This is a genomic window from Microbispora hainanensis (genome assembly GCF_036186745.1).
In the GTDB taxonomy this organism is placed as follows: domain Bacteria; phylum Actinomycetota; class Actinomycetes; order Streptosporangiales; family Streptosporangiaceae; genus Microbispora.
Genome location: NZ_CP108086.1, coordinates 2,894,901 through 2,949,923, shown reverse-complemented (window position 1 = coordinate 2,949,923; position 55,023 = coordinate 2,894,901). Strand labels below are relative to the sequence as shown.

The 55,023-nt window shown below is 69.0% G+C and carries 57 protein-coding genes, 5 pseudogenes and 1 riboswitch (2 of these 63 running past the window's edge); of the genes and pseudogenes, 33 read left to right on the top strand and 29 right to left on the bottom strand.

Annotated features, from left to right (window positions below; genetic code table 11):
- The 7 genes from OHB01_RS13870 to OHB01_RS13840 form a co-directional block, all read left to right on the top strand.
- Positions 1-280: the 3' portion of an alcohol dehydrogenase catalytic domain-containing protein gene (locus tag OHB01_RS13870; RefSeq protein WP_328855473.1), read on the top strand. 140 nt of this gene lie to the left of the window's left edge; only the last 280 of its 420 coding nucleotides appear in the window; its start codon lies off the left edge, out of view; its stop codon occupies positions 278-280.
- Positions 255-851: an NAD(P)-dependent alcohol dehydrogenase gene (locus OHB01_RS13865; protein ID WP_328855472.1), complete on the top strand. Its 597-nt coding sequence runs from the start codon at positions 255-257 to the stop codon at positions 849-851. Before OHB01_RS13870 ends, OHB01_RS13865 begins: the two co-directional genes overlap by 26 nt.
- Positions 852-905: 54 nt before the next feature.
- Positions 906-1,409, top strand: a complete 504-nt coding sequence (locus OHB01_RS13860) for a helix-turn-helix domain-containing protein (RefSeq protein ID WP_328855847.1) — start codon at positions 906-908, stop codon at positions 1,407-1,409.
- Positions 1,410-1,492: 83 nt separating this feature from the next.
- On the top strand, positions 1,493-2,419 hold the full coding sequence (locus tag OHB01_RS13855) for an SPFH domain-containing protein (protein ID WP_147942644.1): 927 nt from the start codon (positions 1,493-1,495) through the stop codon (positions 2,417-2,419).
- Positions 2,420-2,422: 3 nt separating this feature from the next.
- A complete protein-coding gene (locus tag OHB01_RS13850; RefSeq protein WP_328855471.1) occupies positions 2,423-2,740 on the top strand; it encodes a hypothetical protein in 318 nt (105 codons plus the stop codon).
- Between the two features lie 15 nt (positions 2,741-2,755).
- Positions 2,756-3,382 (top strand): GOLPH3/VPS74 family protein, encoded by a 627-nt coding sequence (locus tag OHB01_RS13845; protein WP_142648014.1) that lies wholly within the window; start codon positions 2,756-2,758, stop codon positions 3,380-3,382.
- A 127-nt stretch (positions 3,383-3,509) separates the two neighbouring features.
- On the top strand, positions 3,510-4,493 hold the full coding sequence (locus OHB01_RS13840) for an alpha/beta hydrolase (RefSeq protein ID WP_328855470.1): 984 nt from the start codon (positions 3,510-3,512) through the stop codon (positions 4,491-4,493).
- Positions 4,494-4,599: 106 nt separating this feature from the next.
- On the opposite strand, the gene OHB01_RS13835 is transcribed toward OHB01_RS13840, so the two are convergent.
- Positions 4,600-5,253: an HNH endonuclease family protein gene (locus OHB01_RS13835; RefSeq protein WP_328855469.1), complete on the bottom strand. Its 654-nt coding sequence runs from the start codon at positions 5,251-5,253 to the stop codon at positions 4,600-4,602.
- A gap of 134 nt (positions 5,254-5,387) precedes the next feature.
- Here OHB01_RS13835 and OHB01_RS13830 point away from each other — a divergent pair, with 134 nt between their 5' ends.
- A complete protein-coding gene (locus OHB01_RS13830) occupies positions 5,388-6,377 on the top strand; it encodes a pirin family protein (RefSeq protein WP_142648012.1) in 990 nt (329 codons plus the stop codon).
- 249 nt (positions 6,378-6,626) lie between these two features.
- Here OHB01_RS13830 and OHB01_RS13825 read toward each other — a convergent pair whose 3' ends face one another.
- The gene (locus OHB01_RS13825) at positions 6,627-7,208 is read right to left on the bottom strand and encodes a TetR/AcrR family transcriptional regulator (RefSeq protein WP_147942642.1); all 582 of its coding nucleotides are present in this window, start codon (positions 7,206-7,208) and stop codon (positions 6,627-6,629) included.
- 84 nt (positions 7,209-7,292) lie between these two features.
- On the opposite strand from OHB01_RS13825, the gene OHB01_RS13820 reads away from it, so the two are divergent.
- The 4 genes from OHB01_RS13820 to OHB01_RS13805 all read left to right on the top strand — a co-directional run bounded on the left by OHB01_RS13820 (position 7,293) and on the right by OHB01_RS13805 (position 11,838).
- Positions 7,293-8,501, top strand: a complete 1,209-nt coding sequence (locus tag OHB01_RS13820; RefSeq protein WP_328855468.1) for an FAD-dependent monooxygenase — start codon at positions 7,293-7,295, stop codon at positions 8,499-8,501.
- Between the two features lie 51 nt (positions 8,502-8,552).
- Positions 8,553-9,464 carry a hypothetical protein gene (locus OHB01_RS13815; RefSeq protein WP_328855467.1) on the top strand — a complete coding sequence of 304 codons (912 nt, stop codon included), beginning with the start codon at positions 8,553-8,555 and terminating at the stop codon, positions 9,462-9,464.
- Between the two features lie 74 nt (positions 9,465-9,538).
- Positions 9,539-10,630 carry a hypothetical protein gene (locus OHB01_RS13810; RefSeq protein WP_142648008.1) on the top strand — a complete coding sequence of 364 codons (1,092 nt, stop codon included), beginning with the start codon at positions 9,539-9,541 and terminating at the stop codon, positions 10,628-10,630.
- A gap of 405 nt (positions 10,631-11,035) precedes the next feature.
- Positions 11,036-11,194, top strand: a riboswitch (cyclic di-AMP (ydaO/yuaA leader).
- 194 nt (positions 11,195-11,388) lie between these two features.
- A complete protein-coding gene (locus OHB01_RS13805; RefSeq protein WP_261985683.1) occupies positions 11,389-11,838 on the top strand; it encodes a C40 family peptidase in 450 nt (149 codons plus the stop codon).
- A 66-nt stretch (positions 11,839-11,904) separates the two neighbouring features.
- Here OHB01_RS13805 and OHB01_RS13800 read toward each other — a convergent pair whose 3' ends face one another.
- A complete protein-coding gene (locus tag OHB01_RS13800) occupies positions 11,905-12,234 on the bottom strand; it encodes a MarR family winged helix-turn-helix transcriptional regulator (RefSeq protein ID WP_261985696.1) in 330 nt (109 codons plus the stop codon).
- 213 nt (positions 12,235-12,447) lie between these two features.
- On the opposite strand from OHB01_RS13800, the gene OHB01_RS13795 reads away from it, so the two are divergent.
- Positions 12,448-13,080, top strand: a complete 633-nt coding sequence (locus OHB01_RS13795; RefSeq protein ID WP_328855846.1) for an alpha/beta hydrolase — start codon at positions 12,448-12,450, stop codon at positions 13,078-13,080.
- 49 nt (positions 13,081-13,129) lie between these two features.
- On the opposite strand, the gene OHB01_RS13790 is transcribed toward OHB01_RS13795, so the two are convergent.
- The gene (locus OHB01_RS13790) at positions 13,130-14,101 is read right to left on the bottom strand and encodes a YafY family protein (protein ID WP_328855466.1); all 972 of its coding nucleotides are present in this window, start codon (positions 14,099-14,101) and stop codon (positions 13,130-13,132) included.
- 93 nt (positions 14,102-14,194) lie between these two features.
- Between OHB01_RS13790 and OHB01_RS13785 the strand changes: the two genes are divergently transcribed.
- On the top strand, positions 14,195-14,593 hold the full coding sequence (locus tag OHB01_RS13785; RefSeq protein ID WP_142648004.1) for a VOC family protein: 399 nt from the start codon (positions 14,195-14,197) through the stop codon (positions 14,591-14,593).
- Here the strand turns inward: OHB01_RS13785 and OHB01_RS13780 are convergent.
- The 5 genes from OHB01_RS13780 to OHB01_RS13760 form a co-directional block, all read right to left on the bottom strand.
- Complete coding sequence (locus tag OHB01_RS13780; RefSeq protein WP_328855465.1) at positions 14,583-15,767, bottom strand: glycoside hydrolase family 68 protein; 1,185 nt, start codon at positions 15,765-15,767, stop codon at positions 14,583-14,585. The genes OHB01_RS13785 and OHB01_RS13780 overlap by 11 nt on opposite strands.
- 175 nt (positions 15,768-15,942) lie before the next feature.
- Entirely contained in the window at positions 15,943-16,857 is a 915-nt protein-coding gene (locus tag OHB01_RS13775) for an ROK family protein (RefSeq protein ID WP_328855464.1), read from the bottom strand.
- Positions 16,858-16,862: 5 nt separating this feature from the next.
- Positions 16,863-17,687 carry a carbohydrate ABC transporter permease gene (locus OHB01_RS13770; RefSeq protein ID WP_142648001.1) on the bottom strand — a complete coding sequence of 275 codons (825 nt, stop codon included), beginning with the start codon at positions 17,685-17,687 and terminating at the stop codon, positions 16,863-16,865.
- Positions 17,684-18,637: a carbohydrate ABC transporter permease gene (locus OHB01_RS13765; RefSeq protein ID WP_142648000.1), complete on the bottom strand. Its 954-nt coding sequence runs from the start codon at positions 18,635-18,637 to the stop codon at positions 17,684-17,686. The genes OHB01_RS13770 and OHB01_RS13765 overlap by 4 nt, the downstream gene beginning before the upstream one ends.
- A gap of 6 nt (positions 18,638-18,643) precedes the next feature.
- A complete protein-coding gene (locus OHB01_RS13760; RefSeq protein ID WP_328708532.1) occupies positions 18,644-19,999 on the bottom strand; it encodes an ABC transporter substrate-binding protein in 1,356 nt (451 codons plus the stop codon).
- A gap of 142 nt (positions 20,000-20,141) precedes the next feature.
- On the opposite strand from OHB01_RS13760, the gene OHB01_RS13755 reads away from it, so the two are divergent.
- On the top strand, positions 20,142-21,203 hold the full coding sequence (locus OHB01_RS13755) for a LacI family DNA-binding transcriptional regulator (RefSeq protein ID WP_147942630.1): 1,062 nt from the start codon (positions 20,142-20,144) through the stop codon (positions 21,201-21,203).
- A 727-nt stretch (positions 21,204-21,930) separates the two neighbouring features.
- Positions 21,931-23,295 (top strand): cellulose binding domain-containing protein, encoded by a 1,365-nt coding sequence (locus OHB01_RS13750; RefSeq protein ID WP_240971452.1) that lies wholly within the window; start codon positions 21,931-21,933, stop codon positions 23,293-23,295.
- A 59-nt stretch (positions 23,296-23,354) separates the two neighbouring features.
- On the opposite strand, the gene OHB01_RS13745 is transcribed toward OHB01_RS13750, so the two are convergent.
- Together OHB01_RS13745 and OHB01_RS13740 are read right to left on the bottom strand one after the other, a co-directional pair.
- Complete coding sequence (locus OHB01_RS13745; protein WP_328855463.1) at positions 23,355-24,701, bottom strand: hypothetical protein; 1,347 nt, start codon at positions 24,699-24,701, stop codon at positions 23,355-23,357.
- Between the two features lie 44 nt (positions 24,702-24,745).
- On the bottom strand, positions 24,746-25,144 hold the full coding sequence (locus OHB01_RS13740) for a MerR family transcriptional regulator (RefSeq protein WP_142647996.1): 399 nt from the start codon (positions 25,142-25,144) through the stop codon (positions 24,746-24,748).
- 28 nt (positions 25,145-25,172) lie between these two features.
- Here OHB01_RS13740 and OHB01_RS13735 point away from each other — a divergent pair, with 28 nt between their 5' ends.
- Together OHB01_RS13735 and OHB01_RS13730 are read left to right on the top strand one after the other, a co-directional pair.
- Complete coding sequence (locus OHB01_RS13735) at positions 25,173-25,391, top strand: hypothetical protein (RefSeq protein ID WP_328855462.1); 219 nt, start codon at positions 25,173-25,175, stop codon at positions 25,389-25,391.
- A complete protein-coding gene (locus OHB01_RS13730; protein ID WP_328855461.1) occupies positions 25,388-26,146 on the top strand; it encodes a siderophore-interacting protein in 759 nt (252 codons plus the stop codon). Before OHB01_RS13735 ends, OHB01_RS13730 begins: the two co-directional genes overlap by 4 nt.
- A 33-nt stretch (positions 26,147-26,179) precedes the next feature.
- Here the strand turns inward: OHB01_RS13730 and OHB01_RS13725 are convergent, their stop codons facing one another.
- Positions 26,180-26,914 carry a LysR family substrate-binding domain-containing protein gene (locus tag OHB01_RS13725; RefSeq protein ID WP_261985681.1) on the bottom strand — a complete coding sequence of 245 codons (735 nt, stop codon included), beginning with the start codon at positions 26,912-26,914 and terminating at the stop codon, positions 26,180-26,182.
- A 56-nt stretch (positions 26,915-26,970) separates the two neighbouring features.
- Between OHB01_RS13725 and OHB01_RS13720 the strand changes: the two genes are divergently transcribed.
- Positions 26,971-27,342, top strand: a complete 372-nt coding sequence (locus OHB01_RS13720) for a DUF5997 family protein (protein ID WP_142647993.1) — start codon at positions 26,971-26,973, stop codon at positions 27,340-27,342.
- A gap of 4 nt (positions 27,343-27,346) precedes the next feature.
- Here the strand turns inward: OHB01_RS13720 and OHB01_RS13715 are convergent, their stop codons facing one another.
- The gene (locus OHB01_RS13715) at positions 27,347-28,594 is read right to left on the bottom strand and encodes a PEP/pyruvate-binding domain-containing protein (RefSeq protein WP_328855460.1); all 1,248 of its coding nucleotides are present in this window, start codon (positions 28,592-28,594) and stop codon (positions 27,347-27,349) included.
- Between the two features lie 58 nt (positions 28,595-28,652).
- Between OHB01_RS13715 and OHB01_RS13710 the strand changes: the two genes are divergently transcribed.
- The 3 genes from OHB01_RS13710 (at position 28,653) to OHB01_RS13700 (ending at position 31,173) form a co-directional block, all read left to right on the top strand.
- The gene (locus tag OHB01_RS13710) at positions 28,653-29,042 is read left to right on the top strand and encodes a DNA-binding protein (protein ID WP_142647991.1); all 390 of its coding nucleotides are present in this window, start codon (positions 28,653-28,655) and stop codon (positions 29,040-29,042) included.
- Positions 29,039-29,674, top strand: coding sequence for a transcriptional regulator (locus OHB01_RS13705; RefSeq protein ID WP_328855459.1), 636 nt, complete (start codon positions 29,039-29,041; stop codon positions 29,672-29,674). The genes OHB01_RS13710 and OHB01_RS13705 overlap by 4 nt, the downstream gene beginning before the upstream one ends.
- A 254-nt stretch (positions 29,675-29,928) precedes the next feature.
- Complete coding sequence (locus tag OHB01_RS13700; RefSeq protein ID WP_328854139.1) at positions 29,929-31,173, top strand: IS110 family transposase; 1,245 nt, start codon at positions 29,929-29,931, stop codon at positions 31,171-31,173.
- 430 nt (positions 31,174-31,603) lie between these two features.
- Here OHB01_RS13700 and OHB01_RS13695 read toward each other — a convergent pair whose 3' ends face one another.
- A complete protein-coding gene (locus OHB01_RS13695; protein WP_142647989.1) occupies positions 31,604-32,530 on the bottom strand; it encodes an SDR family NAD(P)-dependent oxidoreductase in 927 nt (308 codons plus the stop codon).
- Between the two features lie 104 nt (positions 32,531-32,634).
- Between OHB01_RS13695 and OHB01_RS13690 the strand changes: the two genes are divergently transcribed.
- The gene (locus tag OHB01_RS13690) at positions 32,635-33,300 is read left to right on the top strand and encodes a TetR/AcrR family transcriptional regulator (RefSeq protein WP_142647988.1); all 666 of its coding nucleotides are present in this window, start codon (positions 32,635-32,637) and stop codon (positions 33,298-33,300) included.
- 80 nt (positions 33,301-33,380) lie between these two features.
- Here OHB01_RS13690 and OHB01_RS13685 read toward each other — a convergent pair whose 3' ends face one another.
- The 3 genes from OHB01_RS13685 to OHB01_RS13675 all read right to left on the bottom strand — a co-directional run bounded on the left by OHB01_RS13685 (position 33,381) and on the right by OHB01_RS13675 (position 34,878).
- Complete coding sequence (locus OHB01_RS13685) at positions 33,381-33,899, bottom strand: type II toxin-antitoxin system RelE family toxin (protein ID WP_142647987.1); 519 nt, start codon at positions 33,897-33,899, stop codon at positions 33,381-33,383.
- 3 nt (positions 33,900-33,902) lie between these two features.
- A complete protein-coding gene (locus OHB01_RS13680; RefSeq protein WP_142647986.1) occupies positions 33,903-34,211 on the bottom strand; it encodes a type II toxin-antitoxin system prevent-host-death family antitoxin in 309 nt (102 codons plus the stop codon).
- Between the two features lie 160 nt (positions 34,212-34,371).
- A complete protein-coding gene (locus tag OHB01_RS13675; RefSeq protein WP_142647985.1) occupies positions 34,372-34,878 on the bottom strand; it encodes a hypothetical protein in 507 nt (168 codons plus the stop codon).
- A 264-nt stretch (positions 34,879-35,142) separates the two neighbouring features.
- Here OHB01_RS13675 and OHB01_RS13670 point away from each other — a divergent pair, with 264 nt between their 5' ends.
- Both OHB01_RS13670 and OHB01_RS13665 read left to right on the top strand, forming a co-directional pair.
- Positions 35,143-35,283 (top strand): hypothetical protein, encoded by a 141-nt coding sequence (locus OHB01_RS13670; protein WP_168065954.1) that lies wholly within the window; start codon positions 35,143-35,145, stop codon positions 35,281-35,283.
- Positions 35,284-35,747: 464 nt separating this feature from the next.
- Positions 35,748-36,203 (top strand): hypothetical protein, encoded by a 456-nt coding sequence (locus OHB01_RS13665; RefSeq protein ID WP_142647984.1) that lies wholly within the window; start codon positions 35,748-35,750, stop codon positions 36,201-36,203.
- 268 nt (positions 36,204-36,471) lie between these two features.
- On the opposite strand, the gene OHB01_RS13660 is transcribed toward OHB01_RS13665, so the two are convergent.
- Positions 36,472-37,470, bottom strand: a complete 999-nt coding sequence (locus OHB01_RS13660) for a Fic family protein (RefSeq protein WP_328855458.1) — start codon at positions 37,468-37,470, stop codon at positions 36,472-36,474.
- A 461-nt stretch (positions 37,471-37,931) separates the two neighbouring features.
- Here OHB01_RS13660 and OHB01_RS13655 point away from each other — a divergent pair, with 461 nt between their 5' ends.
- From OHB01_RS13655 to OHB01_RS13640, 4 genes are all read left to right on the top strand, one after another.
- Positions 37,932-39,305: an IS1380 family transposase gene (locus OHB01_RS13655; protein ID WP_260617572.1), complete on the top strand. Its 1,374-nt coding sequence runs from the start codon at positions 37,932-37,934 to the stop codon at positions 39,303-39,305.
- Between the two features lie 397 nt (positions 39,306-39,702).
- Positions 39,703-40,947, top strand: coding sequence for an IS256 family transposase (locus OHB01_RS13650; protein WP_328855845.1), 1,245 nt, complete (start codon positions 39,703-39,705; stop codon positions 40,945-40,947).
- Positions 40,948-41,279: 332 nt separating this feature from the next.
- Positions 41,280-42,374: a helix-turn-helix domain-containing protein gene (locus OHB01_RS13645; protein WP_205830248.1), complete on the top strand. Its 1,095-nt coding sequence runs from the start codon at positions 41,280-41,282 to the stop codon at positions 42,372-42,374.
- Between the two features lie 721 nt (positions 42,375-43,095).
- Positions 43,096-44,517 carry a recombinase family protein gene (locus OHB01_RS13640; RefSeq protein ID WP_328855457.1) on the top strand — a complete coding sequence of 474 codons (1,422 nt, stop codon included), beginning with the start codon at positions 43,096-43,098 and terminating at the stop codon, positions 44,515-44,517.
- Positions 44,518-44,887: 370 nt separating this feature from the next.
- On the opposite strand, the gene OHB01_RS13635 is transcribed toward OHB01_RS13640, so the two are convergent.
- On the bottom strand, positions 44,888-45,358 hold the full coding sequence (locus OHB01_RS13635) for a DUF4262 domain-containing protein (protein WP_328855456.1): 471 nt from the start codon (positions 45,356-45,358) through the stop codon (positions 44,888-44,890).
- Positions 45,359-45,542: 184 nt separating this feature from the next.
- Here OHB01_RS13635 and OHB01_RS13630 point away from each other — a divergent pair.
- Positions 45,543-46,373: pseudogene (locus OHB01_RS13630) on the top strand (IS256 family transposase); the annotation flags it as partial.
- 6 nt (positions 46,374-46,379) lie between these two features.
- Here the strand turns inward: OHB01_RS13630 and OHB01_RS39900 are convergent.
- Both OHB01_RS39900 and OHB01_RS13615 read right to left on the bottom strand, forming a co-directional pair.
- Positions 46,380-48,484, bottom strand: a pseudogene (locus OHB01_RS39900) (ISAzo13 family transposase).
- Positions 48,485-48,533: 49 nt separating this feature from the next.
- Positions 48,534-49,334 (bottom strand): annotated as a pseudogene (locus OHB01_RS13615) (IS256 family transposase); the annotation flags it as partial.
- A gap of 114 nt (positions 49,335-49,448) precedes the next feature.
- Here OHB01_RS13615 and OHB01_RS13610 point away from each other — a divergent pair.
- Positions 49,449-50,204 carry a transposase family protein gene (locus OHB01_RS13610; RefSeq protein WP_328855452.1) on the top strand — a complete coding sequence of 252 codons (756 nt, stop codon included), beginning with the start codon at positions 49,449-49,451 and terminating at the stop codon, positions 50,202-50,204.
- A gap of 392 nt (positions 50,205-50,596) precedes the next feature.
- Here OHB01_RS13610 and OHB01_RS13605 read toward each other — a convergent pair whose 3' ends face one another.
- The 8 genes and pseudogenes from OHB01_RS13605 to msrA all read right to left on the bottom strand — a co-directional run bounded on the left by OHB01_RS13605 (position 50,597) and on the right by msrA (position 53,715).
- Positions 50,597-51,067, bottom strand: a complete 471-nt coding sequence (locus OHB01_RS13605; protein WP_142647980.1) for a hypothetical protein — start codon at positions 51,065-51,067, stop codon at positions 50,597-50,599.
- A 120-nt stretch (positions 51,068-51,187) separates the two neighbouring features.
- Positions 51,188-51,289: pseudogene (locus tag OHB01_RS13600) on the bottom strand (peptide-methionine (S)-S-oxide reductase); the annotation flags it as partial.
- A gap of 26 nt (positions 51,290-51,315) precedes the next feature.
- The gene (locus OHB01_RS13595; RefSeq protein ID WP_142647979.1) at positions 51,316-51,732 is read right to left on the bottom strand and encodes a PIN domain-containing protein; all 417 of its coding nucleotides are present in this window, start codon (positions 51,730-51,732) and stop codon (positions 51,316-51,318) included.
- Positions 51,708-52,019 (bottom strand): hypothetical protein, encoded by a 312-nt coding sequence (locus OHB01_RS13590; RefSeq protein WP_138459484.1) that lies wholly within the window; start codon positions 52,017-52,019, stop codon positions 51,708-51,710. Before OHB01_RS13590 ends, OHB01_RS13595 begins: the two co-directional genes overlap by 25 nt.
- Positions 52,020-52,112: 93 nt before the next feature.
- Positions 52,113-52,223, bottom strand: a pseudogene (locus tag OHB01_RS13585) (peptide-methionine (S)-S-oxide reductase); the annotation flags it as partial.
- A gap of 83 nt (positions 52,224-52,306) precedes the next feature.
- Positions 52,307-52,723, bottom strand: a complete 417-nt coding sequence (locus tag OHB01_RS13580) for a type II toxin-antitoxin system VapC family toxin (protein ID WP_328855451.1) — start codon at positions 52,721-52,723, stop codon at positions 52,307-52,309.
- Positions 52,720-52,926, bottom strand: a complete 207-nt coding sequence (locus tag OHB01_RS13575; RefSeq protein ID WP_139579074.1) for a hypothetical protein — start codon at positions 52,924-52,926, stop codon at positions 52,720-52,722. Before OHB01_RS13575 ends, OHB01_RS13580 begins: the two co-directional genes overlap by 4 nt.
- A 126-nt stretch (positions 52,927-53,052) precedes the next feature.
- The gene (gene msrA, locus OHB01_RS13570) at positions 53,053-53,715 is read right to left on the bottom strand and encodes a peptide-methionine (S)-S-oxide reductase MsrA (protein WP_328855450.1); all 663 of its coding nucleotides are present in this window, start codon (positions 53,713-53,715) and stop codon (positions 53,053-53,055) included.
- Positions 53,716-53,850: 135 nt separating this feature from the next.
- On the opposite strand from msrA, the gene rarD reads away from it, so the two are divergent.
- Both rarD and OHB01_RS13560 read left to right on the top strand, forming a co-directional pair.
- Positions 53,851-54,756: an EamA family transporter RarD gene (gene rarD, locus OHB01_RS13565; RefSeq protein ID WP_328855449.1), complete on the top strand. Its 906-nt coding sequence runs from the start codon at positions 53,851-53,853 to the stop codon at positions 54,754-54,756.
- A gap of 86 nt (positions 54,757-54,842) precedes the next feature.
- Positions 54,843-55,023, top strand: partial view of a TIGR03621 family F420-dependent LLM class oxidoreductase gene (locus OHB01_RS13560; protein ID WP_142647975.1) — the 5' end (the start) only. 659 nt of this gene lie beyond the right edge of the window; 181 of the gene's 840 nt are visible here — the first part of the coding sequence; it begins with the start codon at positions 54,843-54,845; its stop codon lies beyond the right edge, outside the window.

The window sequence follows — 55,023 nt, the reverse complement described above, 5'->3', positions numbered from 1 at the left end:
GACCGGCCGGCCCTACCTCATGCGCCTCGCGGGCTTCGGCATGCGCCGGCCCAAGGTCGGGGTCCGGGGCCGCGACCTGGCCGGGGTGGTGACGGCCGTCGGCGCCCGCGTCACCCGCTTCGGGCCAGGCCAGGAGGTGTACGGCACCTGCGAAAGCGGCTCGTACGCCGAATACGCGTGCGCGGCAGAGCAGGCTCGCGCCGAAGCCGGCCGGTCTCACCTTCGAACAGGCCGCCGCGGTGCCGGTCTCCGGCATGACGGCGCTGCAGGCCGTCCGTAACGTCGCCCACGTCCGGCCGGGACAGCGGGTGCTGGTGATCGGCGCGTCGGGAGGCGTGGGGTCGTTCGCCGTACAGCTCGCCAAGGCGGCCGGCGCGAGCGTCACCGGCGTGTGCTCGGCGGCGAACGCCGGGCTCGTGCGATCGCTCGGAGCCGACGACGTCATCGACTACGCCCGCGAGGAGATCGACCGCGACGGCGCACGCTATGACGTCGTCATCGACACCGCGGGAAACCGGCCGCTGTCCCTGCTGCGCCGCGTCCTGACCCCGCGCGGGACGCTGGCGATCGTCGGGGGCGGCCACGTGGCGTACCGCTTCACCGGGGGCATGGGACGCACGTTCCGGGCGCCGCTGCTGTCGATGGTCACGGGGTCGATGTTCAGAGGGCAGCGGCTGCGCCCGGTGATGTCCAGGGATCGCGCCGAACACCTGGAGGAACTGACGCGGCTCATCGAGTCGGGCGCCGTCACCCCCGCGATCGACCGTGCCTATCCCCTCAACCAGGCGCCCGACGCGATCCGCCGCCTCATGGACGGCCACCCCGCCGGCAAGGTCGTCGTCACCGTCTGACCCCCCTCAAGGAGTCAGGGGGATCCGGCGAGCGCGGCCTCGCGCAACGCCGCACTGCTGCTCGCCGCCGCACGCGAGCTCGTCGCGGAGCCGGGGCCGGAGGTCGCGCTGGACGAGGTGGCGCGGCGAGCCGGCGTCGGCAACGCGATCCTGTATCGGCACTTCCCCACCCGCGCCGATCTGCTCGTCGCCGTGTACGCGGACGAGGTCGCGGAGTTGTCCCGTCCGTGCGCGGCCGGCGTGTCCCCCGCCGACGCGCTCTTCTCCTGGCTGGACGCGTTCGTCGTGCACGTCGCGACGAAGCGGCCGCTCGCCCTCGCGGCCACGGAAGGTCCCACCGGCCGTCGCAGCGCGTTGTTCGACCAGTGGCACGCCTCGATCCGCGCCACCGCGTCCGACCTGCTGCGGCGGGCGCAGGACGCAGGCGCCGTACGGCCCGGCGCCACCGTGACCGACCTGCTGGCCCTCGCGGGCGGCGCGGCACTCACCGGAACCGATGTGGCCCACGCCCGGCGGCTCACCGCGCTCCTGCGCAGCGGCCTGGAAGCCGGCGACTGAAGGTTCGGCTCCTCGGACCAGAGCGGGTCTGGCGAAAAGTGATATCACTTTGCTAGTGTCGTGCTAGACACCGAGGAGAAGACATGACAGACCTGCAGATCTCCGTCGACATGCCGGCCCCCCAGACCCACGAGCGGACGGCGCGGGCGACGGCCGGGTGGCCGCTGCTGGTCCTGGCCCTGCTCGCCCTGCTGAGCCCGTTCGCGCTGATCCCGATCGGAGCCGTCGTCGCGGCCGGCGGCAACGGCGGCACGGGAGCGGCGCTGATCATCGCCGGGGTGCTGCTCCTCCTGGCGGCCATCGTCGTCTTCAGCGGGCTCACCGCGGTCGCCCCCGGCGAGGCACGCGTGATCCAGCTGCTCGGCCGCTACGTGGGCACGGTCCGCACGCCCGGCCTCCGGTTCGTGGCTCCCTTCACGCAGAAGCGCCGGGTGTCGACCCGGATCCGCAACCACGAGACCGACATCACCAAGGTCAACGACGCCGACGGCAACCCGATCGAGATGGCCGCCGTGGTCGTGTGGCAGGTCGAGGACACGGCGAAGGCCGTCTTCGAGGTCGACGACTTCGTGGAGTTCGTCGCCTTCCAGACCGAGACCGCGGTGCGTCACATCGCCGGCAGCTACCCGTACGACGGGCACGACGACATGCTGTCCCTGCGGCAGAACGCCGAGGAGATCACCGGCCGCCTGTCGGCCGAGATCCAGGCTCGGGTGGCCTCCGCCGGGGTCAAGGTCATCGAGTCGCGCATCACCCGCCTGGCGTACGCCCCCGAGATCGCGCAGGCGATGCTGCGCCGCCAGCAGGCCGGAGCGGTCGTCGCGGCCCGCCAGCGGATCGTGGACGGCGCGGTCGGCATGGTCGAGGCCGCCCTGGCCCGCCTCGACGAGCACGACGTGATCGAGCTCGACGAGGAGCGCAAGGCCACCATGGTCAGCAACCTGCTCGTCGTCCTGTGCGGCGACCGCGACGTGCAGCCCGTGGTGAACACCGGCTCCCTGTACCACTAGACCGTGGCGACCGAAAGAAAGAGCATCCTGCTCAGGCTGGACCCGGCGGTGCACGACGCGCTGGCCCGCTGGGCCGGCGACGAACTACGCAGCACCAACGCCCAGATCGAGTTCCTGCTGCGCCGGGCGCTGTCGGAGGCGGGACGGCTGCCCGGCAACGCCGGTCGCATCCCCCGGCGCGGCAGGCCCGCCAAGAAGGAGGCCCCGCCTCCGGAGGCTCCCGTCACGAAGCCTCCCGTCACCGATCCGCCAGACGCCGATCCGCCCGTCACCGATCCGCCCGCCGCCGGTCCGCCCGCCGCCGATTCACACGACGACTGAGAGGAAGGCAGCTCCGTGGACGTCCCCCGCTCCCTGACGGCCCAGCTCTACCTGCTGGCCTACGACCCCCGCAAGGAGCGGGTGGTGACGAACTTCCGCTTCCCCTACCTGCTGCGCGCCGCCGCGCTCACCGACCTGCTGCTGACCGGCCGGATCGCCGACGACGGCGGCAAGGTGCGCGTGGTGTCGGAGGAGCGGCTCGCCGACCCGGTCCTCGACGGCCTGCTGCACCAGATCGCCCAGTCGGGGCCCCGGCCGTGGCGGCACTGGATCGGCAAGGACACCCGCGCGACGGCCCGGGCGGTCCGCGACGAGCTGGAGACGAAACGCTGGATCAGGGTCGAGCTGCGACAGCCGTTCCTCGTCTTCAACCGGAGCCACGTCCGCGTACGCGACACGCGAGTGGTGAAGCGACTCGCGACGCGGGTCTCCGCCGCTCTCACCGGCCCGGTCTCCCGCGTCGGGGACCACGAGGCCGCCCTTGTCGGCCTGGCCGCGGCGGCGGAGCTCGGGACGATCCTCCCGCGCGCCAGGCGACGGGCGTACAAGCAGCGCATCGCCCTGCTGTCCGAACGCGGCGGCCCGGCGACACCGGCCCTCCGCAAGGTCATCCAGCAGGCCCACGCCATGAGCGGCGGCTGAGGGCGGGCCGCATGAGATTTGCCGATCCGGCAACGGGATTCGGGCGAACGGCCAGGCCGGCGGGATGATCGGTGGCGGCTCTCGCGGAGCGGACAAGGCCCGGAGCACCGCCACTTGGAGGAGACGCATGTCGCACCACGTCGCAGAGATCACGCATCGTACGGTGTCCGTGCCGGGCGGCCGGATCCATGTCGCGGAGCGGGGGACCGGGCCGCTGGTGCTGCTCGTCCACGGCTTCCCCGAGTCGTGGTACTCCTGGCGCCATCAGCTTCCGGCGCTCGCGCAGGCCGGATATCGGGCCGTCGCGCTCGACGTCCGCGGTTACGGCCGATCCTCGAAGCCCGCCGCGGTGGACGGCTACCGGATGCTCGCCCTGGTGGAGGACAACGTCGCGCTGGTGCGCGCCCTGGGCGAGGAGTCCGCGGTGATCATCGGTCATGACTGGGGCTCCCCCATCGCGGCCACGTCCGCCCTGCTGCACCCCGAGGTGTTCCGCGCGGTGGGGCTGCTGAGCGTGCCCTACACTCCGCCCGGCGGCCCCCGGCCCACCGACGTCTTCGCCCGGATGGGCGGTGACCAGGAGTTCTACATCTCCTACTTCCAGGAGCCCGGCCGTGCAGAGGCCGAGATCGAACCCGACGTGCGGGGCTGGCTCGCGGGCATCTACGCGGCGCTGTCCGGCGACACCATGCCCGGCCCCGACGCTCCCGCCCCGCACTTCGTCAGCCCGGGGGCGACGCTGCGCGACCGGTTCCCCGGCGGGCCGCTGCCGTCCTGGCTCACGGAGGACGACCTGGAGGTGTACGCCGGGGAGTTCGAACGCACCGGCATGACCGGCGCGCTCAACCGCTATCGCAACATGGACCGCGACTGGGAGGACCTCGCCGGTTTCCGCGGGGCCCCCGTCAAGCAGCCCTCCCTGTTCATCGGCGGCAGTTCGGACGCCTCCGTGACCTGGATGGCCGGCGCGATCGACGCCTTCCCCGCGACCCTTCCCGGGCTGGTCTCCTCCCACCTGCTGGACGGCTGCGGCCACTGGGTGCAGCAGGAACGTCCCGCCGAGGTCAACCGGCTCCTGACCGAATGGCTCGCCGCCCTGCCCACCGCCTGAAGACACGCTCCGCCGTGCCGGTCCGGCCTCCCGGCACGGCTCGACGTGCTCGCCCGCATCCGGAAAGAGCTGGGCCGATCCCGGGCCGCCGATCACCTCGCGGCGTTCACCTGCCGCACGTACGGAGCATGTTGAGCAGGGCGGTCCTCTCCTTACGGGTCACGAAGAGCCGGTAGTGGTGCTTCACCGTGATCCACGAGGTCGCGTAGCGGCACCAGTAGGCGCGGCGCGGCGGACGCCAGCTCTGCGGTCCCTGGCCTCCCTTGGCGATGTTGACGGAGTGGCTCACCACGACCAGCTCGGGGCGGCTCAGGTCGTTGGCGAACGCGCGCCGCTTCGCCTGGCTCCATCTCTTCGCGCCGGAGCGCCAGGCGTACGCCAGGGGGACGACGTGGTCGACGTCGATCTCCTTCACACTCTTCAGCACCTTGCCGTCGTACGGGCTGTGCCAGACGCCCTTCACGGCCTGGCACGCCGCGTTCCTCCGTACGCCCCGGCCCTGGCGGGCGAGGACCACCTCCCGTGCGTCGCACTCCCCCTTGTGTTGCGCCCATCGCGGCTGGAACCGCCGGTGGCTGTAACCGCGTATTGACAACGGCTTGGCCACCCTCAGATCCGCCAGCATGCGGCGGGCCGACGCGCCCGCGTCCGCCCGGCCGCGGGCGTCGGCGGCGGCCTGCGGGGCGATCGCGACAGCGGTGATCGGAAGGACGGCAAGGGAGAGCGCGGCGGCCCGGAGGGTGCGAGGTACGGAGATCATGCGTTCAGCCATATCAGTCCCTCCCCGTGGGGCGTGACGATATGCGAAAGGCACCGGGCGATCTTCGGGGAATGCCGGACGATCGCCGATCGTTTCAAGCCGACGGAAGTTGAACATTCAATTAGGAGGCGGCCATGCCCGCTGTCACCGCCGACACCCTGACACTGCCGCACGTCGCCGCGCCGGACCCCGCCGTCGCGGCACCACGCCCCGTTCGCTCGGTGACGACCGCGCCCAGCGGTTTCGAGGGCGAAGGCTTCCCCGTACGGCGTGCGTTCGCCGGAGTGCCGCAGCAGATGCTCGACCCGTTCATCCACATGGACCAGATGGGCGAGGTCGAGTACGCCCCCGGCGAGCCGAAGGGCACGCCGTGGCACCCGCACCGCGGTTTCGAGACGGTCACCTACATCATCGACGGCATCTTCGAGCACCAGGACTCCAACGGCGGCGGCGGCACCATCACCAACGGCGACACTCAGTGGATGACCGCCGGGTCCGGCCTGCTGCACATCGAGAAGCCCCCGGAGCACCTGGTGGTCTCGGGCGGGCTCTTCCACGGCATCCAGCTGTGGGTGAACCTTCCTCGCGCGCACAAGTTCCACCTGCCGCGCTACCAGGACATCCGGGGGAAGGAGGCGGCGCTGCTCGCCTCTGCCGACGGCGGCGCGCTGCTGCGGGTGATCGCCGGTGATCTGGACGGGCACGCGGGCCCGGGCGTCACGTTCACCCCGATCACGATGGTGCACGCCACCGTCAGCCCCGGCGCCCGGCTCGACCTGCCGTGGAACCCGGAGTTCAACGCCCTCGCCTACGTTCTGGCCGGTCAGGGCACCGTGGGCGCCGAGCGGCGGCCGATCCGCAAGGGACAGCTCGCCGTCTTCGGCCCGGGCGGGTCGCTCACCCTCGCGGCGGACACCGCCCAGCCGCAGGCCGAGCCCAATCTTGAGGTGCTGCTGCTCGGCGGGCGGCCGATCCGTGAGCCGGTCGTGCACTACGGGCCGTTCGTGATGAACACCCGCGCCGAGATCATCCAGGCGATGGAGGACTACCAGGCGGGCCGCCTGGGCGTCATCCCCGCCGAGCGGGTTCCGCACGCCGACGGACCCCTGTCCACGACGGACTGACCCCAACCGGCGCCCGCCCACCCGGCGGGCGCCGGTAAGCAGGCCGGCCGAGGAGCGCGCCGGGCGCGCTGGGAGGGTGCCAGAGCACGCCGCGCGCGCTGGGAGGGTGCCAGAGCACGCCGCGCGCGCTGGGAGGGTGCCAGAGCACGCCGGGCGCGCCGGGCGCGTGCCGGAGCGCGTCAAAACGCGCTGGGGCGCGCCCACCCGCCGCTCGGCCGGCCTCACGCGGCGGAGCCGCGATTTCCGCCGTCACTCCGTTCCGAGCCGCCCGCTGATCGTACGCAGCGCTTCGAGGAGATCGCGGGCCGACGGAGCCTGCTCGGGATCCACGAGCCACTGGGACGCCATCCCGCCGAGCAGCGCCTGGTAGAACGCGCCGACGGCCATGGCCTTGCGTTCGTCCGCGGCCGGATCCAGATGTTCGAAGATCGCCGCCAGGCCCAGCTTCGCCTGCCGGTTGGCCGCGGCGAACGCCTCGCGCAGCTCCGGCTGCCGGTCCATCTGGGCGATGAGCTCGAACTGGATGGCCCACAGCGGCCGCATCGCGGCGAACGACTCGATGATCCGCGTCCAGGTCGCCTCGAACCGCTGCGCGGGCGAGCCGCCGAGTGACGCGTCCGCGGCGAGGGTCTGCTCGATCTCCTTTCCCCACTCCTCCATCGCCTCGATGAGGGCCGCGTCGAGCAGGGCCTTCGTCGATCTGAAGTGATAGCCGATGGCGGCGAGGCTCGTGCCGGCGGCCGCCGCGATGTCACGCGCGGTGGTGCCGGAGTATCCCTTCTCCATCAGGCACCGCTTGGCGCCCGCGAGCAGATCTTCCCGGTTTCCCATGCTCAGAGCCTAGCCTACGGTTAACACAAATGTCTTGGACAATCGTGCTAGACGGATGATTAAGACGCTTGTACAGTTCCTGGCATGACGAACATCCTGATCTCCGGTGGAAGCGTCGCCGGGCTGACGCTGGCGTACTGGCTCCGCGAGCACGGCTTCGCGGTGACCGTCGTCGAGCGCGCCCCCTCCCTGCGGGACGGCGGCTACAAGATCGACATCCGGGGAGCGGCGCTCGACGTCGTCTCCCGCATGGGCCTGCTCGACGAGGTGCGGCGGCACAGCACGGACATGCGGGTCGCGCGTTTCGTCGACGCCCGGGGCCGGCAGATCGGCACGATGAGCGCGCAGTTGTTCGGCGGCCGCGAGGGCGACGACGTCGAGATCATGCGCGGCGACCTCACCCGGCTCCTGCACGCGGCGGCCGGAGACGGCGTCGAGTACGTCTTCGACGACTCCATCACCGCCCTGCGGGAAACCCCCGAAGGAGTGCACGTCACCTTCGCGAACGGCGCTCCTCGCACGTTCGACGTGGTGGTGGGGGCCGACGGCCTGCACTCGAACGTGCGCGCCCTGGCCTTCGGCGAGGAGTCGCGGTTCGTCCACGACCTCGGGCACTACATCTCGATCTTCACGGTGCCGAACCACCTCGGCCTGGACCGCACGGAGATGATGCATCCGGCGCCGGGCAGGAGCACCGGGATGTACAGCACGGCGCGCGCCGACGACGCCAAGGCGATGTTCCTGTTCTCCTCGCCGCCGCTGGAGTACGACCGGCGCGACCCCGCCCAGCAGAAGAAGCTGCTCGCCGGCCTCTTCTCCGGCCAGGGCTGGGAGGTTCCGCGCCTCCTCGACGCCATGGAGGACGCGCCCGACTTCTATCTCGACTCGATCAGCCAGGTGCGCATGGACCACTGGTCGTCGGGCCGGGTGACACTCGTCGGCGACGCGGCCTACTCGGCCTCGCCCGCGTCCGGTCAGGGCACCAGCCTGGCCCTGGTCGGCGCCTACGTTCTCGCGGGCTGCCTCGCCGAGGCCGCGGGAGACCACGCCGCCGCCTTCACCGCGTACGAGCGCGAGCTGCGGCACTTCGTGGAGGAGAACCAGAAGCTCGCCGAGGGCAACCTCAGGGGCATGGTGCTGAAGTCCGCGGCGCAGATCCGGTTCCAGATGCTGATGCTGCGGCTGATGCCGCACCTGCCGGGCAGGAACCGCATGATCGAGCGGGTCACCGAGCCGATCCGCAAGGCCGCGACCGCGATCACGATCAGGGACTACCGGGCCCAGGCCGCGTAGCCACCCGCACGCACCGGCAACATTTCCGGGTTGTCCGGCATCTCACCCCACATGAGACTGCGCACGGTTCTCGCGACACTCGTCCTGGCCGCCGTTGCGCTGGGCGGGCAGCCCGCGACGGCCGCCACTCCGGTCACGATCGCGTACGCCAGGTGGACGCACACCTGGGAACTGGTGCTGACCGACGGACACGTGGTGAAGGTGCCGGAAGCGCTCGCCGTGGCGCCCCCCGACGCGGTCAACCCGGGGGCGCGGGCCGCGTTCCTGGTCAGCGGGGACGGCCGGCGCTTCTTCTACTTCCGCAAGTCGGACGGCCGGTTCGCCGAGCGGACCCTGCACGGCAGGGAACATGTGATCCGCGACCTAACCGTGGCCACGACCGGCGAAGAATGGCCGTCGGTGTCGTACGACGGCGGTTTCGTGGTCACCAAGACCTCGGCACCGGGCCTGGGAGCCCTGCTCGACCTGCGGAAGGGCAGGAGCCTGCCGCTGCCCGGAAAGACGGACACCTGGAACTTCGCGGGATTCAGCCCGGACGGCGCGCGGCTGCTGATGCAAGGGGAAGACGGCCGGATGACGGTGTTCGACCGGGGGCTGCGCACCCGCCTGCGGTCGAAGACGCGGCTGTGGGCGACGGCCCTGGCGAACGACCACGTCACGGCGGCGGAGCCGGTCGGCTCGTGGCCGAAGTCGCGCACGCTGCGCCTGGTCGACCTGCGCACCGGCAAGGCGAGCCGCACCGTGACCGTACGGCTCCCGCGCGGGCGGCGGATCGACGACCTCGACTTCGACAAGGCGGGACACCTGGTCGTCCGGTCGAAGACCGAAACCGGAGTGACGGTCTACCGGGTCTCGAAGACGACCGGCGCGGTGACGCGGGTGCGGAGCCTGGTCAGGCCCGACACGAAGATCTGGGTGCTCCCCGGGGACGACGCGTACGAGCCGTGGACGGAGAAGAAGTGACTCCGGCCCTTCCGCGACGTGTGAACGACTCTCCTCGGTCAAACGTCGTACTGGTGAGCGGAAGGGGAAGCATCGTGCGCACCGTACTCGTCTCGGGCATATCGGCGATCGGGCTGGCGTTCCTGCCGGCCGCGGCGGCCTCGGGAGCGGCCCACCAGGGCGGCCAGGCCGGGGAGACCGCGCCCACGTGGCGGCTGGCCAAGGTGAACACCCTGCCCGGGGACGACGTGCTCGACGACGTGACGGTCCTCGGCAACGGGTCGGTGTGGGCGGCCGGTCACCGGGTCGTGAACGGCACGCGGCGGGGCCTGGTCGAGCGGTTCGACGGCCGATCGTGGAAGGTGCTCCCCGGCAGCCCGTCGTACGAGCTGACGGCCGTGACCGCCGGCTCGGACAAGAACGTGTGGGTCTTCGGCCCGGGGAAGGCGAGCCGGTGGAACGGCCGGACATGGACCACCTTCTCGCTCGGCAGCGGCTTCTCCACGACGGACGCCGACGGCACGGGCGCGAAGGACGTCTGGGCGGTCGCCGACTCCTCGGCCTCGGCCAGGCACTGGAACGGGTCGTCGTGGCGGAGCGTCCCGCTGCCGGCCCACGCCGCCGCCGTCGACGCGTACAAGGCCGGTGACGTCTGGGCGGCGGGGGCCAAGGGCACCCGTCCCGCGATCATGCGGTGGAACGGGAAGTCCTGGGCGCTGGTGCCCACCCCCGCGATCAAACTGCCCGCTCGCGACGCCGCCGCGGTGCTCACCGACATCGCCGTCCTCGGCCCCCGCAACGTGTGGGCCGTCGGCGGCGTGAGCTGGGAGGGCGCCGACGACCAGGGCGACGACAAGATCTACGACCGCCCCCTGGTCATGCACTGGAACGGCCGCTCGTGGACCGCCTCGGTCGGCGCCGTCAACGCCCAGCCGTACACGGAGGTGGAGCCCGACGGCGCGGGCGGCGTGTGGATCGTGCAGAGCGACTGGAACTCCACCCTGTGGCATGTCACGGGTTCGACGTGGCGGAGCACCCCGATCCCCCGGAAGGCCGGCACCGACGCCGCCCTGTTCTCGATCGCGCGCAGGCCCGGGACGACGACGCTGTGGGGCGCCGGGTTCACCGCGCCGCAGGGCGACCCCGACGACCCCTCCGCCAACGGCGCCTTCTGGCGTACGAACTAGCCATCCGGCAGGTCACGCCCGCTCGTGCAGGGCGGCAGCCGGGCGGCGCAAGCGACGATCAACGCCCTCCGGACCACAGGCGGGCAGCCGAGGGGCCGAAGGCCGCCAGGGTCAGGATGTACGCCGCCGCCAGGGCTTACTCGCCTTCCTCCGCAGGTCAGGCCCGCGATGGGACGAGTGTGACCAGCGCCACATCTCTTCCGCAGATGCACTCTGACCTGCAACTTCGCGCATTTGATCCCTTTTATGCGCTCCTTATCCTTTTGACGCTCTTTGCGGAGATATGGGGCTCTTGGTAGTTTCCTTGCCCATCGGCGGGGTCCACGTGACCTCGTCGTTACGAACCCGGCCCCGCCGGGTTCGACCATCCACAGTCGCCGTCGCCCCGCCTCTCCGCCCCCCTGGGCGCCGGTGATGCCGAATCCGAGCAGCTAGGAGGCTCGGAGCCGGGGAACCAATCGACCTTCGACGAAGGTCTGGGGTGAATCGGCGCGCCGGCGCCGTAGGGCGATCTTCCCTGCCCGAATCCGTCAGCTAACCCGGTAGGCGCAAGCGGAAGACCAAAGGGAGAGATCCTCCTGTCCACCAACTCCACCACTCTGCTCCGCATCGCCTGCGTCACGATCGGTAGCGCGGCGCTCACCGCGTCGGCCGGAGCATTGAGCGCACTCCCCGCAGCCGCCGCGTCCGCGACGGTGACATCCCCACCCCCGGCCCCCGCCCCCGCCCCGGCCCTCACCTCGGCGGTCATCCCGCCCGTGCCCCCCACAACGACCACCCCCCTGCATCCCGCGCCCGTGGCCGAGAACTCCGCCACGAGGAAGCTCACCAAGGCGGCTCTCCAGCAGGAGAAGGCCGAGCGCGCCATCAAGGTGGCGAAGAAGCAGCTCGGCGACCCGTACGTGTGGGGCGCCACGGGCCCAGGAGCGTTCGACTGCTCCGGGCTGGTCCAGTTCGCCTGGCGCAAGGCCGGCGTCAAGCTCCCGCGTACGACGTGGGCGATGCTCAGGCACGCCAAGAAGAGGGTCTCGCTGTCGCACCTCAAGCCCGGCGACCTCATCTTCACCAGTGGCGGCGGCCACGTGGGCATGTATCTCGGGCACAGGAAGGTGATCAGCGCCCCCCACAGCGGCGCGGTGGTCAGTGTCGACAGGCTCAACGCCTATTGGAGGGGCAGCTTCCTCACCGCCGTACGCCCCGGCGTCTGACCCGGGACGCCCTCGGTGGAGACGCGCCGCCGCGCAGCGCATCTCCGCCGAGGGCGTGGCCGGAGGCTACGCGTCCTCCACGACGAGGCGCCGGAGCAGGGCCAGCAGGGTCGCGCGGTCCGCGTCCGGCAGGGCGGTGTAGCACCTGGCGAGCACCTCGTCGGCGACCTTGCGCCCGGCTTCCAGGACCCGCTCGCCGGAAGGGGTGAGATGGTGCTCGATGCGCCTGCCGTGCCCGGGCCTGCGTTCGATCCATCCCTGGGCCACGAGCCGCCCGGCGAGGGTGCCGAAGGCCTGCTCGGTCTGGAACGTCGCCGCGGCCAGCTCCCGGGCCGACGCCCCGGGGGTACGGCTGATCGCCCGGAGGGCGTCCCACTGGGCGAGCGTCGCGCCGATCGCCGACAGCCCGCTCTCCAGGGCCCGGTGCTGCCTATATTGGACGTGTTTGACCGCCCGCCCGAGTTGTTGCAGATCGCGACCTGTCCCTCACCATGTCGGAGGCCGGCACCGGCAGACCGGCCCTGATCCTGCACGGCGGCGGCGGCCCCGCCACGGTCGCCGGGCTCGCCGGGCACCTCTCCCGGACGGCACACACCCTGACGCCCGTGCATCCCGGCTGGAACGGCACCGACCGTCCCCCGTGGCTCACCGGCATCGACGACCTCGCCCTCGCCTACCTGCACTGCCTGCATCGCCTGGGGTTGCGCGACGTTCTCGTCGCCGGCTCCTCCCTCGGCGGCTGGACCGCCGCCGAGATGGCCGTACGCGACACGGCGGGGGATCATCACCGGGCTGGTGCTGGTCGACGCCGTGGGCGTGGACGTCCCCGGCGAGCCGATCCGCGACTTCTTCGCCCTGGACGCGCGCGGCGTGGCCGAATACGCCTGGCACGACTCGCAGCGCTTCTACGTCGACCCGGCCGGCGTCCCCGCCGACCAGCTCGCAGCCCGGGCGGCCGACATGGCCACCATGCGCACGCTGGCGGGCGACCCCTACATGCACGATCCCAAACTGCTCCGCCGGTTGCGGCACGTCGACGTGCCCACGCTCCTGGTGTGGGGGGAGAGCGACCGGATCGTCACCCCGGCTTACGGCGCCGCCTACGCCGGCGCCTTCGCCAACGGCCGGCTGGAGGTGATCCCGGAGGCCGGTCACCTGCCGCACATCGAACAGCCGGCGGCCACCTTCGCCGCGATCGACCGCCATCTGCACGCGGCCGGTTCGCCGGCGACCAGCGCTTAGCCCGCAGTCACCCGCCCGCAGTCACCCGCCCGCAGTCACCCGCCCGCAGTCACTCTGCGGTCCTGCGGGCGGAAGCCGCGAGCCGGTCCGCGAGCGCCGCGACACGGTCGCGCAGCTCGTCCGGCCGCTCGATGACGAACGGCCGGTCGAGTGAGGCGAGCACCGGAGGCAGCCAGTCGAGCCGCTCCGCGCGCACCTCGACCCGGAGCCAGCCCTCGTCCCCGGAATCCGCCAGGGTCGCGACGGCGGCGGGAAGCCGGGCGCGGATCTGCTCGACCGTCCCCTGGATCCGCAGCACCACGTCGTACCGATATCGAGCCGTGGCGAATCCGGCCAGGACGTGCTGCGCCGGATCGAACCCGGCGGGCGGCTCGAACGAGCCGGGCAGCGTCCTCGCGTCCGCGATGCGATCCAGCCGGAAGGTCCGGTCCTCGCCGATCTCCGGATCCGCGCCCGTGACGTACCACCGGCCCGAATGGGCGACGAGCCCGTACGGATGCAGCGTGCGCTCGCTGCGCCGACCATCGGCGGCGGTATACCTGATCGAGATCGGCCGGTGATGGCGCACCGCGTCGGCGACGCAGAGCAACACGGCGGTCTCGGGAACGGCGGACTCGCCGGGCGGGGCCGTGAAGGCGAGGGATTCGAGCACGGTGTCGAGCCGGCGGGCGAGCCGCTCGGGCAGAACGCGCCGGATCTTGGCCGCCGCCGTCTCGCTCGCCGTGCCCGCCGCCGTCGTCAGCCCCGCGCGGCGACCGGCGACCAGGCCGAGCAGCACGGCGAGCGCCTCGTCGTCGCTCAGCATGAGCGGGGGCATGCGATATCCGGGGGCGAGGCGATAGCCGCCGTATCGGCCGCGCACCGACTCGACGGGCACATCGAGGTCGATCAGGTGGTCCACATATCGCCGCACGGTGCGCTCGTCGACGCCGAGCCGGTCGGCGAGCTCGGCCATCGTCCGCGTGCCGCCCGACTGCAGGAGCTCCAGCAGCGTGAGAACGCGATGAGTCGGTCGGGCCACGTCACACAATCTAGTGACAATACTGGGCGGTTTCTGTCCGGTATCCGCCCTAGTGTTCCCGGGACGAACAACCCGGGAACCAGGGAGATCACCATGGACTTCGTGTCGATCCGCATCATCACCGACGACGTCGCGCGCCTCGCGGGCTTCTACGAGCGGGCCACGGGCGTGCGGGCACGCTGGGCGAGCGCGGAATTCGCCGAGATCAAGACCGCCTCCGCGACCCTCGCGATCGGCAGCACCCGCACCGTCCCGCTCTTCGCACCCGGCGCCGCCCGGCCGTCCGCCGACCACAGCGTGATCGTCGAGTTCCTCGTCGACGACGTGGACGGCGTGCACCGGAGCCTGACCGGCCACGTCGAGGAGTTCGTCCAGGAGCCCACCACGATGCCGTGGGGCAACCGGTCGCTCCTGCTCCGCGACCCCGACGGCAACCTGGTCAACTTCTTCACCCCCGTCACCCCGGAGGCAATCGCGAGGTTCACCCGCTGACGGCTCCCGCCGACGCGGGAACGACCACGGAGGTGGCGTCCTCGCGCAGGGTGAGTTCGAGCACCGGCGCGATCGTCCCGCCGAAGGCGGCCCGCGCCGCGCCGGGCCCGGCCGTCCACGGATCCGGCCCTCCGATGGAGCGGTAGTTGAGAAAGCTCACGACCTTCAGGTCGGGCAGGACCAGCCAGGCGTACGCCTGGTCGGGCTCTTCCGCCGGATTGGCCAGCACGAGCCCCGAGCCGTTCAGCGGCGTGTACGGCCCGGCGAGGGTGGGCGCGACGAAGCCGTAGAGCCCGGTGGGGGCGCTTCCCCTCGGGTGGAACGACTGCCGCTGCGTGCAGAAGAACAGGTAGTACGACGACCCGTGCACCACGATGTGGGGCCGTTCGATCTCGTGGTTGACTCCGTCGGCCACGAGGAGGGGCGGCCGCAGCGACCAGCCGCCCGGCGTCGCCGCGGCGAGGGCCACCGCGCCTATGAAGGCGTGGCCCGCGCCGGGTGACGCCGCGACGGACGCGGCGACGAGCAGATATTCGCGTCCGTCGGCGGGGTCGCGGAACCAGCCGGGATCGCGGAACGCCTTGATGCGCCCGGGTCCGCCCTCGATGTCGTCGGCCGGCAGGTAGGTCACGCCGTCCGAACGGAGGACCTCCCGGTGCTCGGCGGCCGGGTCGAGCAGGATCCGGCCGCCGTCGGTCACCAGCCGGGCGCGGGCCTCCACGACGGTCTGGGTGAACGTCGGGCGGGCCTCACCTCGGCGGCCGGCGGCCGTGTAGAACACCGACACCGTGCCGTCCGGTCTGCGGACCGTCGATCCCGACCATTCGCGGCTGCCCGGCGAGGCGCCGTCGGCGAAGACGTGGCCGAGGTCGGTCCAGCCGCCGGCGTCCCTGCCGAGCAGCCGGAGACGGGCGTGGTCGTGACGCTCCTCGGGGTGGCCGAGGGCGGGCGCGGCGAGCGCGATCCACAACTCGCGGCCCCCGACCACGGTCGTCGAGCCGTCCTCCTCCTGGATCGGCCACAGATCCCAGACGTCGTCGTGGGGCAGCACGCGCGGCGGCGCGGGAAGGCCGATGACCGGCGCCGTCGTCGCCGGGCCGCCGACCGGCGCGGCGAGGTGCCGCCGCGTCCAGCGCGCGGGCTCGCCCCGCACCGGTTCCGCGACGCCGTTCACGCGATTCCCCCGTCACGTCGCCGTCCCCGGTCACGTCGCCGTCCCCCGGCGAGCACCTCGTGTGCGCAGGACCGGGCCTCCGGTCCGGGCGTGCCGTCTCGCCGCCCCCGTGGAGCCATCAGAAGAACCTCCGAATCCATCGCGCGGGGCGTCTCCCCGCACGTCTCAGAAAGCGTCACCACGACGCGGGCGCCTCGGACCGCGCCGCGCGTGCGAGCTCCACGGCTCCGGCCACCCCCGAACGATCGCCGAGGGCGGGGCCGGTGACGTACTCGTCCATCGCCGCAGGACCGGCGGGCACCGGCGGCCCCGGATAACCGGCGGTGAGGGTGAGCAGCCGCGCCCGCACGGCGGGCAGCAGCGCGGGGTGCTTGGCGACGCCCCCGCCGACGACGATCCGCTCGGGCGACAGCGCGTAGGTCAGGTTCACGAGCGCGAGGGCGATGTATCCGGCCTCGAGCTCCCAGGCCGACGGGTCGTCCAGGTGCTCGGCACGACGCCCCCACCGGCGGCGCATCGCCTCGCCCGACGCAAGCCCTTCGAGGCAGTCGCCGTGGAAGGGGCAGCTCCCCGCGAACGGGTCCCTGCCCGTGTCGTGCGGGATGCGGATGTGCCCGAACTCCGGATGCAGGAGCCCGTGCACGAGCCCGCCGTTCACCACCGCCCCCACACCGATGCCGGTGCCCACGGTCATGTACGCGATCGTGCCGAGCCCCGCGCCCGCTCCACGGCGCCATTCCCCCAGCGCGGCGGCGTTGACGTCCGTGTCCAGACGGACGGGTACGCCCAGCTCGGCGCGGAAGGGGGAGACGACGTCGACGTCCGCCCAGCCCGGCTTGGGCGTGGCCAGGATGCGGCCGTACGTCGGCGAGCCCGGCCGCACGTCCACCGGGCCGAAGGTGCCGATGCCGAGCGCGGCGATGGGCGGATGGCCGCCGAAGAACCGCAGCGCGGCGCCGATGGTCGTCTCCGGCGTGGTCGTGGGGATCACCTCGGTCGCGAGGACCTCTCCCCCGGCGTCGGCGACCGCGCACACCCACTTCGTCCCGCCCGCCTCGATTCCCCCGGAGAACGGGGCAGTTCCGTCCACTCGCGTCATCCCTTCAGAGAGCCTTGCAGCAGAGCCGTGACGAACCGGCGCTGGAAGATCAGGAAGATCACGAGTGTAGGAGCCAGGATCAGCAGCGAACCCGCGCAGAGCAGCGGCATGTTGGTGCCCCACTGCCCCTGGAAGGCGCCCAGGGCCCCGGACATCGTCCGCTTCAACGGGTCGTCGACGAGGACGATCGCCAGGAGGAACTGGTTCCAGGTCCACAGGAACAACAGGATGGCCAGGGACGACAGCGCCGGCATGGCCAGCGGCACGTGGATGCGCCAGAAGAGCTGCCACACGTTCGCGCCGTCCATGCGGGCGCTCTCCGACAGCTCGTCGGGCATGTTGACGAAGTGCGCCCGCATCCAGAAGACCGCGAACGGCATGAACAGCCCGATGAGCGGCAGGATGATCGCCCATCTGGTGTTCAGCAGCCCCATGTCGCGCACCTGGTAGTACAGCGGCGTGATGATGCCCTCGAACGGCAGCGTCAGCCCGAGCACGAACAGCAGGAACACCAGGTTGCGTCCCGCCATCCGCAGGTGACCGATGGCGAACCCCGCCAGCGTCCCGAGCAGCAGCGAGAGGGGCACCACGCCGAGCACGATGAGCGTGCTCGACTTCACCAGCTCGATCATCCGGGCGGCCTTGAACGCCTCGACGAAGTTGCCCCACTGCGGATCGCTCGGCCACTCCAGGCCCGAGGGGTAGCTGCCGGACGGGTGCAGCGCGGTGACGAACAGGCTCACGAACGGCATGAGCGTGACCGCCATCAGCACGACGAGCAGCAGCCTTCCGGTCCACGTCTCCCGACGCCCGACGATCATGAGGACCTGTCCTTGGTGAGCCACTGGATGGGAAGGGCGACGAGGATGACGAGCACCATGAGCACGACGGCCAGCGCGGACGCCATGCCCACCTGCCGCTCGGTGAAGGCCAGATAGTAGATCTCCAGCCCCGGGACCATGGTCGCGTTCCCCGGGCCGCCCTGGGTGGAGACGTACACGATGTCGAAGCTCGCCAGCGCGGCGATCACGGTCACCGTGACGCAGACGCCGATCTCCTGCCGCAGGCTGGGCACGGTGATCGAGAAGAACTCCCGCAGCGGCCCCGCCCCGTCCATCCGGGCCGCCTCGTAGAGCGCCGGGTCGATCTTGCTCATCCCGGACAGCAGGAGGATCGTGCACAGGCCGAGCAGCACCCACGCCCCGATCACGCCGACCGCGGGCAGGGCGGTGGAGAAGTCGCCCAGCCACGCGCGTGCCACCCCGCCGAGCCCGACCAGCCTGAGCAGCTGGTTGACCAGTCCGGTCGACGACATCAGCCAGCTCCAGGCGATGCCGGCGGCGACGAGCGGGATGACCTGCGGCAGGAACAGGACCGTCCGCGCCACCAGCGCGAGCCGGCTCGTGGCGATCCGGCGGATCGTCGAGGCGATCGCGAGGCTCAGCACCACCGGGATCACGCTGAAGAACACGATCAGCTTGATCGCGTTGAGGATGGAGGCGAACAGGTCGGGGTCGGTGAAGACCTTGGCGTAGTTGCCCAGCCCGGCCCAGGCGGACGGGCCGATGCCGTCCCAGCGATACATCGAATACTGGACGGTGAGGGCGATCGGCCGTAGCACGAAGACCGCGTAGACGATGAGCGCCGGAGCCACGAACAGCCAGGCCACCCACCCCGGCGTGCGGAGCCCCGCCGCGCGGGCGGAGCTCCGCTTCCTCCGCTCGCCCGCGCCCTCGGCGGACTCGTTCGAGCGGAGAGTCGGCCGTGTCATCGGTGCTCAGCTCCCCCCGACCTGGCTCGTGTAGTCGCTCTGCACCGACTTCAGCAGCGCTTCGGGGGTCTGCTGCCCTGCGACCAGCTTCTGCAGCTGGGGCGTCCAGCTCTTGGCGTAGATCGCGCCGGTGGCGTTGGCGATGAAGTCCATCGCGCCGTTGTCCTCGGCGATCTTCGCGCCCGCCGCCAGCGTGCTCGCCGTGACCGTGTCGTCGGCCACCTCGGGCATGGGGGCGTCCGCCGGGCCCATGGGGTGCGACCCGCCGACCTTCACGCCGATCTCACGGGCCTTCGGGTCGGTCGCCACCCAGTTGAGGAAGAACGCCGCGCAGTCGGCGTTCTTCGCCCTGGAGCTGATCCCGTAGGTGAGGGGCGCCGACATCGCGGCCTGCTTGCCGCCCTGCTGCGCCGGCGGCATCAGGAAGAAGCCCACGTCGCCCGGCATCTGCTTGTCGAGGTTGCCCGACTCCCAGTCGCCGTTGAACATGAACAGGCCGTCGCCCTTGATGAAGCGGCTCATCATCGTCGCGTAGTCGACGGCGTTGACGTCCTTCCAGAAGTAGCCACCCTTGATCCACTTCTCCAGGTGCCGCGTCGCGTCCAGGTTCGACGGGGTGTCGATCGTGGCGCCCTGCTTCTGGTAGATCCAGTCGTTGATCGGCCCCGGGGGACCGTACGCGGCCATGAGGTCCTGAAGGGGGAAGGCGAGACCGCCGGTGGCCCCTCCGTTGAACTGGGCGATCGGGGTGATGCCCGCGCTCTTGGCCTTCGCCAGCGCGTCGTCCAGCTCGTCCAGGGTGGCCGGCGGGGACGACATGCCGATCTTGGCGGCGAGCTTCTTGTTGTAGAACACGCCGGTCATGCTGAAGTTCAGCCCCATGGCGTACAGCGACCCCTCGCCGCGCGTCTTCCCGCCGGGAGCCAGGCGCATCTGCTCCAGCTGGGAGGCGGGCCAGGAGTCCCAGCCGAACGCCTTGGCGTAGCCGTCGAGGTTCTTCAGCAGGTTGTTCTTGACCAGCTCCGACACCTGGGGAAGCCGCATCAGGTCCGGCGGGTCGTCGGCGAGGACGCGCGGCGCGTTCTGCGTGATCACCGCGAACTGGTCTTCGCGGATGTTCCACTTCACGTTCGGATACTGCTTGGAGAACTCGGTGCTGAGCTCCTTCGGCAGGGGGAAGCCGGTCTCGATATAGGCGTTGAGCGTTACCGGTGCCGTGCCACAGGTCGGCGCGGCCGACAGGGACGCGCTGGTGGCCTCCGGCTGAGGGGCGTCGCCGCCGGGCGCCCCGCAGCCCGCCGCCAGCGTCCCTCCCATCACGACCGCGAGCGCGGCCCCGTTCCAGCGAATTCGACGCGACATCTGCGTCTCCTTGATTGCTCGGGGACTCGCCGGCACACGCCGGACGCCCCAGGACTCAGGTTTGCTAAATCGGATTAGCAGTGCGATAGTCTCATCACACGTGTCGCGGGGTGTCAACCCCCACATTGCAGGAGGTCACCCGGTGAGCCCACGACGGGTCACGCTGGCGGACGTCGCAAAGACCGCCGGCGTCTCGCCGACCACCGCGTCGCTCGTGCTGTCCGGACGGGGCCGGGAGCTGCGCATCTCCCAGGACGTCGAGCAGCGTGTCCTCAAGGCCGCCGCCGAGTTGCAGTATCGGCCGAACATCGTATCCGTAGGCCTGCGAACTGGGACAACTCGGACTATTGGCTTCATTTCCGACACGGTTGCCACGACGCGGCTCGCCGGCGACATGATCAAGGGAGCCTTGGAAGCCGCCCGGGAGCGCGGCTTCATGCTGTTCATCGGCGAAACGGAGGGCGACGCCGAGCTCGAACGGCTCCTGCTGCAGGCCATGCACGACCGTCAGGTGGACGGGATCATCCTGGCCTCGATGTACACGAGGACCATCAAGGTGCCGAAGGCCATGGCGGCCGCCCCCGCCGTCCTGCTCAACGCGCTCCCCAAGCAGCCGTCGCCGTTGCCCTCGGTCATCCCCGACGAGATCGAGGCCGGACGCGTCGCCGCGCGGGCCCTGCTCGACGCCGGTCATCGCGAGGGCATCCACCTGATCGGCGCCGGTCCCGCACGGCGCAACGTCCCGGCGGGTGGCAGCGTCGCGGCGGTCGAACGGCTCATCGGCATCCGCGAGGTGCTCGCCGAGGCGGGGGTCAAGCCGGCGGGCGGCCACGTCTGCCCCGACTGGCAGCCGGAATACGGCCTCGCCCTGACCCGGGCACTGTTGGAGAAGGAGCGCCCGCAGGCGTTGATCTGCTTCAACGACCGGCTCGCCCTCGGCGCCTACCAGGCACTCGACGACTTCGGGCTCAAGGTGCCCGGCGACGTGTCCGTCGTGTCCTTCGACGACCACCCGATCGCCTCGTGGATGCGCCCCCAGCTGACGACGGTGGCCCTCCCCCACTACGAGCTCGGCCGCAAGGCCGTCGACGTGCTGTTCACGGAGATCGGCCGCGACCGTGAGGACGACGGCGGGCAGGGCGAGGTGCATCGCGTGCCGATGCCCATCCGCGTCCGGGAGTCGATCGCGTCGCGGGGCGCCTGAACGGCACTCGGGCGTCCGAGCGCTCCGGCCACATGAGCGGCGCTCAGGCCCCGAGCTGCCCGGCGACCGGCGGGGCCGGTTCGGCGGCCGACGTCGCGGTCGTCCCGGCCGAGAGCGGCCGGCCCGGCGACCGGCGGCGAAAAAGGGCGGGCTCTCCGCCGCAAACACAATGCCGCGGACGATGAAATTTTCATCGCGGCGTCACCGGCGGCCTTCGCTTTCTCCCTGGTGAAAACTCACGACACGGACGCCCGCCCGCGAGAGATTCCCGGCGGCCCGACAAGTGCCTTGACATGCCGTGCGACTTCATATTTGCTCCGCTTCACCACCACTTGCAGTCGCCCGGCAGGAAGGAGTACTCGCCCATCCGTCTCTGTTATCGCTAACACGAATTGTCCTGACGCCAGCCGATCGGATCGTCGAATCCCGGCATGATCCGCCTTTATCTGGCACCCGCCAGGCCATAAGCCGCATTCCTTCAGAAGGCGGCAGCAGGATATTCGCGATAACGGAAACCAGAGTTCGCCATGCCTTTCCGCAACGGAGAAGGGCGAACGCGCGCGCTGCCGACGACCGGTCGCCGCGCTCCTCCGGGGTCGACTGACGGTGGGCTCACGCAGCGTTCGAATCCGTTCCGCAAGACCGCTCGCCGGGGCTCACCGGCAAACCCGATTGCTTCCCCATCGACGTACGTCGGCTTTCGAACGATAAAGGGAGTTGCGTGAAGTTGAGACAGAGATCCATCTTCACCGCTGTCGCGGCCGCCGCGCTTCTCGTCCTGGCCTCGGGACGCATGGCGCTGAGCGACAGCCTCGGTGCGGCCACGCCGTCCTCGGCGAGCGCCGCCGTCGCTGCGGCGACCTCCGGCTGCGGGAAGACCCCGACGCTGAGAAGCGGTTCGCAGACGATCACGACCAGCGGCAAGAGCCGCAGTTGGATCCTGCGGATTCCCGACAACTACGACAACAACCACCCCTACCGGCTGATCTTCGCGTACCACTGGCTGAACGGCACGGCGCAGATCGTCGACTCGGGCGGATCGGACGGATCCGTCTGGGCCTACTACGGGCTCAAGCAGCTCTCGAACAACAGCACGATCTTCATCGCACCCCAGGGCATCAACAACGGCTGGGCCAACAGCAACAACGAAGACCTGACGTTCACCGACGACGTGCTGCGGCTCGTCGAGAACGACCTCTGCGTCGACACGACGCAGCGCTTCGCCATGGGGTGGAGCTACGGCGGCTCGATGAGCTTCGCGGTCGCGTGCGCCCGGCCGACGGTCTTCCGCGCGGTCGCGGTCTACTCCGGCGCGCAGCTCAGCGGGTGCAACGGCGGCACCCAGCCGGTCGCGTACATGGGCATCCACGGCACCCACGACTCGGTCCTCAACATCTCCCTGGGCCGGCAGCTGCGCGACAGGTTCGTCTCGAACAACGGCTGCACCCCCACGAACCCCCGGGAGCCCTCGCAGGGCAGCCTGACGCACATCATCACCAACTACTCGGGATGCCGGGCCGGCTATCCGGTCGTATGGGCGGCGTTCGACGGCGACCACACGCCCTCCCCCAACGACGGGTCCACCTCCACGAGCGGCGCCAGGACCTGGACGTCGGCTGAGGTGTGGAAGTTCTTCACCCAGTTCCAGTCCGGGACGACGTCTCCGTCGCCGTCCCCCTCGGCTTCGCCCTCCTCGTCCCCGTCCGCGTCTCCGTCGGCGTCTCCGTCGGCGTCCCCGTCGGCTTCTCCGTCCGCGTCGCCCAGCGGCGGTTCGGGCGCCTGCCGGGTCAGCGCGACCGTCAACGCCTGGAACGAGGGCCTGACCGAGCAGATCGCCATCACCAACACCGGCTCCTCCACCGTCAACGGCTGGTCGCTGACCTTCACCCTGCCCAGCGGGCAGACCATCACCAACGGATGGAACGCCACCTACTCGCCCAGCAGCGGACAGGTCACGGCGCGGAACATGAGCTACAACGGCACGATCGCGCCCGGCTCCACCACTGAGATCGGCTTCCAGGCCACCCACACCGGCAACGCCGGCAAGCCCACGGCGTTCGCCCTCAACGGAAACCCCTGCACCATCGTCTGATCGCGAGGATCACCGGGGGTGGCGCCCGATCGGGCCCACCCCCGGGCCTGCGGGGTCGCCTACCCCGCACGCCAGACGGCGGCGTGGGAGACGGCGAAGGGGCTCTCCTTCTTCGAGGTCACCGAGCCCGCCGCGTAGACCTGGCCCGTGCCGGGGCGCAGGGCCAGAGCGCTTACCCGGGCCACATAGCCCGCCGGCGCGGGGATGCGGTGGCGGGTCCAGCGCCCCTCGGACAGATGCCACAGCAGGTCGCCGCGGCCGACCACCCACAGGCCGCCCCTGCCGTCGGGCTCCGCCTGGCCGAACGTCGTTATCCTCCCGGCGGAACGCTCCCGGCTCGACCCCGGCGGGCCCCAGTGGCAGGTCCACGACCTCCCGTTCCAGTGCAGGGCCACCGGGCGTCCCCGTTCCAGCGGCTCGTTCTCGTCGTCGTACTCGTGCTCCATCAGCCACGTGACCCCGCCCACGGCCCACACGTCGTCGGGACCGATCACGCCGACGTCCCGGAGCGCGCTGCCCGCCACGTCGTGGTCCGGCGTCTCCAGGACGGGCACCCCGATCAGGCGCCAGGCTCCCTGCTCCCAGCGCATCGCCGCCGGCCGCCTGCCGTACGCGCCGGTCACGGCCCAGACCTGGTCGTCGTACGCGCTGAGCGCCCCTGCCTCGACGGGCAGGGGATAGCGCTGCCATTCCCGCCCCGTCCACAGCAGCCCCACCCGCCCGTTCACGGTCCACATGCGGTCCGCTCCGACCGGCTGGGTGGCGGTGTAACCCCACCCGATCGCGTCGGCCGCGGGCTTGGCCAGTGTCTCCGAGCGCCACCGGCCCCCCTCGTAGGTGCCGACGAACCCCGTCGTGTCCCCTCCCTTCCGGTCATTGGAGTTGCCGAACACCCAGGCCTGGCCGGCCGAGGTGGCGGCGAGCGCGACGACCGGCTGCGGGCCGCGATCGGGAAGGGGAGGGATCTCGAACGTCCGCCATGCCTCGCCGTCCCAGCGGCGCACCCCGTCGTCCCTGATTTCCAGGGCGCTTCCGCGCTGCTTCTCCGTACGGAAGGTGGCCCAGAGCGTGCCGTCGGCGGCGACGGCGAGCAGGTCGACGGCCCCGCGCGCACGGTCGATCCAGAGCGTGCGCCATGCCGTCGGGACGTCGGACGCCCGCAGGTCGTCGCGGTCCTCCGGCGGCAGCGCGCACCTCGCCGGCCGGGCCGGCAACGGCCGAAGCCCCGCACCACCGGCCGGGCGCGGCGAGATCATCGCCATCGGCTTCGCACCGGCGGCGCCGCCCGGTGAGGACGTACGCCCGCCGGGGGCGGATGCGTGGTCGGCGGGGGTCGAACCCGGATTCGTCGCGCAACCGGCGACGACCACCATCAGCACGGCCAATGCCCGGCTCGCCGTTCTCACCCCGGGAGTCTCGCACGCCGGAGCATCACCCCGGCACATCCGGTTCAGCCGGGTGGGATACGCGCCGCGATCTGCTCGCGGGCGTGCGCGCACTCCGCGAACCTGTGCGGGCAGTCGAGGGCGTGCTCGATCAGGTCTTTGGCCGCCCGTGCCTGCTCGATGCGCTGCTCCAGCGCGGCGGCGTGGCGGCGCAACAGGTCGCGGTGGTCCATCGGGTCGGGGGCGGACAGCACGGCGCTCAGGTCGCGCAACCCGAGCCCGGCCTCCTTGCCCATCAGGATCAGCGCCACGCGCACCAGCGCGTCCTGTCCGTAGCGGCGCCGACCACCCGCCCGCCGCGCGGGTTCGATCAGCCCCATGCTCTCCCAGTGGCGCAGCACGTGCGTGGCCAGACCGAACCGGTCCGCCAGCTCGCCGATGGTCAGCTCGTCGCTTGACTTCATGTGCACATTAACCGGCACCGTTGGCCGCATGCTCAAGCATGCAATCGCCGGCCCCGCCCAGGCCGTGGCCGGGGCCTCCACGCTCGGCGCGAAGGTGCTGGTGCCGGTGCACGACGCCCACGGGCACGATCCGCTCTCCGCGCTGTTCCGCACCACGGGCACCGCCTCGGACGCGATCGCCCTGGCCGGGCCCGCGCCGGCCGTAGTCGACCTGCCCATGGGCGAGCGCTGGGAGGCGGCGCCATGAGCGTGTTCCTGCACGGAACGGTCGCCGAGATCGAGCAGATCACCGCGCGCATGCGCCGCATCCGGATCACCGGCCCCGGCCTGCGCGACCTGCCCTGGACGCCGGGGACGCACATCCGTCTGCGGGTCGGCGACCTCCGCTCGCCCCGCTCGTGGCTGCGCGGGTTGCTCCGCACCTACTCGATCTGGGACTACTCCGCCGCCGGCCGCCTCGACCTGTGCATACTCGACCACCCGTCCGCCGGGCCCGGAGCGCAGTGGTCGCGGCGGGTACGCGTCGGCGACCCGGTGGCCCTCACCTCGCCGGACGGCCGGCTCGTCCTCCGCGAGGACGCGGGCTATCACCTGTTCGCCGGCGACGAGACCGCGACCGTGGCCTTCGGAGCCATGCTGCGGGCGCTGCCGCCGTCCGCGATCGTGCACGGCGCGATCTCGGTCGAGGGCCCCGGCGACCATCTCCCGCTGAACCATGCGGATCGCCTGACATGGAGCTGCCGCCCGGCCGATCGCGTCGACCCCGCTCATCTGGTCGACCCTGGCCATCTCGTCGACCCTACCCATCTGGTCGACCCTGCCCATCTGGTCGACATGGTCCGCTCCCTGGAGCTTCCCGACGCGCCGGGCGTCGCGTACCTCGCCGGAGAGGCCCGCAGTTGCCAGGCCGTACGGCTCCATCTCATCCGCGAACGCGGCTGGCCGCGCAGGGCCGTCGTCGTGAAACCGTTCTGGACCCCCGGACGGCGCGGCATGGACTGACCGCTGCTGCGCGTACGAGCCGGGGGCCGGAGGTCACCGCGGCCGGTGGCCCCTCCTCTTACGCCCGGCCGGCGCGCCCCGGCGGCCGGAGGAGCCGTTCTGCGCGGGCTTCTGGGCCTGCCGCCGTGCCGGTTTCTCCGCGGGAGCGGCGGCGGGGGCGCGGCCCCGCGAGCTGTTCACCGTACGGCCGCGGACGATGCCGATGAAGTCCTCCACCAGGTCGGTGGTCGCGTCCGCGGGCCAGGTCAGCGCGACCTGCGACTGCGGCGCGTCGAGCACGGGCCGATAGGTGAGATCCCTGCGGTGATGGAGGCGGGCCAGCGACTGCGGGACCACGAGCAGACCGGTGCCGGACGCGACCAGCTTGACCGCGTCGGCCGTCGTGTCCGGACGGGTGAACGCGGGCTGCCCGGGCCGGACCGCCCACTCGATGGTGTCGTCCAGCGGATGGAACACCTCGTCGTCGGCGAGGTCGGCGATGGTCACCTCGTCGGCGGCGGCCACCGCGTGGTCCTTGGGCACCACGACCACCGTGGTCTCCACATAGAGAGGAATGACACTGAGCCCGTCGCGGTCGATCGGCAGCCGGGCGAACGCGGCGTCGGCGCCGCCGTCACGCAGGAGCCCCACCACCTCGGCGGCGGGAACCGCGACCAGGGTGACCGGCACGTCGGGGATCCTCTCGGCCCAGATCTTGACCCATTTCGCGGGCGTCACCCCGGGCACGTACGCCAGCCGGAACACCCTGCCGGTCTCTCCATCAGTCACTTCCTCAGGCTACCGATGGCATGGGAACCCGCTCCGACTGACTACGCTTGACGTTTATGAGCTCGTCCAAGCCGAAGACCATCCAGACGATGAAGCCCGCCACGGCGGCCAAGAAGCTGGGTGTGCTCCTCTCGGCCACTCCCGCCGAGTTCCAGGAGGGTGTCGTCTCCCGCGACGAGCTGAACGAGCTGCAGGCCAAGCCGCCCGCCTGGCTCGTCGACCTGCGCCGCAACGGCCCGCACCCCAAGCAGGTCATCGCCTCGAAGCTGAGGATCTCCATCTCCGGCCTGATCCGCGGGGGCATCACCGGCCCGCTCACCACGGCCGAGATCGAGGCGCTGAAAGAGGAGAACCCGCCGTGGCTGGAGCGCGAGCGGGCCATCCAGGCCGAGGTCCGCAAGGAAGCGCTCCGCCTCAAGCAGCGCTAGACATTCACGCGTCCGCCGTCGTGACGGTGCCGGTGGTGCCGTCAACGGTGATCACGGTGTCGTCGCGGAGCCTGCTCGTCGCGTCCGGAACGCCGAGGACGGCGGGGATGCCGTGCTCGCGAGCGACGATCGCGGCGTGGGAGAGCACGCCTCCGGTCTCGGTGACCACGCCCCCGGCGATGCGGAGCAGCGGCGTCCACGCGGGGTCGGTGAAGGGGCAGACGAGGATGTCGCCCGGACGCACGCGCGCGAAGTCGCCGTAACCACGCACGATCCTCGCGGCGCCGGTCACGGTCCCGTGGCTGCCCGGCACTCCGGTGAGCGTGGCCTCGCCCGGGGCGCCGTACGGAAGGATCGGAGGAGGGGGCGCGGCGGTGATCGGCCGGGCCTGCAGGATCCACGTGCGGCCATCCTCGATCGCCCACTCGACGTCCTGAGGTCCGCCGAGTGCGTCGGAAACCCGTTTCCCCAGCTCGGCGAGCCGCCTGGCGGTCGTGTCGTCGATGACCGGACGGGTCCGGGCGGCGGCGGGCACGTCGCGGACGACGAGCCGCGTGCCGCGCCGATCGAGGCGCCGGTCGAGGCGCCGGTCGAGGCGCTGCCGCTTGTCCGCGACGGTGCGGGTGACCGACCCGTCCCCGGCGACGCGGTAGGCGTCAGGGGTGACCCTGCCCTCGACGATGCTGGGGCCGAGCCCCCACGACGCCTCGATCCGGGTCGCCTCGCCCGGGTGCGCCGGTGTGAACATGACCCCGGATATCTCGGCGTCCACGTGGCGTTGGACGATGACGGCCATCAGGAGATCACCGGAAGGCTCATGGCCCGAGGCGGCCCGATAGGCGATGGCCCGTGGGGAGAACAGCGAGGCCCAGCAGGCGCGTACGGCCCTGGCGACCTCGTCGGCACCGTGCACGGCCAGGAAGCTGTCGTGCTGACCCGCCGCCGACGCCTGAGCGGTGTCCTCCTTCGCCGCCGACGATCTCACCGCCACGGGCGGATCGCCGAGCCGGCCGAGTGCGCGTGCCAGTGCGTCGATCAAGGGCGCCGGCCCTGCCTCGATCACCCGCCGTGCCGCGTCGTCCGGTTCGCCGGTCAACCGTCCAAGGTCCAGATCGCGGACCGCGTCGAGATAGGCGGCGAACGGAACGACGAAGCCGTCGGGCACCGGCAGACCCGCGCGGAGCAACGCGCCGAGCGCGCCGGCCTTGCTCCCGCAGGTGCCGGTGACACTCCTCCGGAGAGGTACGAGCACGGCGCCACCCTTCAACGGATTGTTGACAACAATCTGTTGATTGTGCAGGATGTGCCGCATGCATCGCAAGGACGACATCGGCGCGCATGCCGACAACGTCCAGGCTCAGCGTGAGCGGGACGCGCGGGAACGCCTGCTAAGCCTGGGCGCGGACGAGCTCGACGCCCGCCCGTGGCGCCCCGCACCCGTCCCGCCGTCGGCGGTCGACCTGGTGCAGTTCGCCGTCTGGCGCAACGCCGACCTGGCACCGGACGACATCCTGAGCGCGCTCGCCCTCCTGCCGGCCGCACGCGCCGAGGTCGAAGCACTCGAGTCCGCCCTGCTGTTCATCGCCCGTGGTGCCGGTCTGACCTGGGCGCAGATGGCGCAGGTGATGGGGTTCAACTCCCCTCAGGCGTGCCAGCAGCACTACACCCGCCTCACCGCACGACAGGACTCCGGCTCGTGACGCGCGACTCCCCGCCCGAACTCCTGGTCCTGCACGCCGTACGCGTCACCGGGTTCGCGGACACCCCGGTGATCGCCCGCCGGTACGGACTCGACGCGGCCACGACGACGGAGGTGCTGCACGACGCCGAGGCACGTGGCTGGGTCGAGCACACCGCCTTCGCGGGCACCGGAGGCTGGTCGCTGACCGAAGCGGGCCGGGCCGAAAACGAGCGGCAACTCGCGGCCGAGCTCACCCGGGTCGGCGGCACCGAGGAGGTCCGAGACGTCTACCGCACGTTCCTGCCGCTCAACGCTCTGCTGCTGCAGGCCTGCACCGACTGGCAACTGCGGCCCACCGCCGGCGATCGGCTCGCCGTCAACGACCACTCCGATCCGGCCTGGGACGCCGGAGTGCTTCACGAGCTCGCCTGCGTCGACCGGGCGCTGACACCGCTCGTCGACCGGCTCGGGCGCGTCCTCACACGGTTCCGCGGATATGACACCCGGTTCACCGCGGCCCTGACGCTCGCCCGAGCCGGGGACGGGGCCTGGGTCGACCAGACCGACGTGGACTCCTGCCATCGTGTCTGGTTCGAGCTCCACGAAGACCTCATCGCCACGCTCGGCCTCAAGCGGCACGAACACCCCTGACCCCGTCTCGTCCTGGATCACTAGGGCACCCTCTTTCTTGCGGGCAGTGGCAAGCTGCTCGTGAAGGGGACTCGGCGGGAGCCGGGGTGACGGCCTGTGTTGATCGCCCGTGAAGGGCCACTGTGATGCCGCCGCCCCCGGCTTCCCCGAGGCTGTAGACCGGCAACAGGGAGTAGCGCCGCAGAGCGCCGGTTAGTGATCGCCCGGTAGCCAGCCTCCTCGCCGGGTCGTCGCTGCCAGGCAAAGGAGTTCAGGTGTCGCTTGCGCTGCCCCCGGCGCGGTGGTTCGTCGGGATCGACTGGGCCATGGAAAGTCACGCGGTGTGCGTGATGGACGACAGCGGGAAGATCACCGCTGAATTCGTCATCGCGCACAGCACCAATGGCATCGCCTCGCTGATCGGCCGGCTGGCCAAGCTCGGTGATCCGGCCGCTGTCCCGATCGCGATCGAACGTCCCAACGGCAGGCTGGTCGACCTGCTGCTGGAGGCCGGATACCCCGTCGTCCCGGTCAAACCGAACGCGATCAAGACCTGGCGCGACGGTGAGGTGCTGTCGGGCGCCAAGTCCGATGCCGGCGACGCCGCGGTGATCGCCGAATACCTGCGCCTGCGCCTTCACAAGCTCCAGGTCGCCGCCCCCTTCAGCGACCAGACAAAGGCGGTACGCACCCTGGTGCGCACGCGCGATGACCTGGTTGAGGCCCGGGTGGCGGCCACTAACCAGCTCGCCGCGCTGCTGGATGCCTCCTGGCCGGGCGCCAAGGCCGTCTTCGCCGACCTGGCCTCGCCGATCGCGCTGGACTTCCTCACCCGTTACCCGACCCCCGCCTCGGCCGCGCACCTGGGCGAAAAGCGCATGGCCGCGTTCTTGGTCAAGCACGGCTACAGCGGCCGCCGCTCTCCCGCCGAGCTGCTGGCCCGGCTGCGTCACGCCCCGGCCGGGATCGCGGCCGAGGCGCTCACCGAAGCGTTGCGGGACGCGGTCATCGCCCTGGTCGGCGTGCTCAAAGCCCTGATTGGGGCGATCAAGGATCTGGATCGCTCGATCGCCGCCCACCTCGGGGAGCATCCGGACGGAGCGATCTTCACGTCGCTGCCAAGGTCGGGTCAGATCAACGCCGCCCAGATGCTCGCCGAGTGGGGCGACTGCCGAGCAGCCTACGCCGGACCCGACTCCGTCGCGGCCCTGGCCGGCTGCACACCGGTCACCAAACAGTCCGGCAAGCACCGCGCCGTGCACTTCCGATGGGCCTGCAACAAGCGCTTGCGCCGCGCCATCACGACCTTCGCCGACAACAGCCGCCGCGCCAGCCCCTGGGCCGCCTCCATCTACGAACGCGCCCGCGCCGAAGGCAAAGACCACCCGCACGCCGTCCGCATCCTGGCCCGCGCCTGGATCCGGGTGATCTGGCGATGCTGGAACGACGGCATCGCCTACGACCCCGCCAAACACGGCGCTGCAGCAGCCCTCCTCACCCCGAACACGGCGGGAGGTTGACACAGGGAGGATCACAGGTGCCGGCCGAGCAGGTTCCAGTGCCCGCAGAACCAGACGAGGGCGAGCAGTCCCGACAGCACGACGCCCTGTGCCCCCCGGACCAGCAGGCCCGCGTGCCGCCAGCCCTGCACGGTGATCGCGGTCGCGACGACGGTGAGCGAGAGAGCCCCGGGGGGCGTGTTTGTGCGCGTTGGTCCCTCCTGGACGAGGCGATAGGCGCCCCTGGCCGTTTCCGGTGGTCACGCGTCAAGGTGCTCGCCGAGGTCGGACTCGGCCACTCCAATACCGAGATCGCCACCCGCCTGCACATGAGCGAGGTCAAAGCCACATCTCTCACCTGTTCGACAAGCTCGCCGTCACCAACCGCGTACAGGTGGCCATCGCCGCCTACCGCGCCGGCCTGGTCGACTGACGAAACGGGGAGCGCGGACTACATCGTGATGACGTGCTCGGGCTCGGCGACGGGAAATCTCACCCCGGTGAGGTCTTCGGAGACGGCCCACAGCCGCCGCTGCACGGCCATCTCGTACGACTCCGGGCTGGAGGTGACCAGCCGGGGGTGGCCCATGATCTCCATGCGCCCGCCGGGACCGTAATACTGGCCGCCGAGCACCGCCGGGTCGGTGGCGGCACGCAGGGTCGGCAGCGCGCCCATGGCCGGCGTCTGGGTGATCAGCGGCGCGAGCCAGGTGATCGGAAGCCGGAAGGCCGCGGGGGTGTTGCGGGCGAGCTCGGTGCTGGACACGCCGGGGTGCGCGGCCACCGCGATGGTGGTGCCGTGCGCGGCGAGCCGGCGCTGCAGCTCGTACGTGAACATCAGGTTGGCCAGCTTCGACTGGCCATAGGCGGCGACCCGGCCGTACGACCGCTCCCACTGCAGGTCGTCGAAGTGGATCGCGGCCCGCACGCGGTGGCCGATGCTGCTGACCGTGACCACGCGCGAACCGGGCACCGGCAGCATCAGGTCCAGCAGCAGCCCGGTGAGCGCGAAGTGGCCGAGGTGGTTGGTGCCGAACTGCATCTCGAAGCCGTCCCGGGTGGTCTGCTTCGGGGTGTACATCACGCCGGCGTTGTTGATCAGCAGGTCGAGCCGGTCGAACCGCGACCGCAGCGCCGCCGCCGCGGCGCGGACGGAGTCGAGCGAGGTCAGGTCGAGCGCCTGCACGCTCACGTCGCCGGTCATGCGGGCCGCGGCCCGCTCACCCTTCCCGACGTCGCGTACGGCGAGCACCACGGCCGCCCCGCGCTCGGCGAGCGCCTTGGCCGTCTCGAACCCCAGCCCGGTGTTGGCCCCGGTCACCACGGCCACCCGTCCGCGCTGGTCGGGGATGTTGGCTGTCGTCCACTTCTCGCCCATGCGAGGCTCCCTAGGTAACGTACCGAAGGTATCTTGTGCATGACGCTAAGGTACCCTCGGTACGTTGTCAACGTACCAGGGGTACTTAAATTAGACTGGCGGGCGTGGGATTCCAGCGGGCGCGAACCGAAGAGCAGCGGGAGATCCGCCGGCGGGCGATCCTCGACACCGCGTCGGCGATGCTCGACGAGATGCCCGTGGCCGCGGTCACCCTGAACGAGCTCAGCCGTCGGGTCGGCCTGGCCAAGCCGAACGTGCTGCGCTACTTCGAGTCGCGCGAGGCGGTGCTGCTGGAACTGCTCGACCGCTTTCTGCAGGAGTGGCTGGCCGACCTGGCGACCGAGCTGGCCGCCGACGTCGACGCGAACCAGCCCATGGCCGAGCGGGCGGAAGCTGTGGCCGAGATCCTCAGCCGCTCACTCTCCGGCCGGGCGGTGCTGTGCGACCTCTTCGGCGCGCAGGGCAGTGTGCTGGAACACAACGTCTCCGTCGAGGTCGTGGCCCGCTACAAGCGCGCCTCCCTGGAACGCCTGACGACCATGGCCGCCCTGCTCCGCAAGCACCTGCCGGAGCTGGGCGAGAACGCGACCCTGCTCAGCCTGCAGACCATGGTCTTGGCCGGCGCGCTGTCGGCGTACAGCACACCCCCGCCCAGCCTGCAGGCGGCCTATCAGGCCGAACCCGACCTGGCCCGCTTCCACTTCGATTTGAAGGACTCCTTGAAGCTCGCCCTGACCGCCACCCTCCTGGGCGTGCTCCCCCGCCCCTGACCCGCTGTGCCCCTGCCCAGCACTCGCCCGGGCGCTCGTCGTCGGCATAGACCGTGCGCCGCACCCCAGCCTCGTCGCGGTTAGCGCGGGTTGGATCGGAACTCGGCCCAAAGGTCGACCGCCTGCTGCGAGTCGAGAGCGGCGACGTCCTCGCGGGACATACCGACGGTGTAGATGAGGCGGTCCGCGAGCCAATCCGGCACGGGCTTCCTGGGAGGCGGTTGCTCGACGCGAATATGCTCGGCCGGCGCCCCCAGGCGATCGATGATCTGGCCTGGGAGCACTACCTCCGGACGCCCTGTGCCGGCGGCACGGACCCTGGCTGTGGCCTCGGCGTAGACCTCACCATCGGCTCTCTCGCCCACAGCCCATATTGCGCAGATCTCGATCGACTTGTCGTCCGTGATGCGATAGACGACCCGCCATGTGTTACGCCCGACCACGAGCTTGCGAAAGCCGGTCGACTCCCCGCCCAGCGGGTAGCCTGCCTCCGGATTCTCCAGCAGCAGAAGAATCTGTTTCAGCACCTTCGTCGCGGCATCAGGGCCGATCCGCCGCAGGTCATCGACCGCCGGTGCCGTGAAGACGACGTCGGACACGGGCTACTCGTCGTCCGGCAACGCGGCCAGCGACTCTCGCGTGTGCCCGAAAGCGGAGAGCACGTCATCGAGCGGAACGCGCTCTCCGGTGTCGGTCACCGAGCGTGCGAGCACGAGCGCCAGATCCCTGAGATCGGCGGCGGCCTCCTCCAGCTCTTGCAGGCGACGAATACCGACGACGGCCGCCACCGGCTGACGCCGACGGGTCACCACCAGATCCGTCCCACGCTCAGCATCGGCGACCAGACGGGCCACCCCACGCTGGGCCGCTTCTGTGACGCTCAACTCGGCAGCTTCGTGCAGCACGGTCATGCAACTACTGTGCAGAAATCTATAGAGAACAAGCAGTGCCGCCCTTCCGGGAAAGCCCTCGCCCGGCGACCAGCGTCGACCTGTCTCTTCTCACGCCGCACCCCACTGCGAAGCACTCGACGCACGCCATAGGTACCCAACCTGGCCTTCGAGACCGCCATCACTCAGACTGGTGTTGATCACCTTCCAGCTCAAGCGCTCGCTTCTCCCAGTCCGAGAGCACTTTCATCTGCCCGGGGGAGATGGCGTCTTTCTCTTCCCTATCGGCCGAGCGGATGGTTTCGACGGCCAGGAGAACACCCCGGTGGAGTTCGATGGCCTCATCTTCCAGATCCGTCAGCATCTTGGGGACCCATATGTTCCGCCAACGTCCCTTCTCCAAATAGGCACAGAACAGCTTTCCGAGCTCTTCTTCGCGAGTGCCCCGGGGCTCGCCCTTCGTTTCCGTCGCGGCACCGTTCAGGTAGTTCAGGATGGCGGCGTGGGTTTCCGCGGCTGCTTCCGCCGCCCTCTCCGATGCCTCCCTGGCGGCCGCGGCGGCAGAGCGCGCCTCCTCGACGGCCCGCAGCGTTTCCTCAGTGAGTTTCGCCTGCCTGGCGAACCGCGACCGAAGCCGCGCCCACACTGTGGCGGCGGACCCTCCCCCACTCTCCGTGTACGTCGCCATACGATCCCTCGCCTTGATCGATGTGGCACATCACCCCAAAACGTACGAAAAGGGAGGATGGACAGCCAGGCACGATTACCTGGCGATCTGGAGACCGAGCCATGACGAAGAAGGAAATTTCGGCAACTCTGCCGCCTTCAGGAGTACGCTTCCGGCTTCGCCGACAGTCCGGCCGTGGTGGTATCACTTCGCTTCGAGCGACAATTTTTACCCCTGGGAATGGAGAGCCGTCCGTCCCGCCAGCTCTGCGCCCACACTTGGGACATGGACTTCCACAACGAAGCGGAGGACGACGTCGAGAAGCCCCTCAACGAGCTCGCGCTTCCCCGGCACCTCGCCGCCCTCATCGGTGCGCTACAAGGGCCGGCAGACCTCGGCGTCCATCACGACCGGCATCTCACCTAGACAGCAGCGAAGCGGACGCGAGAACACGCCGGCTGTCCAGATGCGCGGCACGCACGTCCATCGCTCTGCCGGTCGCCGCCGGTGAAAGACCTTCGTTGCCGAGAACGAGGTGCCGTGCTCGCGCAGGCGTAGCCGCTTCCGCTGCTTCACATGCCCGGCCACTCTGCTCGCGCCGGCGCCAACTCCTCCTCGGTCACCGGACCATGGATCTCTCGAAGACCCGCCACCAGATCCCCCAGGCGGTCATGATCCGGATTCCTCGACAGGTCCGAGAAGGTGACGGCGTCGGCCTTTGTGCTACCCACGTCGGCAATCTAGTTCGGAACACCAGCCCAGCGTGCCAGTTATCGCAGGTCAGGCCGGCCCTGCAGAACACGTCGAGGTCGCGGCAGCCGTCCGGCACGTCCTGGCGATGCTCGGCACCCTGCCGGGGCCTGACCGCGGTTCGTGCGATCCTGCAGATCATGGATCACAGCGACCTGGTCGGCGTATGGGACAGCGTGCCCTATGACTACGGGGCGCTGGAGACCTGCTGGCTGGCCTTCCTCCAAGACGGCCGTGGTTGGGCCGCCTGGGCCAACCTGGCCGGCGGGATCGAGGTGAGCCGGTTTCGCTGGTGCTGCCCGGCAGCGAACGTCCTGGAACTACGTTACGAGTGGCACGCCTCGGGCGACTGGCGGCAGACCGGGAGCAGCCTCGCCTTCACCACGATCACCGGCGAGCAGTGGGACAGCGAAGTAGTGCGAACCGGCTTCGCCATCGAACCGGACGAAGCCGTCATGGCCCAGACCCCGTTCACGGCCCTGCATCTCGAACCGGACTCTCTGCTCTGCCAGGACTACGCGTGTGTACGCCGTGAGGTCTCGATCGACGACGATCCGGCCCAGAGCATCTCCCCCTGGCCATCGTCTGAACTGTGACAGACAGACGGCTTGCGTGCCGGATGTGCGCTGCTCAGGGCGATTGTCCCGCCGAGCTAAAACGCGGGGCCCATGCCGAAAACGACTCTGGCCCTCGATCGGCACCGGGCTTGCCGGGCGATCGAGGACCAGGATCAGTCAGTTAGCGCAGGTCAGGCCTCGCCAGCGGTGAGGCCGACGGGGCAGCTCACACCGGTGCCGCCGAGGCCGCAGTGACCGTTGCTGGATGCACTATCGGAGTGGTTTTCGCTTCTGATCAGCAGACGCGTCACGACCTACGATGCCTCGACTTGAGGTAGTCGTTCACCCACTTCTTGCTGCTACGCCACATGCCGTCGTCCCCCTTGACCGCACGGAGTCGCCCCCGTGCGGCGGCCACGCGAAGTGCGTTCTCGGTGACGTCCCGCGTGGCCAGAGCGGGTAGTGGGACAAGCTTGACCGGACCGGCCACCGCCGGCATGACGAAGCGGTACAAATTTGTCGTCACACTGCGTGCGATGAGTTCACCCAACGGGCCGAACTCGTCATTGTCAGCTCGGCGCATCGCCTGAAGGTACTTGTCGCGATCGCGCTTGTAGATAATCGCGGGCGGATATCCGATTCTGCAAAGTACCAAGTTGAGCACCAGACGGCCCGTCCGTCCGTTGCCGTCGAGGAACGGGTGTATCTGCTCGAATCGGTTATGTATTCGCGCCAAGCGTTCGGGGAGGGCTTCGTCGGACTCGTCTTCAAGGCCATCGACCGTCTTCACCCAGTCCCGCATCTGAGAGTCGACTTCCGGCCATGACGGCGGCTTCATGCCCCCGGGGAACTTGGCGATCTCGTGCTGTCGGAAGTTCCCCGGCCCCTCGGCGGGGGTGGCATGCGGGTGGGGATCTACGGCCCACACGAGCGACATGGCGGTGTGGTGTATCTGACGAACCTCCTGGAGCGTGATGAGGTCTCCGTTCTGCCAGTCTCCCGGCTCCAGTGCCTGCCCATACACCCACTTCGCAGCATCGCCGTACCCCCTCACCTCCATGTAGTCCCTGAGCGGCTTCGCGCCTACCGCCCGACCTTCCTCGAGGAGCTTCTCCACCTCCTGCAAGACAAGCGTGTTGCCCTCGATCGCAGTACTGTTGTGGGCCTCCTGGTGCCAGATGTCAGACCAGATGTCCTCCGCCTCGGCGGGCGAGGGCAACCCGCCCAAGCGGTCCCGAAGCTCTCGAAGGGCCTCGTCAAGGCGCTGATACACGGTCGCTCTGGACGGCCTCCCCGGTCCCGACACCAGCGCCTCCCGTGGTTTTGTTCGGCTCAGCCGATGTAACTGTACCGAACAAATTCGCTCCAGTTGTTCGCCTCGGCTTAATCAATCGAACCGAACAACTCGCCGCGCCACGCCCAAGCAGAGCCAGACGTCGGAGCGGCCAGGCACCTGGGTGACATCGCCCTCCCGACAGGGATCCTCGGCCCACAATGAGACCTCGGAGCAGGCCTGACCACCGTCCGGAGGTCTCCCCGGCTTACTCCTCCGAAGAGGTTGTCAGCCCAGTCGGGCACCAGGCTGAAGGGTCACCCGCGTTGACACCGGTTCCGCCGATGCCGCAGTAGCCGTTGGGCACCTTAACCTCGGGCTTTCGCGGCGGATTTCAGTGAGCTTGATCGTTTACATGAGAAAAGTGCCTTTGAGCTGGAAGGATCGGGCTTGTCTAAGGTCCTGTCCGCACCAGTTCAGAAGGCACTTTCCAAGTGAAGACTATCGTGTCCCCGCGCAAGATCATGGTGTCCGCCGACGGCTCGGGTCTCGTCTCCCAGGCCGGTGGACTGCTGCTGCTGGAGACGCTGCGGGTCACGGGCTTGGGCAAGGAGCTGTCGGCGCAGCTGGAACGATGGAGGCCGTCCCGGGCCGTGCACGACCCCGGCAAGATCATCGCCGATCTGGCCCTCACGCTGGCACTGGGCGGGGACTGCCTGGCCGACATCGCGATGCTGCGCACCCAGCCGGAGGTGTTCGGCTCGATCGCCTCCGATCCGACCGTGTCCCGGCTGATCGACCGCCTGGCCGCCGACCCCGTCCGCGCATTGAAGGCGATCCGCACCGCCCGCACCACAGCCCGCCAGCGGGCATGGGCCCTGGCCGGCACCCACGCCCCCGGCACCGACGGTGAACTAATCCCCCTGGACATCGACGCGACCATCGTCATCGCCCACTCCGACAAGGACCAGGCCGCGCCGACCTGGAAGAAGACCTTCGGGTTCCACCCGATGACAGTCTTCGCCGACCACGGAGCGGGTGGCGGCGGGGAACCCTTGGCGATCGTGCTGCGGCCCGGCAACGCCGGGTCCAACACCGCCGCCGACCACATCACCGCGACCCGCCTGGCACTGGCCCAGCTCCCCAAGCACCGCCGCCGTCAGGCGCTGATCCGCACCGACTCCGGCGGCGGCACCCACGAGTTCCTGTCCTGGCTGACCCGGCCCGGACGGCGGCTGTCCTACTCGATCGGGTTCACCCTCACCGAAGAGGCCCAGGCCGCGATCCTTGCTCTGCCCGAGCAGGCGTGGACGCCCGCCTACGACGCCGAGGGCCAGGTCCGGCCGGGTGCGTGGGTCGCCGAGCTCACCGGCATGGTGAAGCTGGACGGCTGGCCGAAGGGAATGCGCCTGATCGTGCGCAAGGAACGCCCGCACCCGGGCGCGCAGCTGCGCTTCACCGACATCGACGGGCACCGCTTCACCTGCTTCGTCACCAACACCAAGCGAGGTCAGCTCGCCGACCTGGAACTACGGCACCGCCGCCGCGCCCGCTGCGAAGACCGCATCCGCGCCGCCAAGGACACCGGGCTGCGCAACCTGCCCCTGCACGACTTCACCCAGAACCAGATCTGGTGCGAGATCGTCGCCCTGGCCTGCGAACTCCTCGCCTGGATGCAGATGCTCGCCCTCGACGGACCGGCCCGCCGTTACGAACCGAAACGCCTGCGGCTTCGCCTGTTCGCCGTCGCCGCCCGCCTGGTCCGCGGCGGCCGGCGCCTCCGCCTACGTGTGGCCGCATCCTGGCCCTGGGCCGGCCAACTGGTCACCGCCATCACCCGGCTCCAGGCACTACCGGCACCGACCTGACCAGCACCAAGCCGCCCCGACAACCCAGGAAGGACACCCCGCGGGCCCGTGGAACCCCGCCCACCCGGCGCGACAGCCGGGCCACCACCCTGACCACGGCCGCGATTTCACACTCCAGCCGAACCGCTCAGCAAGCCACCGGATAGGCACGAAAGATCGAGGCTAAAGAGATATTGCTGGTGGTAGCAGTTCACTTCAAGCAATAAGTCATTCCCAAGCGCCAACTCCGAGACCCCCCGGACATCGGCGCGTTAGCGTCCATGGGAGTGGTGTACGGGTTTGAACAGACTCGTCACCTGGATGCCTGTTAGGGAAGATCGACGTGACATGAGGGCGGCCACTCCGCGATCCTTCACAGCTGTCGAAGGCATAAGAAGGAGAACGAGAAGTGGCCGCTATGGACATTCTGCCTGCTGAGGGCGACTGGTTCGACGAGACGCTGATGCAGGCCTCGCCTGACGTACTGCGCGAGATGGTCGTGCGGATGGCGCAGATGATGATGGATGCCGAGGTCGAGCAGCGCTGCGGCGCCGGCTACGGCGAGGTGTCCGACCAGCGCACCAACTCCCGTAACGGCTACCGGCGGCGGGAGTGGGACACCCGCGCGGGCACGGTCGAGTTGGCCATCCCCAAGCTGCGGCAGGGATCGTACTACCCGGAGTGGCTGCTGGAGCGGCAGCGGCGCGCCGAGCGGGCGCTGGCCTCGGTGGTGGCGACCTCTTACCTATTGGGCGTCTCGACCCGGCGGGTGGAACGGCTGGCCGAGCAACTCGGGGTGACCAAGCTGTCCAAGTCGCAGGTCAGCGTGATGTCCCGGGAACTGGATCAGATGGTGACCGAGTTCCGTAACCGGCCGTTGGATGCCGGGCCGTATACGTTCGTGTGGATCGACGCTTTGACCCAGAAGGTGCGGGAAGGCGGGCGGACGGTCAACGTGCACGCCCTGGTCGCGACCGGCGTCAACGCCGACGGCCACCGGGAGATCCTCGGTATCGACGTCGTCTCCAGCGAGGATGGAGCGGGCTGGCTGGCGTTCCTGCGTGGCCTGGTCGCCCGGGGCCTGTCCGGGGTGAGCCTGGTCATCTCCGATTGCCATGCCGGACTGCGGGACGCGATCGGCTCTACGCTGCCCGGCGCCTCCTGGCAGAGGTGTCGCGCGCATTACGCGCGCAACCTGTCGACCTGCGTTCCGAAGACGGCCCAGCCGTGGGTGGCCACCATGCTGCGCACCGTCTTCGAGCAGCCCGACGCCGCCTCGGTGCGGGCGCAGCACCGCCACGTCGTACAGGCGCTCGAAGACCGGTATCCCAAGGCCGCCACCCATCTGGATGAAGCACGCGAGGACATCTTGGCCTTCGCCGTCTATCCCAAGGCCGTGTGGCGGCAGATCTGGTCCAACAACCCCCAGGAGCGGTTGAACAAGGAGATCCGCCGCCGCACCGACGTGGTCGGCATCTTCCCCAATCGTGACGCGATCGTCCGGCTGGTGGGCGCGGTGCTGGCCGAGCAGCACGACGAGTGGACCGAAGGCCGCCGCTACCTCGGCCTGGAAATCCTCGCGGACTGTCGCAAAGCCGCCGAGAAAAGAGAAACCGAAGACATCAGTGATGATAATGTGACGATTGATGCGATTGCTGCTTAAATAGAAACTAGATCGCAGAGTGGTCGAATCTCATACACCACGATCTTGGACGCGGCCATCGGCGCCTACACTCGCACCGATATCAGCCTCCTGGTAGCCGCTGAAGCACCGCCTCCGCATGGTGATCCCATAGAGCACAAGCCGATCCATGCGAGGACGTCACAGGAAGTCACTCGCACTGCATGGGGCGCCATCCCAGGTGGCGCGGATCCGGTAGGGGCCCTGAACGCTCAGCGTCAAGAGTCAAGGGCTCATCTCATCCCTGGGAAAGGTTATCCCCCAGATGCCCATGACTCCTGTAAGACTACCTGGCGGTGTGCGATTATCGCACTATGAGCACGCTCGACTGGAACGAGATCGGGGAGCGAGTCCGCGAAGCGCGACTGGCCATGCGGCTGTCGCAAGAGCAGCTTGCCCAGCGAACCGATCTTGACAGGACCATGATCAGCAAGATCGAGGCCGGTTCGAGGCGGCTCGATGCGCTGGAGCTCTCTCGACTGGCCCGTGCACTCGACATGCCTATCGGCCATTTCCTCAATGCGCCACCCGCAGTCATGTCGCACCGCACGCCTCTGGCCGAGGACACGGCAACAGGTGCGACGCAGGCCTCTTACCGCATCGATAGCGCACTCGCCGCATGGATCCGCGAGATCCGGATGCTCATGTCGCTAGGCACCCTTCATCCGAAGCCGCTTAGACGGTACCCCGCTGAGATCGACGGCCCCGCCGCCGCAGTCGAGGCCGCTAACTGGCTGAGAGATGACCTAGGTCTGGGGATCGCTGCCATTCAATCCCTGGCCGACCTGTGCGAGCGCTGCGGTCAATACGTTCTGGTGACCGACCTCCCAGGAGACGGAGCTTCTGCTGTTGATGGCGATATAGCAGCAGCCGTGGTGAGCCTTAATGGCGATCCTGGCCGGCGGCGCAGCACCGCGGCTCATGAACTCGGACACTTAATAATCGGCGACGAATACTCAACAGATATAGGAGTGAACGCTTCTCGGACGGAACGCGAAGCGTTGATAGATGCCTTTGCAGCAGAGCTCCTCCTACCAGCAGAAGCCGTCCGTAGAGCCAGCGAGGCAGAGCAATCGAGTCGAGCGGTCCTTGTGAAGCTCGCGGCCGAGTATCGAACATCGTGGAGTCTCGCTCTACGACAAGCTCGGGCGGCTGATCTCATAACTGCAATCGAAGAGAAAAAATTTCGTGCGTACCCCCCCACCTTCGCGGAGTTTCGGGACTCCGTGGGATGGACGCCTCAGCCAGACCTAGATGCGATTCGCGTACCACCGAGTTTCGCGCATGCCGTGATGACGGCGTACCGAGAAGGACAGATCACTAGTAAGCGCGCACTGGAGTTGATGCACGGACAGCTCGACAGCGCGGCAGATCTGCCGCTCAGGCCTGATGAGGATGATGCTCCATGACTCTGGCTAGTCCGGGTGAACCCTTGCCCCCGCTCGTAGCCGATGCCATGGTGATCCATCACTTCGCTAAAGCTGATCGCCTGGACGTACTCGGCGCCAGTCTGTCCAGGCTATCCACTACACACATCGTGGCGAGAGAGGTCGACAAGTACTGCAACGACTATCCGTCGCTTAGATCGATTATGGATCTCGAGTGGTTATTCATCTTGCCACAGGACACCGATGAAGAACTCGTAGTATTCGAACGATGGGTCAACCTTCTAGGTGCCGGAGAACACGATCTAGGCGAAGCCAGTGTCTTCACGGCCGCCGAAATCTATGAGCTGGTAGCCATCACTGACGACCGGGACGCCACCAAGGTGGGCCGTAAAAATGGTCTCAATATTCATGGGACAGTGTGGCTCCTTACCCGATTGCATCGGCTCGATAAGATGACCCTAGCGGAGATTTGCACTCATGTAGATGCGCTCAGGGCGACCGGAATGCGTCTTCCTTGCACCGGCAGCGAGCTACCTCGGTGGGCGAGACAGCGCGGGCTCCTTTAAAGGTTCCCGCCAGACTCACGAAGACGACATAGAGGCCATAGCTCCTAGGAAGGCTATGGCCTCTGCCGTGCTAAGCTCCTAGGAAGGCTATGGCCTCTGCCGTGCTACGACTCGTCGACGGTCAGGCCGACGGGGCAGGTCACACCGGTGCCAACGAGCGTGTATCTATGTGACCCATGCACAGAGCTGCGATCTACTGCCGGATCAGCCAGGACCGCGCGGGCGCCGGGCTGGGCGTCGCCCGTCAGGAAGCCGACTGCCGAGCACTGGTCGAACGCCGAGGCTGGGACGTGGTGGACGTCTACTCCGACAACGACGTCAGCGCGTACTCGGGAAGCCCACGCCCGGCATGGCAACGACTTCTCGGCGATATCGAGGCCGGGACCGTCGACGCCATCGTGTGCTGGCACGTGGACAGGCTGACACGATCCCCACGCGAGCTGGAAGACGTCATCGACCTCGCCGACCGGCGCGGCATCGAACTCGCCACGGTCACCGGGGAAATCGACCTGGCCACTCCGACCGGACGACTGATCGCGCGCATGCTCGGGGCCGCGGCCCGCCACGAGGCGGAGCACAAGGCCGAACGTCAGAAGCGCCAGCGACGCCAGAACGCCGAGGCAGGCAAGGTCTCCGGCGGCGGGATGCGCCCGTACGGCTACGCGGAGGACCGCATCACCGTCGTCGGCGAAGAAGCCGACGTCATCCGCGAGGCCGCCCGGCGCGTGCTGGCCGGCGAATCTCTGGCAAGCGTGTGCAAGGACTTCCAGCGGCGGGACGTGAAGACCCCTTCCGGGCGTCACTGGGTCCCGACGACGTTGCGGCGTCTGCTCGCCTCAGCTCGGATCAGCGGGCGAAGGGAGCACACCCCTCGCAGCAGCTTCCAGAGCACCCGCCCCCTGCTGGGCGAGATCGTCGCGGACGCCGTCTGGCCCGCGATCATCACTCCCGTCGACTCCGACCGGCTGCGCGCATTACTAAGCGATTCCACCCGCGACTACCGCCGCCAGGCCGCCACCGGACGCACCTACCTCCTGTCCGGACTTCTGCGCTGCGGCCGGTGCGGGCACCGGATGAACGGCCGTCCCCGAGCAGGAGTCCCCCGGTATGTCTGTCCGAACGTTCCCGGCAGCGGCTCATGCGGCGGTGTCGCCACCAACGCGGCCCGCACCGACGACTATGTCCGGGACATGCTGCTGACCGCGCTCGACTCTCCTGCCCTCGCCGAACGCATCCATCACGAGGGCGGCGATGACGACAACCTCGCCGAGGCCGTACGCGCTGACGAGGAACTGTTGGAAGAACTCGCCCAAGCCTGGGCCAGCCGTGAAATCAGCCGCAAAGAGTGGATGGCCGCCCGCGCCCCGATCGAACTGCGACTGGACAAGAACCGCGCCCAGTTGGCGAGCCTGTCGCGCACCTCGCCCCTGATCCCCTTCATCGGCACCGCTCAGGAGATGCTCACCCGATGGGAGGCCATGAACGTCTCCCAACGACGCGCCATCGTCGCCGCGGTCATCCGCACCATCACCGTCGCGCCCGCCGACCCGCGCAAGAAGTGGGACCCCGACAGGTTCACCTTCGACTGGATTGCTTAGGCCACCCGGCGCAAGCGCTCCGACTCGTCCCCGCCGACGAGCCGGAACACCGACGCCACCCGCTCCAACACCGCCAGATCCTCAACCACTGACGGAAGTCCCTGAGCCGCCCGAGATGCCGCCACCCGCGCCCTCATCTCGTCATTCACTCACCCCGACCGGCGCCCGCACTCGCCGCCACCATACGGCGCCGCTCTGCCGGGTCCTCCCCTCGCTGCATACGCTGCCTCCTTTCGCACTCCTCTCTGCCGATGGGCAGGATCAAGGATGCAGCCAGTAGCAAGGTCAAGGAGACCACCCGATGGGACGTCGTCAAGACGTCCTAGAAATCCCTCGCATGAGCAAGTCGTCCCAGCGCGGCGTCTTACCTTCAATCAGACGAAGAAAGATCTCGCTGGTCGCCGGACCAGAGCCACAGCGAGGGCTGTAGCTCTCGATACTGCTCGGCGTAGTCCGAGTGCCAGGGAAACCGGCCATCGGGGTCAGGCCACACAACTTCCAGCACCGGAAATGGTGAACGCCGATAGAACGCGATCGCCTGCCCGAAGAACTCTCGATACCACCTCACGTCGACCTGCTTGAGGACGACGGGGTGCCGTGCGATGAGGTCGTACCGCTCCTGCTCCACTTCGACAGGCTCCCCCGTAGCGACACCGTCTCCGAGGCGGTTCAGCAGCTCGTGCATGAGATGGATGTCCAGACCGAACATGGCCAGCTCAGGCGATCGATAGGTGTGCCACAGGCCGACGGTGTAGGCGAAGCCGGGCCCCAGATCGTCCTCCGGAATCATCTTTACGCTCCAGCCGCGACTCCGGACGTGCTCCACGGTGTGCCGATCCATGACATCCCACTCATCGCGGTCCCCGTAGTCATGGCAGAGAATGCAGCGACAACTCGGACCATCAGTAGACATGAGCCGTAGCGTACGGATTCCGGGTCGCGTCCGGGATGCGGTGTAAAAGTGAACGAGCGTAGGTTGCCGTGCTGAACCGTCCAAAGTTCGCACAACGCAAGGACCTACGCTCGTGGCACGCACACTACCGCCCGTTCAGGCCATCCGCGCCGAGATCGACGCCCTGTTCGCCGAGGGCCGTGACCTGGTCGAGGTCATCGAAGACGTCGCCCGTCTCGGTGCCCGCCTGATCATCCAGACCGCCGTCGAAGCCGAGGTGGACGCCTTCCTCGGCCGCGCCCGATACCAACGGGCCGCCGCCGCCGACGACGGCCGGCAGATCGTACGGCCCGGTCACCGCAACGGGCACTGCCCGACCACGATCAAGACCACCACCGGGCTGGTCACCATCGCGCGCCCGAAGTTGCGGGGCACCACCGAAAAGTTCGCCTCCCGCCTGTTCGGCACCGGCGTGACCCGCACCAACGCGCTGGAGACACTGGTCATCGCCTCGTTCGTGCGCGGCTTGTCGGTACGCGACGTCGAGGGCGCCCTGGCCGACGCCCTCGGCCCGGAGGCCGCACTGTCCAAGTCGACGGTCTCAGCCATCTGCCAGGCCATCGTCACCGAGTACGACGCCTGGTGTCACCGCGACCTGCACGGCGTCGAGCTGGACTATCTCTTCTGCGACGCCTCGCACTTCAAGATGCACGACGGCAGCCGGGCCGAACCCATCCTGGCCGCCTGGGGCATCACCACCGACGGCAAACCTGTCTTCATCGGCCTGGCCCCGGCCGCCGCAGAATCCACCGACGCCTGGCATGACTTCCTCACCGGCCTGGCCGCACGCGGCTTGCGCCCGCCACTGCTGGTCATCTCCGACGGCGCACCGGGCCTCATTACCGCCGCCGAGCAGGTCTTCCCGGCCTCGCTGCGTCAGCGCTGCGTGATCCACAGAAGCCGTAAAAGATCAACTTGTCGGTGTGTCGCGGTCGTTTGGCACTGCGGCGAGCAGATTTGCTGCAGTGCGGTATCGGATTGGCGCGTCGGGGGGAATGTGGCCTGCTTGCTGGAGCAGGGGACGGGTTTCGCGGATGACGTTGCCGATGGACGATCTGCTGACATCGCCTAGAACGTCGGCCAGGACATCCATCGTGCAGAGTTTCCGCTGGTAGAGAATCGTGAGCACGACCCGTTCGCTGTTGCTGATCTTCTGGGGGAAGACGCCGGATCGGGTCCCGGGCTGGCGGTGCCCGCCCCGCCGCTGGTAGCCGAGGCGCTCGCCTTGAGCGACCTGTGCTGCGGCGAGGCGCTGGATGAGGAGACGGAGTTCGTCGCGGCTGATCCCGGTCAGAACCGGATGGGATAGTTGATCGATGATCACGGCTCGTGCGGGGCGCTGGCCGGTGTCCAAGAAGCCGAGGAGAGCGGCGGGTTTGGCGAAGCGGACCTGAGCGGCTCCGGCGTGGTGGCCGTGGTCTTCCAAGACTCTGCGGGTCTCCTTCACCAGGTCGGCGATGCAGACGTCGGTGACCTCCAGAAGGTCGGCCAGGACCTTCATGGAACAGACCTGCCGCTGGTAGAGGAGCGTGAGCAGGAGGCGGGCGGCGGCGTCGAACAAGGGCTTGGCGCGGAGGTTGCCGGTGGCGCGCCGAGCTCGGCCGCCGCGTTGCCGGCTGTGCCGTTCCTGGGTGCGGGCGGCCTGTGCAGGCGCGAGCGCGGTGGCCAGCTGGCGTAGTTGAGGGGTGCTCATGCCGGTCAGCCGCGGATCGGCCAGACGCAGAGCATGGCCTGGCGCCGCTGCGCGGGTCCGTCGCCCTCGCTCACCGGCTGGGACGTGGCCGGGTCGTCGGCCATTACTGGGCGCAGGGTGTAGTTCCAGGTGCCGTGGGTGGCGTGTCGTTCCAGGGGCAGGGCGGCGAAGCGCTCCTTGCTGATCGCGACACCGGTCGGGTAGTCGCCGGTGTCCAAAACCGCCTCCACCCGCAGTCCGGTACTGGTCTGGGTGGAAGCGATGGTGTTGACCACTACGTCATGACTGGTCAGGGGCCTGCCGCGCCAGTTGAGGGTGATGTGGGAGAACAGCCGGTGCTCGATCTTGTTCCATTTGGAGGTGCCGGGCGGGAAGTGACAGACCGTGATCACCAGCCCGGTCTCGGCGGCCAACGCGGCCAGTTCGCTCTTCCAGACCCGATAACGGTAACCGTTGGAGCCGCCCGCGTCCGCAGTGATCAGTAGCCGTGAGGCGGACGGGTAGTCGTGGCGGCCGCGCGCTTTCCACCAGCGGCGGATGGACTCCACCGCGAACACCGAGGTGTCATGGTCGACACCGACGTTCACCCAGCCGGTGTTGGCCGTGATGTCGTAGATCCCGTACGGGATCGCCTGCTCGACGTCCGGACCGGAGAAGAAGAAGTGGTGGTCTTCGACCTCGATCGGCTCGCCCCTGGGGCGCCACTCGCGTCCGGTCATCGGGAGCCGGCCCAGCTGTTCCCGCTTCTTGGTGTCCACGCTGATCACCGGCTCGCCGTCAGCCTGATGGGCTTTGACCTGCTCGTTGATATAGCGGAACTGGGCGTCACGGTCGGGGTGCTGGGCGCCTTCGAGGGTCTTGACGTTGGCTTGCAGGCTGAACCCGGCCGTCTTCAGCAATCGTCCTACCGTGGGCGCCGATACACCGTGTCCTTGCCGGGTCAGCTCGGCGGCCAGGTGGCGTAGCGACTTGGTCGTCCACCGCAGCGGGGACTGCGGGTCGCCGCGCTCATCCGGCTCCACCAGCCCCAGCAGCGCCGTCAGGACGGCCGGATCGTCGTCTTCAACACGCTTGCGACCACCCCCGGATCGTCGGACACGACCTGCCGGAAGCGGCTTCCGGCCTTCTTCCAGCTCGAAGATGCCGTTACGGACGGTCGTCTCGCTGACCCCAGCGGCCTGAGCGACAGCCCGCACCCCACCGTGTCCCAGCAGCCGCGCCTCGGTCGCCAGCACCAGCCGATGCTGTCGTTCGTTCAGATGCGGGCGTAATGCCTCGAATTTCCGCGCGAGTTGGCCGCGGACCTCGCTGGAGATCGCCATACCATCTCAACGAGCCGAAGATCACGAAGCAACGCCTTATTTCTTGACGGCTTCTGTGCACCCAGCAGCGCTGCTCCTTGGCCTCGGGGAACACCTCGCGCAGCGCCTTCCAGAAGCCCAAGGCCCCGTCGCCGACCGCGAGATGCGGGGCGCGCATTCCGCGCCGTTCGCAGTCGCGCAGCAGGTTCGCCCACGATTCCGACGACTCCCGATAGCCCTCGTCCAGGGCTATCAGCTCTTTGCTGCCGTCGGCTCGGACGCCCACCAGGACCAGCACGCACGCCTTGGCCTGGTCCAGCCTGACCTTCAGATGCACGCCGTCGGCCCAGATGTAGACGAAGTCGGTCGCCGACAAGTCGCGCTTCTGGAACGCCTGATGATCGTCGCTCCACTGAGACGTCAGCCGCGACACCGTCGCCGACGACAGCCCAGCCGACGACCCGAGGAACTGCTCCAGAGCCGGAACGAAGTCGCCGGTGGACAGGCCGTGCAGATAGAGCAGCGGAAGCACCTCAGAGATCTTCGGGGTCTTGCGGGCCCACGGTGGCAGGATCGCTGAAGAGAAGCGCTTACGCTCGCCGGTCTCGGCATCGACCCGCTTGTCGTTCACCCGCGGCGCCTTGACCTGCACAGGCCCGGCCGAGGTTGCTATCGTCCGCTCGGCGTGGAACCCGTTGCGCACCACCAGACGGCGGCCGTCGGCGTCGCGAGCGTCGGCCAGCTCCGCCAAGTAGGAGTTGACCTCGGCCTCCAGGGCAGCGGCCAACATCCGCCGCGCTCCCTCTCGAACGATCTCATCGAGCAACGATCCGTTCGACGCCGCGCCGCCGGCATTGACTACGGTAAGCATGGGCGTGCCCTCCCAGCCGACGCGCCAACGTCGGCCTACTCAGTGACCTTCGAATCGATCACTCGGGAGGGTACGCCCCCGAGCCGATCCACAGGTTCTGAGCATTGCTCCGATTTGTCGCGTTCAACGCTGAACTACGTGGCCGGACTGATCCGCAGGCGGCGCAAGGCCATCGGATCGACGTGGCGGCGGCTCAACCCCGGGCAGCAGGCGCTCCTGGTGCTGGTCTATCTGCGCAAGGGCGAGACATTCGCCGAGGTCGGAGCGGGTTTCGGAGTGTCGGCGGCCACCGCGTGGCGGTATGTGGAGGAAACCGTCGCCCTGCTGTCGGCTCGATCACCGAAACTGGCGACGGCGCTGCGGAAGGCCACGAAGGACGGCCTGCACTACCTGGTCTTGGACGGCACGCTCATCCGCACCGACCGAGTGAAGGCCGACCGGCCCTACTACTCGGGCAAGCATCGCGTGCATGGGATGAACGTGCAGGTCATCGCGGGACCGGACGGGACCATCGTGTGGACCTCCGGTGCGCTGCCAGGCAAGACCCACGACCTGACCGCCGCCCGGATCTGGGGCATCCTGCGCGCGCTCGACCAAGCCGGGATCATCACCCTGGCCGACAAGGCCTATCAGGGCGCCGGGGCCGAGGTGCTGATCACGCCGTACAAGGGCAGGAACAAGCCCGAGTCTCAAAAGCAGGCCAACCGGTCACACGCCAAGCTCCGCGGGCCTGGTGAGCGCGCGAACGCCCAGCTCAAGAGTTGGCGCATCCTGCGCAAGCTGCGATGTAGCCCGAGCAAGACCGGCCACCTGGTCAAAGCCATCGCGGTCCTTCAGAACCATCGGGTAGCACACGCCTCCCGAGGATGAAATTGGCTCACTTCAGGCAATAGATCCACAAGCAACGGATCACGCTTCCGTGTCTTTCGGATGGCGAGGCGAAGCGTAGATCAACCACACGGTGCGCGCCTCGTCATCGATGACGTACCGGACACGGCCTCCACTTGTGACCTCGAACTCCCACTGTTCGAGATCCTTGCCGTTGTGGCGGTGAACTGCGAGGTCGCCGCGGAGACGATGCTGACGCTCGTGATCTGCTCGCGAGCGTGGATCCGTGCGCAAAGTTTCAAGACAGCGCCGTGCGTTGGCCAGGGCGTGCCTGCACAGTTCGTCCCATCCCTTTGCCGCATCACTGGTGGCGAAGCGAAGGTCCCACTCATCGCCAGGAGGGGGAACGGTGACACGATCCCCGCGTTTGGGACTCATACAGAGACCTCAACCGGTCCGAAGTCTCCGCTCGTAGGCTTACGGGCGTCCGCGTACTCTGCCGGGTCCGCCTTGATCCGAGCCGTCGCCCGCCAGCCCACGATCACTTCTTCGGCCCTGCTGTCCAAGTCCAGTTCTGCAGCGTCGGACAGAGCCTCGACCAGTTCGAGCGTGAAGTTCCGCAGTTCGTCCGTGGTGAGGTGGCGGACCCAGGGGAAGACCTCAGGCATCGCGATAACCAAGGTCCTGGCTGTCGGATCATGTTTGAGGAGCGCAAGGAACAGGCGAGACGCCGTCGCGAGCGTCCGGTCTCGCTGCTCCTCGCGGTCCGCAGCCGTCAGATAGAAGTCCGGTGCGTCCCGATGAGTGACACGTACGCGCCCCAGACGTGTCGCACGCTCCGCGACCGCTCGCGGATTCCTTGACAAGTCTGAGAACGTCACCGACTCTGCATGGCTCGCACTCATATCGTCATCATAGTCAGAACGTGTTCTGATATGCAGGTGACGGACTGGAGACGGCTCATGCCCCTCATCGGCACGGGTGAGTCGGGCGACCAAGGGCCAGGATCAGTCAGTTACCGCAGGTCAGCTCTCGCCGGCGGTCAGGCCGACGGGGCAGGAGACTCCGGTGCCGCCGATGCCGCAGTAGCCGTTCGGCACCTTGAACAAATACTGCTGGTGGTAGTCGTATCGCTGGGGCAATAATTCAGCACCTACACCCGCACGAGGCGGACTGCCTTTCCGCAGAGCTTGCTCATGTCGTCCTCGTCCGAGGTGAGGACGATGACGGGCCGGGTGGAGCGAAGAGCCGTGGCGGCCACGACGGCATCGATCGCGTACTTGTGGCCGTGAAGACCGCTCTCGCGGAGCAGGTCCAGCGCGTGGACGGAGACCTCCTCGGTCACCGGCTCGACTCGCAGCCGGGACAGGTGCCAGCGCAACCGGTCGTTCGTCACCCGGCCGTCGAAGGCCTCGATAGGCGTCAGGGCACTGACGGCAACGCGAAAGTCGTTGTTCTGCGCCTCACGGACGATCGCCGTGACTCGCTGGTCGGCCGCGCACCACTTCGAGAGTCCCTCGGAGTCAAGAATGACCGTCCCCGCACTCAGCTTGCTTCGTGCGCGTGCCATCCACGCTCCTCCTGTAGCTCCGGAGCGGACTTCACGCTACGAAACAGCTGCTCGGCCTCGTCCCGCAGATGCTGCGGGATGGGACCGCACTCGTTCTCGTTCGCCTGCAGGGCCTCCTCCAGCAGGTCCCTCTCGATCTGCCGCTCCACAGCGGCGTCGACATAGGCGGAGAACCCACGCGCGCCGACACGCTCCTTGATCGCGCGGATGTTGCCGGCCCGCAAGGAGACGCTCACCTTGGCCGCAGGCCCTTCCCCTGGCGGGAAGGCTTGTTCAGGCGTACTCATAGCGGCAGTTTACTACTTCAAGTAGCAAACGATCGGCCCCAGCAACGTGAAACCTCCGAGTAGCGCGACGCCGCTCGGAGGTCTCACGATCCGCTACTCCCCGCTAGAGGTCGTCAGGCCGACGGGGCAGGAGACTCCGGTGCCGCCGATGCCGCAGTAGCCGTTCGGCACCTTAAAGAGGTATTGCTGGTGGTAGTGCTCCGCTTCAGGCAACAAATCGCAAGCTCGCGCCAGTGCCGCTTCGGCCGCGGAATCACACCGCTCAGGGCCGCAGGACGGGACAGCGCTCAGAGCCGCTCCGGCAGCAGCATGAGTGCACCGGTGTGCTGGGGACGGACAACAGTGAAGTGGCGGCGGTCGAGCGTTGCCACTTCCGTGACACCGAGTCGCTCAGCGATCGCGATCACAGAGGCATCAACCGCCCCGAGTGGGAGACTCGCGTACGTCTCCACCAGGTCGCCCATACGCTGCAGATCACGTTCTGTGAGATCCACCAAGGTCAGACCTGCTCCGAAAGAGCGTAGGAACGCCGCCTCCGCTTTGCTGCCCTGCCGTTTCTCGACGAGCTGGCATACCTCGGTAGCCACGGTCGCGGGGACGAGCAAGGGCCCCGGATGGGTCCGCAGAAGTCGGGCACAGGCCTGATGATGGCGGTCCCGGACGTTCACGGCCGCAACCAACGGACCCGAGTCGATAATGATCACAAAGAGTGATTGTCCTCCGCGCGGAGAATCTCCTCCGAGCGTTCCGCGAAATCCGGCTCGGCTTCGAGCATGCCGATGAACGGCAGGTCGCGCACCACAGGCGGCTCTTCGAGCTGATCGCGGACGAGCCTGAGCAGAGGAGCCACCTTCTCCTCTGGCAGCCGATCAACCAGGTGGTGGAGTTCCTCGCGCATCACGCTCATGTATCGAGTGTAATCAGCGGAACCGCCCCGGACAGCCGCGTGGCGCGGCAACTGATCGCAACCCGCTGAGAGCGACTGTGCCGGCCCGGGGCAGCTCGGGCTCCGGGCCAGCTGTGTTCCAAAAGGTCACACCTCGCCGGTGGTCAAGCCGACGGGGCAGGTCACGCCGGTGCCGCCGATGCCGCAGTAGCCGTTCGGCACCTTGAAAAGGTATTGCTGGTGATAATCCTCCGCGAAGTAGAACTCGCCGGCGGGGGCGATCTCGGTGGTGATCTCGCCGTACCCGGCCTTGCTGAGCACCTCCTGGTACGCGTCCCGGGACGTCACGGCGGCCTTGGCCTGCTCGGGGCCGTGGGTGTAGATGGCCGACCGATACTGCGTGCCGACGTCGTTGCCCTGGCGCATGCCCTGCGTGGGGTCGTGGGCCTCCCAGAACACCTTCAGGAGCTCCTCGTACGACACCTCGGCCGGGTCGAAGACCACCCGGACGACCTCGGCGTGCCCGGTCCGGCCGGTACAGACCTCCTCGTACGTCGGGTTCGGCGTGTAGCCGCCCGCGTAGCCCACGGCGGTCGAGACGACCCCGGGGGTCTGCCAGAACTTGCGCTCGGCGCCCCAGAAGCAGCCCAGCCCGAACTCGGCGATCTGCGTGCCCTCGGGGTACGGCGGAGCCAGCGGCGCGCCGAGGACCTGGTGGCGGGTGGCCACCGGCATGACCTCGGCGCGGCCCGGCAGCGCCTCCGCGGGGTCCACCATCGTCGTCTTGTTTGTGCCGAAGAGCCAGCCCATCTCGCACCCTTCCTTCCGTTCTGCCATCCCCAACCAGACACCGGGCGACCTTGTTCCCCACGTAAGCGTCTCTAAATCCCAGACGTAGCGACCCTTATTTGTGCTGAATCCAGGTAAGCAGCGAAGATGGGCTTCATGCCTGATACGCGCCGAGGTGTCCTGTATGGCGTCGCCGCCTACACCATGTGGGGCCTGTTCCCTCTCTACTGGCCTCTGCTCAAGCCGTCCGGCGCCGTGGAGATCCTCGCCCACCGGATGGTCTGGTCGCTGGTCGTGGTGGTCACGCTCCTCGCGGTACGCCGCCACTGGTCGTGGATCCGCGCCATCACACGCCGCCAGCTCATCCTCCTCGCCCTCGCGGCCGTCACGGTCTCGGTCAACTGGGGCGTGTACATCTACGCCGTCAACACCGGGCATGTGGTGGAAAGCGCGCTCGGCTACTTCATCAATCCCCTGGTCAGCGTGCTGTTCGGGGTGCTGATCTTCCGGGAGCGGCTGCGCCGGTGGCAGTGGATCGCCGTCGGTCTGGGCACTGTCGCGGTCCTCATCCTGACGCTCGACTACGGGCGTCTCCCGTGGATCGCCCTCGCGCTCGCCGCCAGCTTCGGCACGTACGGCCTGATCAAGAAGGCGGCGGGGGTGGGCAGCGCGGAGAGCCTGACCATCGAGACGCTCGTGCTGCTGGTGCCGGCCCTGGGCTACCTGGTCGTCCTCCAGACGAACGGCACCGGGACCTTCGGCAACCACGGCCTCGGCCACGCGCTGCTGCTGGTGGTGTCCGGTCTCATCACCGCGGTGCCGCTGATGTTCTTCACGGCCTCCGCGCTGCGGGTGCCGCTCACCGTCATCGGCCTGCTCCAGTACATCGCCCCGGTGCTGCAGTTCCTGTGCGGGGTGCTGATCGCCCACGAGACCATGCCCGTCAGCCGGTGGGCCGGGTTCGTGGTCGTCTGGCTCGCGCTGAGCGTGTTCACCTGGGACAGCGTGCGCTCCGCCCGTACGGCCCGGCTGGAGCGCGCGGCCGCGCTCGAGACCGTCTGAAACCGCCTGGATACGCCTCCCGGAGTACGGAACCCGCCTCCGCCGGGAGGACGACGGGACCGTCCTGAACGGCGAGGATCGGCGGCATGAGCAAGGAATTCCGTTTCGGGATCGTCGCAGGCATGGCCCCTGATGCCGCCGCGTGGACGGCGACGGCCCGCCATGCCGAGGACCTCGGCTACTCGACCCTGCTCGTCCCCGACACGCTGGGGACGCTGCCGCCGCTGCTCGCGATGACCGCCGCGGCCACCGTCACGACGACGCTGC

Excerpts from the sequence above, each read along its gene's own strand:
- OHB01_RS13865 (WP_328855472.1), top strand. The coding sequence starts at position 255 with ATGACGGCGCTGCAGGCCGTCCGTAACGTCGCCCACGTCCGGCCGGGA.
- OHB01_RS13855 (WP_147942644.1), top strand. The coding sequence starts at position 1,493 with ATGACAGACCTGCAGATCTCCGTCGACATGCCGGCCCCCCAGACCCAC.
- OHB01_RS13840 (WP_328855470.1), top strand. The coding sequence starts at position 3,510 with ATGTCGCACCACGTCGCAGAGATCACGCATCGTACGGTGTCCGTGCCG.
- OHB01_RS13835 (WP_328855469.1), bottom strand. The coding sequence starts at position 5,253 with ATGATCTCCGTACCTCGCACCCTCCGGGCCGCCGCGCTCTCCCTTGCC.
- OHB01_RS13830 (WP_142648012.1), top strand. The coding sequence starts at position 5,388 with ATGCCCGCTGTCACCGCCGACACCCTGACACTGCCGCACGTCGCCGCG.
- OHB01_RS13825 (WP_147942642.1), bottom strand. The coding sequence starts at position 7,208 with ATGGGAAACCGGGAAGATCTGCTCGCGGGCGCCAAGCGGTGCCTGATG.
- OHB01_RS13820 (WP_328855468.1), top strand. The coding sequence starts at position 7,293 with ATGACGAACATCCTGATCTCCGGTGGAAGCGTCGCCGGGCTGACGCTG.
- OHB01_RS13815 (WP_328855467.1), top strand. The coding sequence starts at position 8,553 with ATGAGACTGCGCACGGTTCTCGCGACACTCGTCCTGGCCGCCGTTGCG.
- OHB01_RS13785 (WP_142648004.1), top strand. The coding sequence starts at position 14,195 with ATGGACTTCGTGTCGATCCGCATCATCACCGACGACGTCGCGCGCCTC.
- OHB01_RS13770 (WP_142648001.1), bottom strand. The coding sequence starts at position 17,687 with ATGATCGTCGGGCGTCGGGAGACGTGGACCGGAAGGCTGCTGCTCGTC.
- OHB01_RS13765 (WP_142648000.1), bottom strand. The coding sequence starts at position 18,637 with ATGACACGGCCGACTCTCCGCTCGAACGAGTCCGCCGAGGGCGCGGGC.
- OHB01_RS13760 (WP_328708532.1), bottom strand. The coding sequence starts at position 19,999 with ATGTCGCGTCGAATTCGCTGGAACGGGGCCGCGCTCGCGGTCGTGATG.
- OHB01_RS13740 (WP_142647996.1), bottom strand. The coding sequence starts at position 25,144 with ATGAAGTCAAGCGACGAGCTGACCATCGGCGAGCTGGCGGACCGGTTC.
- OHB01_RS13735 (WP_328855462.1), top strand. The coding sequence starts at position 25,173 with ATGCTCAAGCATGCAATCGCCGGCCCCGCCCAGGCCGTGGCCGGGGCC.
- OHB01_RS13730 (WP_328855461.1), top strand. The coding sequence starts at position 25,388 with ATGAGCGTGTTCCTGCACGGAACGGTCGCCGAGATCGAGCAGATCACC.
- OHB01_RS13720 (WP_142647993.1), top strand. The coding sequence starts at position 26,971 with ATGAGCTCGTCCAAGCCGAAGACCATCCAGACGATGAAGCCCGCCACG.
- OHB01_RS13710 (WP_142647991.1), top strand. The coding sequence starts at position 28,653 with ATGCATCGCAAGGACGACATCGGCGCGCATGCCGACAACGTCCAGGCT.
- OHB01_RS13695 (WP_142647989.1), bottom strand. The coding sequence starts at position 32,530 with ATGGGCGAGAAGTGGACGACAGCCAACATCCCCGACCAGCGCGGACGG.
- OHB01_RS13680 (WP_142647986.1), bottom strand. The coding sequence starts at position 34,211 with ATGACCGTGCTGCACGAAGCTGCCGAGTTGAGCGTCACAGAAGCGGCC.
- OHB01_RS13675 (WP_142647985.1), bottom strand. The coding sequence starts at position 34,878 with ATGGCGACGTACACGGAGAGTGGGGGAGGGTCCGCCGCCACAGTGTGG.
- OHB01_RS13670 (WP_168065954.1), top strand. The coding sequence starts at position 35,143 with ATGGACTTCCACAACGAAGCGGAGGACGACGTCGAGAAGCCCCTCAAC.
- OHB01_RS13665 (WP_142647984.1), top strand. The coding sequence starts at position 35,748 with ATGGATCACAGCGACCTGGTCGGCGTATGGGACAGCGTGCCCTATGAC.
- OHB01_RS13650 (WP_328855845.1), top strand. The coding sequence starts at position 39,703 with ATGGACATTCTGCCTGCTGAGGGCGACTGGTTCGACGAGACGCTGATG.
- OHB01_RS13645 (WP_205830248.1), top strand. The coding sequence starts at position 41,280 with ATGAGCACGCTCGACTGGAACGAGATCGGGGAGCGAGTCCGCGAAGCG.
- OHB01_RS13640 (WP_328855457.1), top strand. The coding sequence starts at position 43,096 with ATGCACAGAGCTGCGATCTACTGCCGGATCAGCCAGGACCGCGCGGGC.
- OHB01_RS13635 (WP_328855456.1), bottom strand. The coding sequence starts at position 45,358 with ATGGATCGGCACACCGTGGAGCACGTCCGGAGTCGCGGCTGGAGCGTA.
- OHB01_RS13605 (WP_142647980.1), bottom strand. The coding sequence starts at position 51,067 with ATGAGTGCGAGCCATGCAGAGTCGGTGACGTTCTCAGACTTGTCAAGG.
- OHB01_RS13595 (WP_142647979.1), bottom strand. The coding sequence starts at position 51,732 with ATGGCACGCGCACGAAGCAAGCTGAGTGCGGGGACGGTCATTCTTGAC.
- OHB01_RS13590 (WP_138459484.1), bottom strand. The coding sequence starts at position 52,019 with ATGAGTACGCCTGAACAAGCCTTCCCGCCAGGGGAAGGGCCTGCGGCC.
- OHB01_RS13575 (WP_139579074.1), bottom strand. The coding sequence starts at position 52,926 with ATGAGCGTGATGCGCGAGGAACTCCACCACCTGGTTGATCGGCTGCCA.
- msrA (WP_328855450.1), bottom strand. The coding sequence starts at position 53,715 with ATGGGCTGGCTCTTCGGCACAAACAAGACGACGATGGTGGACCCCGCG.
- rarD (WP_328855449.1), top strand. The coding sequence starts at position 53,851 with ATGCCTGATACGCGCCGAGGTGTCCTGTATGGCGTCGCCGCCTACACC.